The organism is Stenotrophomonas sp. 1337, from assembly GCF_031455455.1.
Lineage (GTDB): Bacteria > Pseudomonadota > Gammaproteobacteria > Xanthomonadales > Xanthomonadaceae > Stenotrophomonas > Stenotrophomonas indicatrix.
In genome coordinates this window covers 54,115-110,808 of the sequence record NZ_JAVDSR010000008.1, presented here as the reverse complement: position 1 = coordinate 110,808, position 56,694 = coordinate 54,115, and the positions used below count along the sequence as shown (strand labels likewise).

The following is a 56,694-nucleotide window of genomic DNA, read 5'->3' as shown; positions in this document are numbered from 1 at the left end:
CCGCGCTTGGCCGCGATGCGAGCCGGCGACTGCGCTGCAGTCAGGCCCTTCACGGTGGCACGCACCAGGTTGATCGGGTTGCGCGAACCGGTGGCCTTGGCCAGCACGTTCTTCACGCCCACTGCTTCCAGCACGGCGCGCATGGCACCACCGGCAATGACGCCGGTACCTTCGGAAGCCGGCTGCATGAACACGCGCGCTGCGCCGTGACCATCCTTGATGGTGTGCCACAGGGTGCCGTTGTTCAGATCGACGGTGACCTGGTTCTTGCGAGCCTGCTCCATCGACTTCTGGATGGCGACCGGCACTTCGCGTGCCTTGCCATAACCGAAACCGACCTTGCCTTCGCCGTCGCCGACAACAGTCAGGGCGGTGAAGGTGAACTGACGGCCACCCTTGACGGTCTTGCTGACGCGATTGACCGCGACCAGCTTTTCGATCATGCCGTCATCGACTTTCTCTTCGCGGTTACGGTCGCGATCGCGACCCCGCTGCTGACGTTCTTCTGCCATGTTTATTCCTTGGTTGTTGGGTTATGTACGGCTCGAGGCCGCTTATGGTTGTGGAGTGGTGCGTTGTTGCGGTGGGCCGCTGCAGAAGAGCGGCGCCGCCCAGCCTCACTCAGGCTGGCGAGCAGGCGGGCATGGGGACCGGAGTCCCCTGCCCTGATCCCTTAGAACTGCAGGCCGGCTTCGCGGGCAGCGTCAGCCAGGGCCTTGATGCGGCCGTGGTAACGGTAACCCGAACGATCGAAGGCAACCTTCTCGACGCCGGCGGCCTTGGCACGCTCAGCGACGATGCGGCCAACCTTGGCGGCGGCATCGGCGTTCTTGCCGTTCTTCAGGCCTTCCTTGATGTCGGCCTGGGTGGTGTTGGCGGCAGCCAGCACCTTCGAGCCGTCAGCGGTGAAGACCTGTGCATACAGGTGCTGGCCGGTGCGCAGCACCGACAGGCGGGCCACACCGAGCACACGGATGTGGGCACGGGTCGACTTGGCGCGACGCAGGCGGGCGATGTTCTTGTTCATGATCTTTTTCCCTGGAAAGCGGAAGGTCCTAATTAGGCCTTCTTGGCTTCCTTGCGAATGATGACTTCGTCGGAGTACTTCACGCCCTTGCCCTTGTACGGCTCCGGCTTGCGGAACGCACGGATCTTGGCGGCAGCTTCACCGACGGCCTGCTTGTCAGCGCCCTGCACCAGGATTTCAGTCTGGGTCGGGGTGGTGATGGTGATGCCTTCCGGCGCCACGAACACGATCGGGTGCGAGTAACCCAGCGACAGGCTGAGGTCCTTGCCCTGCATCGCGGCACGGTAACCCACGCCGACCAGCTCAAGCTTGCGCTCGAAGCCTTCGGAAACACCCTTGACCATGTTGGACAGGATGGCGCGGACGGTACCGGTCAGCGGGATCAGCTCCACGTTGTCGGTGCTCAGGGTGGCAACGCCGTTTTCGACATTGATGTTGATGCCAGCCGGCTTGGCCAGCGACAGGGTGCCCTTCGGGCCCTTGGCGATGACGCTGTCGTTCTGGACGTTCAGTTCAACCTTACCCAGGTCGATCGGCTTCTTGGCTACACGGGACATGGTCTACTCCTTTCGCCTTAGGCCACGAAGCACAGGACTTCGCCGCCGACGCCCAACTGGCGCGCCTGCGCATCAGTCATGATGCCCTTGGAAGTGGAAATGATGGAAATGCCCAGGCCGTTCATGACCTTCGGCAGTTCGCTCTTGCCGCGGTACTGGCGCAGGCCCGAACGCGAGAAGCGCTTCAGGGTCGCGATGACCGGCTTGCCTTCGAAATACTTCAGCACGATTTCCAGCTCGGACTTGTTGTTCTCGAGCGCGGTCACGCGCAGGTCGGCGATGTAACCCTCGTCCTTCAGGACCTGGGCGATCGCAACCTTGATCTTGGACGACGGGGCTTTCACCGTCTGCTTGCCAACCGCTGCCGCATTCTTGATGCGGACCAGCAGGTCGGCGATGGGATCAGTCATGCTCATATGAGTACCTTTGAGTGCACCGATATCCGCTTTCGCGAAAATCTGTTGTCTCCTGGAAACGGGCCAGGCCCCCTACCCCTACGCATTGCGCAGAGCAAGACGCGGGAGTATACGCCAAAAGAGCCCGACTTGCGTCGGGCTCTTCGGTTTTTTGCAGAGGGAAAGCTGAACGCATCCCCTCCCCGGCTGCGAAGCCCCCCGGGGGAAGCCCTCGCTGGCAGGACCGGCTGGGGTTACCAGCTGGCCTTGCGCAGGCCCGGAACGTCGCCACGCATGGTGGCTTCACGCAGCTTGTTGCGACCCAGGCCGAACTTGCTGTACACGCCACGCGGGCGGCCGGACAGTTCGCAACGGTTGCGATGGCGGCTCGGCGACGAATCGCGCGGCAGCTTCGACAACTTGGTGGCGGCCTCGATCTTCTCTTCGTAGCTCGCGTCCGGGGAGGACACGATCTTCTTCAGAGCAGCACGCTTGACAGCGAACTTTTCAGCCAGCTTCTTCCGCTTGATGTCGCGGTTGACCATGGAGGTCTTTGCCATTTCGGTTTCCTCGACGAATCAGTTACGGAACGGGAACTTGAACGCTGCCAGCAGCGCCTTCGCTTCCGCGTCGGTCTTCGCAGTGGTGGTGATGGCGATATCCATACCGCGGATCGCGTCGACAGCGTCGAAGTCGATTTCCGGGAAGATGATCTGTTCCTTCACACCCATGTTGAAGTTGCCGCGACCGTCGAAGGAACGACCGGAAACACCACGGAAGTCGCGCACGCGCGGCAGCGAGATGTTGATCAGGCGGTCCAGGAACTCGTACATCTTGTGGCGACGCAGCGTGGTCTTGCAGCCGATCGGCCAACCATCACGGATCTTGAACGATGCCACCGAGATACGCGACTTGGTGACGATCGGCTTCTGGCCCGAGATCTTGGTCATGTCGCCAACGGCGTTTTCCAGGATCTTCTTGTTGGTGGCCGCTTCGCCGACACCCATGTTCAGGGTGACTTTGACCAGCTTCGGCACCTGCATGGAATTGGTGTAACCGAACTGCTTCATCAGCGCCGGCACCACTTCTTCCTTGTAAAACTTTTCGAGACGGGAAGTCATCTTCTCATTCCTCAGGCGTCGAGCGCCTCACCGCTGGAGCGGAACACACGCAGTTTGCGTCCATCCTCCAGCACCTTGAAGCCAACGCGCTCGCCCTTGCCCGAAGCCGGGTTCAGCACATTCACGTTGGAGATATGGATCGACGCTTCACGCTCGACCACGCCGCCGGCAACACCTGCCTGCGGGTTCGGCTTGGTGTGGCGCTTGACGATGTTCACGTTGGCGACGACCAGACGGTCGCCATCGACGCGGACGACTTCGCCCTGCTTACCCTTGTCCTTGCCGGCGTTGACGACAACCTGGTCGCCCTTCTTGATACGGTTAGCCATGATTATCTCCTGTCGCTCACAGCACTTCGGGAGCGAGCGAGACGATCTTCATGAACTTCTCCGAACGAAGTTCACGAGTCACCGGCCCGAAGATACGGGTCCCGATCGGCTCCTGCTTGTTGTTAAGCAGAACGGCGGCGTTGCCGTCGAAGCGGATCAGCGAGCCGTCGGCGCGACGCACACCCTTGCGGGTACGCACCACGACGGCGTCATACACTTCACCCTTCTTGACCTTGCCGCGCGGAATCGCATCCTTCACGGTGACCTTGATGATGTCGCCGATGCCGGCGTAACGGCGCTTGGAACCACCCAGCACCTTGAAGCACATCACTCGCTTGGCACCAGAATTGTCGGCGACGTCAAGGTAGCTCTGCATCTGGATCATGATTCAGACTCCTTATTCAGCCGCACGCGTGATGACTTCCACCACGCGCCAGTTCTTGGTCTTGGACATCGGAGCAATCTCGGTCACGCGGACGACATCGCCTTCCTTGCAGGCGTTGTCGGCATCGTGGGCGTGCAGCTTCGTCGAGCGCTTGATGTACTTGCCGTACAGTGCGTGCTTGACCTGACGCTCGACCAGGACGGTAACCGTCTTGTCCATCTTGTTGCTGACGACACGGCCTTCGACCGTGCGCAGCGCTTTGTTTTCAGTATTGTCGCTCATAGCGGCCATCCTTACTTCGTGCTGCCGAGCAGGGTCTTGACGCGAGCAATTTCGCGACGCACCCGGCGGATGTCGTGTGTCTTCGGCAGCTGGCCGGTGACCTGCTGCATACGGACAGAGAACTGTTCCTTACGCAGGTCGATCAGGTGGGCCTTGAGGTCGTCAGCCGACTTTTCACGGAGAGTTTTGATATCCATCAGCGCACCGTCCGGGTCACGAAAGTGGTGGTGACCGAGAGCTTGGCAGCGGCCAGGCGGAACGCCTCGCGTGCCACTTCCTCGGTAACACCCTCGATTTCATAGATCATGCGGCCGGGCTGGATCTGGGCCACCCAGTATTCCACGTTGCCCTTACCCGAACCCATTCGAACTTCGATGGGCTTCTTGGTGATGGGCTTGTCGGGGAACACTCGGATCCACATCTTGCCGCCGCGCTTCACGTAGCGGCTGATCGAACGGCGAGCCGCTTCGATCTGACGCGCGGTCAGCTGACCGTGGGCGGTTGCCTTCAGGCCGTACTCGCCAAAGCTGACAGCGTTTGCGCTCCAGCTGAGGCCTTCGTTACGGCCCTTGTGCACCTTGCGGTACTTGGTTCGCTTGGGTTGCAACATTGTCGTTACCTCGCTTCACGAGCCGGGCGCTGACGGTCACCGCGGTCGCCGCGATCATGACGATCGTTGCGCGACGGGGTGTCGTCCTGCTTTTCCTGGCCAACCTGGGAGAAATCGAAGACCTCGCCCTTGTAGATCCAGACCTTGATGCCGATGATGCCGTAGGTCGTCTTGGCTTCAGCGAAGCCGTAGTCGATGTCGGCACGCAGCGTGTGCAGCGGCACGCGGCCTTCGCGGTACCACTCCGAACGGGCGATTTCTGCACCGTTGAGGCGGCCACCGACGTTGACCTTGATGCCCAGGGCACCCAGGCGCATCGCGTTGCCGACCGAGCGCTTCATTGCGCGGCGGAACATGATGCGACGCTCCAGCTGCTGCGCGATCGATTCGGCAACCAGCTGTGCGTCCAGCTCGGGCTTGCGCACTTCGGTGACGTTGATGTGCGCCGGGACGCCCATCATCTCGCTCACTTCCTTGCGCAGCTTCTCGATGTCCTCACCGCGCTTGCCGATCACCACGCCCGGACGGGCGGTGTGGATCGTCACGCGAGCGGTCTTTGCCGGACGCTCGATCAGGATCTTGCTGATGCCGGCCTGCGCCAGCTTCTTGCGCAGCATTTCGCGCACTTTCAGGTCGGCTGCCAGGTAACCAGCGAACTCGGCCTTGTTGGCGTACCACTTGGAGTTCCAGTCCTTGGAAATGCCGAGGCGGATACCAATCGGATGAACTTTATGACCCATGGTCTTTTCCTTATCCGCTTACTTGGCGGCGCCCACAACCACAGTGATGTGGCTGGTGCGCTTGAGGATGCGGGTACCGCGGCCTTTCGCCCGCGCCATGAAACGCTTCAGGGTCGGACCTTCATCTACCATGATGGTCTGAACCTTCAGCTCGTCGACGTCGGCGCCCTGGTTGTTCTCGGCATTTGCAATAGCCGACTCCACCACCTTCTTGATCAGGTGGGCAGCCTTCTTGTCCGAGAACTTCAGCAGGTTGACGGCACGCTCGGCCGGCAGACCGCGCACCTGGTCAGCGACCAGACGTGCCTTCTGCGGGGAGATGCGCGCGGTGCGCAGGATGGCTTTCGCTTCCATTGTCATCTCTCCTTACTTGCCCGACTTCTTGTCACCACCGTGACCCTTGAAGGTCCGGGTGATGGCAAATTCGCCGAGCTTGTGGCCGACCATGTTCTCGTTGACGAGAACCGGGATGTGGTTCTTGCCGTTATGCACGGCAATGGTGACGCCTACCATGTCAGGCAGGATCATCGAACGACGCGACCAGGTCTTGATCGGACGCTTGCTACCCGCAGCGGCAGCCACCTTAGCAACCAGGTGGTGATCGACAAACGGGCCCTTCTTGAGTGAACGTGCCATGGTCGATTAGCCCCTACGATCGCGGACGATGAACTGCTGAGTGCGCTTGTTATGGCGCGTCTTGTAACCCTTGGTCGGAACACCCCACGGGGTGACCGGATGCGGGTTACCCTGGCCGGCCTTCGCCTCACCACCACCGTGCGGGTGGTCAACCGGGTTCATGGCAGCACCACGAACGGTCGGGCGGACGCCGCGCCAGCGCTTGGCACCGGCCTTGCCCAGCTTTTCCAGGCTGTGCTCGTCGTTGCCGACTTCGCCGATGGTCGCGCAGCACTCAACCGGAACCTTGCGCATCTCACCCGAGCGCAGGCGCAGGGTGGCGTAGATGCCTTCACGAGCAACCAGCTGCACGGCAGCACCTGCAGCGCGAGCGATCTGAGCGCCCTTGCCCGGCTTCAGCTCGATGCAGTGGATGGTGGTACCGACCGGGATGTTGCGCAGCGGCAGGGTGTTGCCCGCCTTGATCGGAGCATCCGAACCAGCGATCACCTGATCACCAGCCTTCAGACCCTTCGGGGCGATGATGTAGCGACGCTCGCCGTCGACGTAGCACAGCAGGGCGATGTGCGCGGTGCGGTTCGGATCGTATTCGATGCGTTCCACGCGCGCCGGGATGCCCAGCTTGTTGCGCTTGAAGTCAATCAGGCGGTAGTGCTGCTTGTGGCCACCACCGACGTGACGCACGGTGATGCGGCCGTGGTGGTTACGACCACCGGAACGGCTCTGCGACTCGACCAGCGGAGCGTGCGGAGCGCCCTTGTGCAGGTCGGGAGTAACCACGCGCACGGCCGAACGGCGACCGGGAGAAGTGGGCTTGAATTTCATCAATGGCATGGGATGTACCTCAGGCCTTGGCCGTTACATCGATCGACTGGCCGTCGGCCAGGCGAACGTACGCCTTGCGCCAATCGCCGCGGCGGCCAGCACGGTTACGGAAGGACTTGTTCTTGCCCTTGACGTTGACCACGTTGACTGCTTCGACCTTGACGTCGAACAGCTGCTCAACCGCGGCCTTTACATCGGCCTTGGTGGCTTCGTTCGAAATTTCGAAGACGTACTGATTGGAGAGTTCCTGCAGGCGCGCGGTCTTTTCGGAGACACGCGGGGCGAGCAGCACGCTGAAGATTTTTTCGTTGCTGTTCATGCCAGCCACTCCTCGACCTTCTTGACCGCGTCAGCGGTGATGACGACCGTGTCGGCACCGACCAGCGACACCGGATCCAGGCCCTGGACGTCACGCACTTCCACGTAGGGAATGTTGCGAGCCGACAGGTACAGGTGCTCGGAGGCTTCTTCAGTGACGATCAGCGGGCGCTTGCCCACTTCCAGGCCGGCCAGCTTGGCGATCAGAGCCTTCGTGTTGGTCGCTTCGACATCGAAGGACTCCACGATGGTCAGACGGCCCTGACGGTTCAGCTCGGACAGGATCGCGCACATGGCGGCACGGTACTGCTTACGATTGACCTTCTGCTCGAAGCTGCGCGGCTTTGCCGCGAAGGTGACACCGCCGCCGACGAAGATCGGAGCCGTCAGTGCGCCATGACGCGCGCCGCCGCCCTTCTGCTTCTTCGACTTCTTGGTGGTACCTGCCACTTCGGAGCGAGTCTTCTGCGCCTTGGTGCCGGCGCGACCGGCGTTGCGGTAAGCAACGACGACCTGGTGAACCAGATCTTCGCTGAAATCGCGACCGAACACGGCGTCGGAGACCGAGACCTTGTTATTGCTACCCGTGATAACGAGTTCCATCGTCATCTCTCCTTATGCCTTGCTCGCCGGACGGACGATCACGTCGCCACCCGCCGCGCCCGGAACGGCGCCGCGAACCGCGATCAGACCGCGTTCGACGTCGACCTTGACAACTTCCAGGTTCTGGGTGCTCTGCTGCACGGCACCCATGTGACCGGACATCTTCTTACCCGGGAACACGCGGCCGGGCGTCTGGCGCTGACCCAGCGAACCCGGCGCGCGATGCGACAGCGAGTTGCCGTGGGTAGCGTCACCCATACGGAAGTTGTAGCGCTTGATGGTGCCCTGGAAGCCCTTACCCTTGGTGACACCCTGGACGTCGACGATCTGGCCGACTTCAAAGATGTCCGCCTTGACTTCGCCACCCACGGCGAAATCGCCGAGCTGGGCGTCTTCAACGCGGAATTCCCACAGGCCACGGCCCGCTTCCACTTTCGCCTTGGCGAAGTGGCCGGCTTCCGGCTTGTTGACCAGGGCAGCGCGACGCGCACCGACGGTCACCTGCACGGCGCTGTAGCCGTCAGTTTCGACGGTCTTGATCTGCGCGATGCGGTTGGGGGTTGCTTCGATCAGGGTCACCGGGATGGAACGGCCATCTTCGGTGAACACGCGGCTCATGCCAGCCTTGCGGCCCACGAAGCCCAACGAATACTTCTTCGTCATGGTCGTAGTCCTCAGGTCAGCTTGATCTGAACGTCGACGCCGGCAGCCAGTTCGAGCTTCATCAGCGCGTCCACGGTCTTGTCATTCGGGTCAACGATATCGAGCACGCGCTTGTGCGTGCGGGTCTCGTACTGGTCACGCGCGTCCTTGTCGACGTGCGGGGAGACGAGGATGGTGTAACGCTCGATCTTGGTCGGCAGCGGGATCGGGCCACGCACTTGCGCGCCGGTCCGCTTCGCCGTCTCAACGATCTCGCTGGCCGAACGGTCGATCAGACGATGATCGAACGCTTTCAGCCGGATCCGGATCTTTTGGTCCGCCATGGCGGTAGGTTCCTTCGATAAAAGAGCGACAGACAAAGCCTCTGGGTTGCTTTGCCCCATGAAATCCCTGAATACAGACGGCCCGCATTCCCGCAGGCCGACAAGGTCAATCCGTAGACCCCAAATGCATAGGCAGACCCATGAAACCGGCCTGCCCAGACGGAGAAGCATAATGGCACGCAAGGCAGCTGTCAACAGTCTCCTGTTGACGCCGCCTGAATGGCATTGACCCTTCCTGGTCCGGGGAACACAAGGCACATCCTGTGCCTACTTTCCCGTTTGATACGCCCCGATGCCCTACCCAGGCAACATCGGGGCGCAGAGTCTAGCAGATTACTCGAGGATGTTGGCAACCACGCCAGCACCGACGGTACGGCCACCTTCGCGGATGGCGAAGCGCAGGCCGGCGTCCATGGCGACCGGGTTGATCAGGGTGACAACCATCTTCACGTTGTCGCCCGGCATCACCATCTCGACGCCTTCCGGCAGCTCGACCGCACCGGTGATGTCGGTGGTACGGAAGTAGAACTGCGGACGGTAGCCCTTGAAGAACGGGGTGTGACGGCCGCCTTCGTCCTTCGACAGCACGTACACTTCGGCGTCGAACTTGGTGTGCGGCTTGATCGAACCCGGCTTGGCCAGAACCTGCCCACGCTCGACGTCGTCACGCTTGGTGCCGCGCAGCAGCAGACCGGCGTTGTCGCCTGCCTGACCCTGGTCCAGCAGCTTGCGGAACATTTCCACGCCGGTCACGGTGGTCTTCTGCACCGGACGGATGCCGACGATTTCGATTTCTTCGCCGACCTTGATCACGCCGCGCTCGATACGACCGGTCACCACGGTGCCGCGGCCCGAGATCGAGAACACGTCTTCGACCGGCATCAGGAACGCCTTGTCGACGTCACGCTCCGGGGTCGGGATCCAGGTGTCCAGCGCCTCGACCAGCTTGATGACGGCCGGCACGCCGATGTCGCTCTGGTCGCCTTCCAGCGCCAGACGGGCCGAACCCGAGATGATCGGGGTGTCGTCGCCCGGGAAGTCATACTTGCTCAGCAGCTCGCGGACTTCCATTTCGACCAGTTCCAGCAGCTCGGCATCGTCAACCATGTCGGCCTTGTTCAGGAACACGACGATGTACGGCACGCCGACCTGACGCGACAGCAGGATGTGCTCGCGGGTCTGCGGCATCGGGCCGTCAGCAGCCGAGCACACCAGGATCGCGCCGTCCATCTGGGCAGCACCGGTGATCATGTTCTTGACGTAGTCAGCATGGCCCGGGCAATCGACGTGGGCGTAGTGACGAACGGTGGATTCGTACTCGACGTGCGCGGTCGAGATCGTGATGCCACGCGCCTTTTCTTCCGGCGCGGCGTCGATCGCGGAGTAATCCTTGAACTCGCCACCGAAGCGCTCGGCACCGATCTTGGTCAGTGCGGCGGTCAGCGTGGTCTTGCCATGATCGACGTGACCGATGGTGCCGACGTTGACGTGCGGCTTGGTGCGCTCGAACTTACCCTTTGCCATTTCGTTCTACCTTTTAGTTCGTAAGTGGTTTGGAGGACCTGAGCGTTACGCTCAGGACTTCTTCATGACTTCGTCGGCGATGTTGTTCGGCGCCGGCTCGTAGTGGTCAAATTCCATCGTGAAGGTGGCGCGGCCCTGGGTCTGCGAACGCAGCGAGGTCGCGTAGCCAAACATTTCGCCCAGCGGGATCATCGCGTTGATGATGCTGGCCGAACCGTCACCGGTGGTATCAGAACCCTGCAGAACGCCGCGACGACGGCTCACGTCGCCCATCACGTCACCCTGGTAATCCTCCGGGGTCACGATCTCGACCTTCATGATCGGCTCCAGCAGGACCGGCTTGGCCTTGCGGAAGCCTTCCTTGAAGGCCATCGAGGAAGCGAGCTTGAACGCCATTTCCGAGGAGTCGACGTCGTGGTACGAGCCGAACACCAGCTTCACCTTGACGTCCACGACCGGGAAGCCAGCCAGCGGACCGTTGGTGATGGTTTCGCGCAGACCCTTTTCAATCGACGGAATGAATTCCTTCGGAATCACGCCACCGGTGATGTCGTTGATGAACAGGAAGTCGTCCTTGATACCCGCGGCGATCTTCGGATCTGCACGATCGGCATCGGTGATCGGCGACAGCTCGATCACGACGTGACCGTACTGACCCTTACCACCGGACTGCTTGGCGTGCTTGTAGTCCGACTTCACGTCCGACAGGGTGATCGTTTCGCGGTAAGCCACCTGCGGCTTGCCGACGTTGGCTTCAACGTTGAACTCGCGCTTCATGCGGTCAACGATGATGTCCAGGTGCAGCTCGCCCATGCCCGAGATGATGGTCTGGCCGGATTCTTCGTCGGTCTTGACGCGGAACGACGGATCTTCCTGGGCCAGACGACCCAGTGCCAGACCCATCTTTTCCTGGTCGGACTTGGTCTTCGGCTCGACGGCCATCGAGATGACCGGCTCCGGGAACACCATGCGCTCGAGGATGATCGGCTGATCCATGGAGCACAGGGTGTCACCGGTGGTGGTGTCCTTCAGGCCCACGGCGGCGGCGATGTCGCCTGCCAGCACTTCCTTGATTTCTTCACGGTTGTTGGAGTGCATCTGCAGGATACGGCCGATGCGCTCCTTCTTGCCCTTCACCGAGTTCAGCAGCTGGTCGCCTGCATTCAACGTGCCCGAGTAGACACGGAAGAAGGTCAGCGCGCCGACGAACGGGTCGGTGATGATCTTGAAGGCCAGGGCCGAGAAGGGAGCCTTGTCGTCAGACTTGCGGCTCATTTCCTTGGTTTCATCGTCAACGTCGGTACCGGTCACGTCCGGCACGTCGATCGGCGACGGCAGCAGCTGGATCACGCCGTCCAGCATGGCCTGCACGCCCTTGTTCTTGAACGCCGAGCCGCAGTACATCGGCACGATGTCGGTCGCCAGGGTGCGCACGCGCAGGGCTTCGATGATCTCGGCCTCGGTCAGCTCATCGCCGCCCAGGTACTTGTCCATCAGCTCTTCGCTGGCTTCGGCAGCCGCTTCGATCATGAAGGTACGGGCTTCGGTCGCTTCAGCCAGCAGGTCGGCCGGCACATCGCTGTACTCGAACTTCATGCCCTGCGAAGCCTCATCCCAATGGATGGCCTTCATCTTCAGCAGATCGACGACGCCCTTGAAGCCTTCCTCAGCGCCGATCGGCAGCTGCATCGGAACGGCCTTGGCACCCAGCTTCGCCTTCAGCTGGCCGACGACCTTGGTGAAGTTGGCGCCGGTGCGGTCCATCTTGTTGACGAACGCGATGCGCGGCACCTTGTAACGGTTGGCCTGGCGCCACACGGTTTCCGACTGCGGCTGCACGCCACCGACGGCACACAGCACGAAGACGGCACCGTCGAGCACGCGCAGCGAGCGCTCCACTTCGATGGTGAAGTCGACGTGCCCGGGGGTGTCGATGATGTTGAAGCGGTGCTCCGGCAGGGACTTGTCCATGCCCTTCCAGAACGCGGTGGTCGCAGCGGACTGGATCGTGATGCCACGCTCCTGCTCCTGCTCCATCCAGTCCATGGTGGCGGCGCCGTCATGCACTTCACCGATCTTGTGGCTCTTGCCGGTGTAGAACAGGATGCGCTCGGACGTGGTGGTCTTGCCGGCATCGATGTGGGCCATGATGCCGAAATTGCGGTAACGCTCGATGGGAGTGGAACGGGCCACGGGGAGCCTCTCAGATTTCTTGGATTTCGGATGGCCGAACGCCGCCTTTCGGCGGCCTTCGGATTGGCGCAGCCCTTCTGGGGCCGCGAGGCAGCACCGAGATGGTGCTGCCCTGCCTGTTTTACAAGGCCGTCAAACTCACCAGCGGTAGTGGGCGAATGCCTTGTTGGCTTCGGCCATGCGGTGGGTTTCTTCGCGCTTCTTGATGGCGCCGCCACGGTTTTCCGAGGCGTCGATCAGTTCAGCGGCCAGCTTCTTCGGCATGGTGTTCTCACCACGCTTGCGCGCGGAGTCGATCAGCCAACGCATGGCCAGAGCCATCTTGCGCGAGGCGCGCACTTCGACCGGCACCTGGTAGGTGGCACCACCGACGCGGCGGGACTTGACTTCGACCGACGGAGCCACGTTTTCCAGAGCCTTCTGAACCAGCTCGACGGAATTCGGGTTCTTCTCACCGATCACGTCCATGGCGCCATAGACGATCTTTTCAGCGACCGACTTCTTGCCGCTCAGCATCACCATGTTGATGAAACGGGCGATGGTTTCGCTTCCGTGCTTCGGATCCGGCAGGACTGCGCGCTGCGGCGTATTACCTTTACGAGACATGTGTGCTTTCCCTTAGCTCTTCGGACGCTTGGCGCCGTACTTGGAACGGCCCTGGCGACGCTTGGCAACGCCGGAGGCGTCGAGCGAACCACGAACGGTGTGGTAACGCACACCCGGCAGATCCTTGACGCGACCGCCACGGATCAGGACCACGGAGTGCTCCTGCAGGTTGTGGCCTTCACCGCCGATGTAGGAAATCACTTCTTCCTGGTTGGTCAGGCGAACCTTGGCAACCTTGCGAAGGGCCGAGTTCGGCTTCTTCGGAGTAGTGGTGTAAACGCGCGTGCAGACGCCACGGCGCTGGGGGCACTTTTCGAGAGCCGGCGAGGCGCTCTTATAAGTGGTTGCCTGCCGCGGCTTGCGGACAAGCTGATTGATCGTCGCCATCAGTATGTTCTTCTGAGAGAGGCCGAAAAAAACCGGCCATGAATGCGGATATGTGCGAGCAGGCGAAAAACCGGCCTGCTGAGACAGACGATTGTAGCAACCTGGCGAAAACGCGGTCAAATGCGCACGCGCCAAGCCAGCCCTGATCCAGGGCCGTTACAGGGGAGCCTTCTCCATGCCCCCCGTTCAGGTTGTCGCCCGACCCATCGCTGGGCCGGGGCGGCATCCTACCTCATCGACGGCGAACAGACCAGCGGCCTGGGCCCTCGAATGCAGATCCCGCCGAAGCGGGTCCTGCGTGATACGTGTCCGGCACGGAGCCGGACCATGAAGCAGGGACCGGCCGATGGCCGCCCCCTGCCCGATCGAGGTCCGGCCTGAGCCGGACCGGCCGATCAATCCTCGGCCTGCTCGGCGTCGGTCGACTCCACCACCACTTCCGGTGCTGCCACGGCCACGGCGGCTGCAGCTGCCGGGGTGCCGGCCAGGGTCTGCATTTCCGAGTCCGTCAGCCCGCTCGCATTGCGGCGGCGGTTGGCGTGGTAGGTCAGACCGGTACCGGCCGGAATCAGACGGCCGACGATCACGTTTTCCTTCAGGCCGCGCAGGTTGTCCTTGGTGCCGCGGACGGCAGCCTCGGTCAGCACGCGGGTGGTTTCCTGGAAGGAAGCAGCCGAGATGAACGATTCGGTAGCCAGCGATGCCTTGGTGATGCCCAGCAGGACCGGATCGAAGCGAGCAATCAGCTCGTTGCGGGTGGTCAGGCGTGCATTTTCCTCGATGACGCGCTGGCGCTCGACCTGTTCGCCGTTCAGGAACTTGCTGCTGCCCTGATCGGTGATCTCGACCTTGCGCAGCATCTGGCGGGTGATCACCTCGATGTGCTTGTCGTTGATCTTCACGCCCTGCAGGCGGTACACGTCCTGGATTTCCTTGACCAGGTAGGCGGCCAGCGGCTCGACGCCCAGCAGACGCAGGATGTCCTGCGGGCTCGGCTCGCCGTCGACGATGGTTTCGCCCTTGGTCACGTGCTCACCTTCGAACACGATGACCTGACGGTACTTCGGAATCAGCTCTTCGTGCTCCGAACCATCGGTGTCCTTGATGATCAGGCGCTGCTTGCCCTTGGTGTCCTTGCCGAAGCTGATGATGCCCGAACGCTCGGCCAGCACTGCCGGATCCTTCGGCTTGCGGGCTTCGAACAGATCGGCCACGCGCGGCAGACCACCGGTGATGTCGCGGGTCTTCGACGCTTCCTGCGGGATCTTGGCAACCACGTCACCCACGCCGACGGCAGCGCCGTCCTGCAGGTTGACGATCGAGCGCGGCGGCAGCAGGTACTGCGCCGGCAGGTCGGTGCCCGGAATCGACAGGTCGTTGCCCTTGCCATCGACGATGCGGACGATCGGGCGCAGATCCTTCGCCTGGGCGCCGCGGCGCTTCGGGTCGGTGATTTCGCGCGACGCCAGGCCGGTCAGTTCATCGGTCTTCTCGATGACGGTAATGCCGTCGACGAAGTCGATGAAGCGGATGAAACCGGCCACTTCCGAAACGATCGGATGGTTATGCGGATCCCAGTTGGCCACGGTCTGGCCAGCCTTGACCGCATCACCGTCCTTGGAGGTGATGGTCGCACCGTACGGCAGCTTGTAACGCTCACGCTCACGGCCGTGCGCATCGAGCACCGACATTTCACCCGAGCGCGACACCGCGACCAGCGAGCCGTTGGCATGGGCAACCGACTTGAGGTTGCTGAACTTGACCGAGCCGGTGGTCTTGACGGTGATGTTGTCGACCGCAGCAGCTCGCGATGCCGCACCACCGATGTGGAACGTACGCATCGTCAGCTGGGTACCCGGCTCACCGATGGACTGCGCGGCGATGACGCCGACCGCTTCACCGATGTTGACCAGGTGGCCACGGGCCAGATCGCGGCCGTAGCAGCGAGCGCAGACGCCGAAGGCCGATTCGCAGGAGATCGTCGAGCGGACCTTGATGGTCTGCACGCTGGCCTCTTCAAGCTTGGCGACCCAGGCTTCGTCGAGCAGGGTGTTGCGGGTGACGATCGGATCTTCGTCGTTGCCCGGCAGGAACACGTCCTCGGCAACCACGCGACCCAGCACGCGATCCTTCAACGGCTCGACCACGTCGCCGCCTTCAACGATCGGGGTCATGATCAGGCCTTCGGTGGTACCGCAGTCCACCTCGGTGATCACCACGTCCTGCGCCACGTCGACCAGACGACGGGTCAGGTAACCCGAGTTCGCGGTCTTCAGCGCGGTATCGGCCAGACCCTTACGGGCACCGTGGGTGGAGTTGAAGTACTCCTGCACGTTCAGGCCTTCGCGGAAGTTCGCCTTGATGGGCGTCTCGATGATCGAGCCATCGGGACGGGCCATCAGGCCACGCATGCCGGCCAGCTGACGGATCTGCGCCTGGCTGCCTCGTGCACCGGAGTCGGCCATGATGTACAGGGAGTTCATCGACTTCTGGTCGATGGTCTCGCCCTTGGCATTGATGACCTTCTCGGTACCGATGGTGTCCATCATCGCCTTGGCGATGCGCTCATTGGTGCGCGACCAGATGTCGACCACCTTGTTGTAGCGCTCGCCGGCGGTGACCAGGCCCGACTGGTACTGCTCCTGGATTTCCAGCACTTCGGCTTCGGCCTCGGTGAGGATGCCCTTCTTCTCGTCCGGGATCAGCATGTCGTCGATGCCGATCGAAACGCCGGCGCGGGTCGCGTAGGCGAAGCCGGTGTACATCAGCTTGTCGGCGAACACGACCGTGTCCTTCAGACCCAGCTGGCGGTAGCTGGAGTTGATCAGGCGGCTGATGTTCTTCTTGGTCAGCTCGGTGTTGGCCAGCGCGAACGGCAGGCCTTCCGGCAGGATTTCAGCCAGCAGGGCGCGACCGATGGTGGTATCCACGATCGAGGTCTTGCTCTGCTTGTTGCCTTCCTCGTCGGTCACCACCTCGGTGATGCGGACCTTGACGCGCGCGTGCAGTTCCACCACGCGGTTGTCGTAGGCGCGCTTGACTTCGGCGATGTTGGCGAAGGCCATGCCCTCGCCCTTCTTGTTTTCCAGCGAGCGGGTCATGTAGTACAGACCCAGCACGACGTCCTGCGACGGCACGATGATCGGCTCGCCGTTGGCCGGCGACAGGATGTTGTTGGTGGACATCATCAGCGCACGCGCTTCCAGCTGGGCTTCCAGCGAAAGCGGCACGTGGACGGCCATCTGGTCACCGTCGAAGTCGGCGTTGAACGCGGTGCAGACCAGCGGGTGCAGCTGGATGGCCTTGCCTTCGATCAGGACCGGCTCGAAGGCCTGGATGCCCAGACGGTGCAGGGTCGGCGCACGGTTCAGCATCACCGGATGCTCGCGGATGACCTCTTCCAGGATGTCCCAGACTTCGGCTTCTTCGCGCTCGACCAGCTTCTTGGCGGCCTTGATGGTGGTGGCCAGGCCACGACGCTGCAGCTTGGCGAACACGAACGGCTTGAACAGTTCGAGCGCCATCTTCTTCGGCAGGCCGCACTGGTGCAGGCGCAGGTACGGACCGACCACGATGACCGAACGGCCCGAGTAGTCGACGCGCTTGCCAAGCAGGTTCTGGCGGAAACGACCCTGCTTGCCCTTGATCATGTCGGCCAGCGACTTCAGCGGGCGCTTGTTGGTGCCGGTGATGGCACGGCCGCGACGGCCGTTGTCCAGCAGCGCATCGACCGATTCCTGCAGCATGCGCTTTTCATTGCGCACGATGATGTCCGGCGCGCTCAGTTCGAGCAGGCGGCGCAGGCGGTTGTTGCGGTTGATGACACGGCGGTACAGGTCGTTCAGATCGGAGGTCGCGAAGCGGCCACCATCCAGCGGAACCAGCGGACGCAGGTCCGGCGGCAGCACCGGCAGGACGGTCATGACCATCCACTCCGGACGGTTGCCCGATTCCAGGAAGGCTTCGATCAGCTTGATGCGCTTGGTCAGTCGCTTCAGCTTGGTTTCCGAACCGGTGCTGGCGATCTCTTCGCGCAGGCGGGTCATTTCCGACTGCAGGTCGATGGTGCGCAGCAGTTCGTACACGGCCTCGGCGCCCATGGCAGCGTCGAAGTCGTCGCCATGCTCCTGGCGGGCCTGCAGGTACTGTTCTTCGGTCAGCAGCTGGCGGCGCTCCAGGGCGGTCAGGCCCGGCTCGGTCACCACGTAGGCTTCGAAGTACAGCACGCGCTCGATATCGCGCAGGGTCATGTCCAGCATCAGGCCGATGCGCGACGGCAGCGACTTCAGGAACCAGATGTGCGCGACCGGCGAGGCCAGGTCGATGTGGCCCATGCGCTCGCGACGCACCTTGGCCAGGGTCACTTCGGTGCCGCACTTCTCGCAGACCACGCCGCGGTGCTTCATGCGCTTGTACTTGCCGCACAGGCACTCGTAGTCCTTGACCGGTCCGAAGATGGCGGCGCAGAACAGGCCGTCACGTTCCGGCTTGAAGGTACGGTAGTTGATGGTTTCCGGCTTCTTCACTTCGCCGAAGGACCACGAACGGATCAGGTCCGGCGAAGCCAGCGCGATCTTGATCGCGTCGAAGTCCAGCGTCTGGCGCTGCTGGTTGAAGAGGTTGAGCAGGTCTTTCATGGTGTTCTCCAGAAGGAGGAATGCTGTGTCGATGGGCTTTCAGTTCACTGCCAGCGGCGCGGCGGCGGTGGCCGCCGCGCCGGCATGGATCAGTTGTCTTCCAGTTCCATGTTGATGGCCAGCGAGCGGATTTCCTTCACCAGGACGTTGAAGGATTCCGGCATGCCCGCGACCATCTCGTGCTCACCGTCGACGATGTTCTTGTACATCTGGTTGCGGCCCTGCACGTCATCGGACTTCACCGTCAGCATTTCCTGCAGGGTGTAGGCCGCGCCGTAGGCTTCCAGCGCCCAGACTTCCATTTCACCGAAGCGCTGGCCGCCGAACTGCGCCTTGCCGCCCAGCGGCTGCTGGGTGACGAGCGAGTACGGGCCGGTCGAACGGGCGTGCATCTTGTCGTCGACCAGGTGGTTCAGCTTCAGGTAGTGCATGTAGCCAACGGTGGTGTGGCGATCGAAGGCTTCACCGGTGCGGCCGTCATACAGCTGGGTCTGGCCACTGCTCGGCAGGTCGGCCAGTTCCAGCATGCGCTTGATTTCCGCTTCGGTGGCACCGTCGAACACCGGCGTTGCCATCGGCACGCCGTCGAACAGGTTGCGGGCCAGGCGCAGCAGTTCCTCGTCGCTGAACTGCGACAGGTCGACACGGTTGGCCACGTTGGTGTCATCGTGGTTGTAGATGTCGTCCAGGAACTTGCGCAGGTCGGCGACCGCGGCCTGGGCTTCCAGCATTGCCTGGATCTTGCGACCCAGACCCTTGGCTGCCCAGCCCAGGTGCACTTCCAGGATCTGCCCGATGTTCATACGCGACGGCACGCCCAGCGGGTTCAGCACGATGTCCACGGTTTCGCCCGAGGCCATGTACGGCATGTCCTCGACCGGCACCACGTTGGACACCACACCCTTGTTGCCGTGGCGGCCTGCCATCTTGTCGCCCGGCTGGATGCGGCGCTTCACTGCCAGGAACACCTTGACCATCTTCAGCACGCCCGGGGCGAGGTCGTCGCCAGCGGTGATCTTGCCGCGCTTGTCGGCGAAGCGACGCTCGAATTCCTTCTCGTGCGCCTGGATCTGCTTCTGTGCGCGCTCGATGGCTTCGGCGGCGTCCTCGTCCTTCATGCGCAGCACGAACCAGTCGGCCTTCTTCAGGCCATCCAGGTAGGCGTCGGAGATGACGTCGCCCTTCTTCAGGCCGGCGCCACCGTTGACCACCTTGCCGACGATCTGCGAACGCAGACGGGCATAGATGGCTGCTTCCAGGATGCGGAACTGGTCGTCGAAGTCCTTCTTGACGCGCTTGATTTCAGATTCTTCGATCTGACGGGCGCGCTTGTCCTTCTCGATGCCGTCGCGGGTGAAGACCTGCACGTCGATGACGGTGCCGTCCATGCCCGGGGGCACGCGCAGCGAGCTGTCCTTCACGTCCGAAGCCTTCTCGCCGAAGATCGCGCGCAGCAGCTTCTCTTCCGGGGTCAGCTGGCTTTCGCCCTTCGGGGTGACCTTGCCGACCATGATGTCGCCGGCGCGGACTTCGGCACCGATGTACACCACGCCGCTTTCGTCCAGGCGGTTCAGCGCCTGCTCGGAAACGTTCGGGATGTCGGCCGAGATTTCCTCCGGCCCCAGCTTGGTGTCACGCGCAACGCAGGTCAGCTCTTCGATGTGGATCGTGGTGTAGCGATCCTCTTCCACCACGCGCTCGGAGAGCAGGATGGAGTCTTCGAAGTTGTAGCCGTTCCACGGCATGAAGGCGATCAGCATGTTCTGGCCCAGGGCCAGTTCACCGATGTCGGTGGACGGACCATCGGCCAGCACGTCGCCACGCGCCACCACGTTGCCCACTTCCACCAGCGGACGCTGGTTGATGCAGGTGTTCTGGTTGGAGCGGGTGTACTTGATCAGGTTGTAGATGTCCACGCCGGCGTCGGACGCGTCGGTGATCTCGGCTTCGTTGACCTTGACCACGATGCGGGCGGCGTCGATCTGCACGATCTCACCACCACGACGGGCGTTCACGGTCACGCCCGAGTCACGCGCCACGGCGCGCTCGATGCCGGTACCGACCAGCGGCTTCTGCGCACGCAGGGTCGGCACGGCCTGACGCTGCATGTTGGCGCCCATCAGTGCGCGGTTGGCGTCATCGTGCTCCAGGAACGGAACCAGCGCGGCCGCGATCGACACGGTCTGCATCGGCGAGACGTCCATGAAGTGGACTTCCGCCGGCGGCTTCAGCAGCGATTCGCCCTGGTAACGGCAGGGGACGAACTGCTCGGTCAGCACGCTGTTGGCATCGGTCAGGGCGTTGGCCTGGGCGATGACGTACTCGTTTTCTTCGATGGCCGACAGGAACTCGACTTCGTCGAAGACCTTGCCGTCCACGACCTTGCGGTACGGGGTCTCGAGGAAACCGTACTGGTTGGTGCGGGCGTACACGGCCAGCGAGTTGATCAGGCCGATGTTCGGGCCTTCCGGCGTTTCGATGGTGCAGACGCGGCCGTAATGGGTCGGGTGCACGTCGCGCACTTCGAAGCCGGCGCGCTCACGGGTCAGGCCGCCCGGGCCCAGGGCCGAGACGCGACGCTTGTGCGTGACTTCCGACAGCGGGTTGTTCTGATCCATGAACTGCGACAGCTGCGAGGAGCCGAAGAATTCCTTGATCGCCGCAGCCACCGGCTTGGCGTTGATCAGCTCCTGCGGGGTCAGGCCTTCCGACTCGGCCATCGACAGGCGTTCCTTGACCGCGCGCTCGACGCGGACCAGGCCCACGCGGAACACGTTCTCGGCCATTTCACCGACCGAACGCACGCGACGGTTGCCCAGGTGATCGATGTCATCGACCACGCCGCGACCGTTGCGGATCTCGGTCAGGACCTTGATCACGTCCAGGATGTCCGAGCTGTCGCCGTGGGCGGCAACCAGGCGCTTGGACTCTTCGTCGTTGCGCTCGCCGTAGTACTTGCGGTCGTACAGCACGGCTTCGCCAGTGGTTTCCTTGCGGCCCACGCGACGGTTGAACTTCATGCGGCCGACTGCGGACAGGTCGTAGCGCTCGAAGGTGAAGAACAGGTTGTGGAACAGGTTCTGCGCGGCATCCTTGGTCGGCGGCTCGCCCGGACGCATCATGCGGTAGATCTCGACCAGGGCTTCCAGCTGGGTCTTGGTCGGATCGATGCGCAGGGTGTTGGACAGGTACGGGCCACGATCCAGGTCGTTCACCCACAGGGTGCCCACGGCATCGACGCCGGCCTTGCGGAAGGCCTGCAGCTGTTCGTCGGTGATTTCGTCGTTGGCCTGGGCCAGCAGTTCGCCGGTCGAGGCATCGACCACGTCGTGCGACAGGATGCGGCCGACGATGTAGTCGTCCGGCACGGCCAGGGCGGCGATGCCCGAGGCTTCCAGCTGCTTGATGTGGCGCGCGGTGATGCGCTTGCCGGCTTCCACGATGACCTTGTCGCCGTCGGCGAGGTCGAAGCCCAGGGTTTCGCCGCGCAGGCGCTCGGGCACCAGCTCCAGCTGGACGCCTTCATCCGGGTTGATGTGGAAGGTGTTGATCTCGAAGAACTCGGCCAGCATCTCTTCGTTGCTGTAGCCAAGCGCACGCAGCAGGATCGACACCGGCAGCTTGCGGCGACGGTCGATACGGGTGAACAGCGCGTCCTTCGGGTCGAACTCGAAGTCCAGCCAGGAGCCGCGGTAAGGAATGATGCGGGCGCTGTACAGCAGCTTGCCCGAGCTGTGGGTCTTGCCACGGTCGTGGTCGAAGAACACGCCCGGCGAGCGGTGCAGCTGCGAGACGATGACGCGCTCGGTGCCGTTGACGATGAAGGTGCCGTTGTCGGTCATCAGCGGGATTTCGCCGAGGTAGACCTCCTGCTCCTTCACGTACTTGATGGCCTTGGTCGACGACTCGCGGTCGTAGATCACCAGGCGCACGGTCACGCGCAGCGGCGCACCGTAGCTCATGCCACGCTGACGGCACTCACGCTCGTCGAAGACCGGATCGCCCAGCTTGTAGCCGACGTATTCCAGGGCAGCATTGCCGCTGTAGCTGGCGATCGGGAAGACCGACTTCAGTGCAGCGTGCAGGCCGTGGTCCGTGCGCTTGGCCGGATCGACGTTCTCCTGCAGGAATTCACGGTAGGAATCCACCTGGATGGCGAGCAGGAACGGCACTTCGAGAATCGAACGCTGCTTGCCGAAATCCTTGCGGATACGCTTTTTCTCGGTGAACGAATAGGACGTCATGAGGTCTTCCACCTTGTTGTGCGAGTCGTGCGCCCACGACCCGAAGGGAACTTGAAATTGTCAGTTGGAAGTCGCTGGTATTGCCGGCACCAGCACGCCTTCTCCCGCTACTTCCAACTGCCAACTCGTCTGCATCCACTCCCCCGCCGCCGCGCGTTGCGCTGGCCGGCCAGGGTTTGACCGCAGCCCGTGTTGGGCTTTTTCACCGTATTTCCGTAGAACCGCGCCACGATTGGCCGGGCCTACAACAACGACCAAAGGCCGGGGGCTTACGCCCCCAGCCTTGGCTGCATCGCCGGATTTCGATGGCGACGCAATGGAAGTGCTTACTTGACTTCGACAGTCGCGCCAGCAGCTTCCAGGTCCTTCTTCATCTTCTCGGCTTCGTCCTTCGAAGCGTTGTCCTTCAGGACGCCGCCGGCTTCGGCCAGGTCCTTCGCTTCCTTCAGGCCCAGGCCGGTGATGGCGCGGACGGCCTTGATGACTTCGACCTTCTTGTCGCCAGCGGTCTTCAGGGTGACGACGAATTCGGTCTGCTCTTCAACGACGGCAGCCGGGCCAGCCACAGCAGCGGCGACCGGAGCAGCGGCGGAGACGCCGAACTTCTCTTCGATGGCCTTGACCAGCTCCATCACTTCCATCAGGGACTTCTCGGCGATGGCGTCGACGATCTGTTCGTTGGTAAGGGACATGATAATTACCTTTGGATGTTTTTCTGGATTGAGGTTCCGTCAGGAACCACGATTAGTCGAAACTCAGGCGGTCTCGGCGGCCGGTTCAGCAGCGTCGGCGGCGACGTCGCCACCATTCTGCTTGTCGCCGATTGCCTTGATGGCGCGGGCGAACATCGTGACCGGCTCGGTCAGGACGCGTGCCAGCATTGCCAGGGCCTGGTCGCGGGTCGGCAGCGAGGCCAACACGTCGACATGGCTTGCCGGGAACACTTCACCACCGATTGCGACGACCTTGGCCTTAAGCTTGTCGTTGCCCTTGGCGGCATCCTTGATCAGGCGACCGGCAGCACCGGGCTCCTCGAGCGAGAACGCGTACAGCAGCGGACCAACCATCTGGTCCTGTGCGACTGCGAACTCGGTGCCTTCAACGGCACGCGACGCCAGGGTGTTCTTGACAACTTTCAAGAAAACGCCGGTTTCACGAGCCTGCTTACGCATCGCGGTCATCTGAGCGACCGTGGTGCCAGCGTATTCGGCTGCGATCAAGGAGTGGGCCTTGGCGGCGATGTCTGCCAGCTCCGCGACTACTTCTTGCTTCTGGGACAGATTGAGAGCCATTGCACTCCTCCGATTGAACTCCGCTTACGGCTCCTGCCGTGTGCGGTCCTGTGCGGCATCCGTCCTGGACGCCGGGAACATCGGAATGATGTTCCGGGGGGTGGGCCGTTCTAGACCTGGAGTGGGCCAACCTGGGTAACCCCAGACGTGCGTGAACCAGAAAAACTCCAGAAGGGCACCATCTACGCAGGGTGATTCCTGGGAATCGATTAAGCGTTCGTGACTGCTCCGGCGGCGACTCCCTGCCAAATCGAGCTTCCGTGCCCGTCGCCGGCATGCCACGACCGCACCTGCGGTCTTTGACGGCTACCACCGGCGATGGGTTGCCGGCGATGCCTTCAAATGTCACGGTCGCGGGGCCCGAGGGACCCGCGACCGCTTGAAACGATTACTTCAGGCTCAGCGACGACTGGTCGACGGTGACGCCCGGGCCCATCGTCGAGCTGACCGAAACCTTCTGCAGGTAGGTGCCCTTCGAGGTGGCCGGCTTGGCCTTGATCAGGTCCAGCAGCAGCGCGGTCAGGTTCGACTTCAGCGCGTCTTCGGCGAAGTCGGCCTTGCCGATGGTGCAGTGGATGATGCCGGCCTTGTCGGTGCGGTAACGCACCTGACCCGACTTGGCATTCTTCACAGCCTCACCCGGGTTCGGGGAGACGGTGCCGACCTTCGGGTTCGGCATCAGGCCGCGCGGGCCCAGCACGGTACCCAGCTTACCGACAACGCGCATTGCGTCCGGGGTCGCGATCACGACGTCGTAGTTCAGATCGCCGGCCTGCATCTTCTCGGCCAGGTCGTCCATACCGACGGCTTCGGCGCCAGCAGCCAGGGCTTCATCAGCCTTGGCACCGGCCGGAGCGAAGACAGCGACGCGGACCGACTTGCCGGTACCAGCCGGCAGCACGGTGGAGCCACGGACCTGCTGGTCGGACTTCTTCGCGTCGACGCCCAGGCGCACGGCAACGTCGATCGACTCGACGAACTTGGCCTTGGTGGCGGTCTTCAGGATGTTGATTGCGTCCTCGAAGGCGTATGCCTTGCCCGGAACGATAGCGGCCTTGATGGCCTTCTCACGCTTGGTCTGTGCCATCTTCTTAACCCTCCACCACGAGGCCCATGGAACGGGCAGAGCCAGCGATGGTACGCACGGCGGCGTCCAGGTCGGCGGCAGTCAGATCCGGTTCCTTCGCCTTGGCGATCTCTTCCAGCTGCTTACGGGTGACCTTGCCGACCTTCTCGGTGTTCGGGCGCTTGGAGCCCGACGAGATGCCAGCGGCCTTCTTCAGCAGGGTGGTGGCCGGAGTGCTCTTGGTGATGAAGGTGAACGTACGGTCCGAATAGGCCGTGATGATCACCGGAACCGGCAGACCCGGCTCGAGCTTCTGCGTGGCGGCATTGAAGGCCTTGCAGAATTCCATGATGTTCAGGCCGCGCTGACCCAGCGCAGGACCGACCGGCGGCGAGGGGTTGGCCTGACCGGCCTTCACCTGCAGCTTGATATAACCGACAACTTTCTTTGCCATGTGAGTACTCTCCGGGTGCTAGCGCCTTGCGACAACAGGCTCCCCATCGGACCGGGAATCACGCGTCCCGGCATCGCGTTTTGAAATCATGCCGAAGGCCACCTTTCGGTGGCCTCGTCCCGCCAGCTTCCCAACGGGAGCCGCGCAGCATATCAGGTTTTTTCTTCACATGCCTGAAGCGGCATATGAATGCAGATCAGACGGCCTTTTCGACCTGACCGAACTCAAGCTCGACCGGGGTGGCGCGACCGAAGATCAACACCGAGACGCGCAGACGGCTCTTCTCGTAATTGACCTCTTCGACGACACCATTGAAGTCGTTGAACGGACCCTCGGTGACGCGAACCATCTGGCCCGGCTCGAACAGCACCTTCGGACGCGGCTTCTCGACGCCTTCCTGGACACGGTTCAGGATCGCCTCGGCCTCGGAGTCGGCGATCGGCAGCGGACGATCGGCGGTTCCGCCGATGAAGCCCATGACGCGCGGGGTTTCCTTGACCAGATGCCAGCTTTCGTTGTCGATGCGCGGAATACCGGCTTCTTCGTGGGTCTCGATCTGGACCAGCACGTAACCCGGGAAGAACTTGCGCTCGGAACGGCGCTTCTGGCCGGCGCGCATTTCGATCACTTCCTCGGTCGGAACCAGGACGTCGCCGAAGCGCTCTTCCATGCCGTCACGGACGATGCGATCGCGCAGTGCCTGCGCCACCGACTTCTCGAAGCCCGAATAGGCGTGAACGACGTACCAACGCTTCATGCATTTCTCCTTAGCGGCTCAGGAACCACTGAGTCAGTTTCTGGATGAAGAAGTCGAACCCGCCCAGCAGCAAGCTGAGAATCAGGACGACGACAATCACCACCCAGGTCATGCGAATGGCTTCCTGGCGGGTCGGCCAGACCACTTTACGCAGTTCAAAGCGCGACTCGGAGAGGAATTCGCGGGTGTCGCGCCCCTTGCCGGTCAGCATGAACACGCCGATACCGCCAACCAGGCCGACCACGACCGCCAACGCACGCAGCTGACCCGCCCACGCGCCCAGCTGGGCAGCGCGACCGGAGTCGGCGGAGAACCAGAACCAGACGAACAGACCTGCCAGCACCAGCAACGATGCGAGGACGTACTTGACGATATCCCCGCCTTGCGCGGAGGTGTCCTTGGAATGTTCGATCTTGCTATTCATCAGGCTGTGTCTGCTTTAGCGGCAGGGCCGCTCGGTAAGGTGGGCAGATGGCACGCCAGGAGGGACTCGAACCCCCAACCTGCGGTTTTGGAGACCGCTGCTCTGCCAATTGAGCTACTGGCGTACGTAGAAAACTTGCCTTCCCTTAGACGGCGAAGGCGGACCGAGGTTCCCGGCCCGCCACTCGCCAGACCGGCAGCGCTATGCGACCGCCGGCATGCAGGCTTACTCGAGGATGTTGGCAACCACGCCAGCACCGACGGTACGGCCACCTTCGCGGATGGCGAAGCGCAGGCCGGCGTCCATGGCGACCGGGTTGATCAGGGTGACAACCATCTTCACGTTGTCGCCCGGCATCACCATCTCGACGCCTTCCGGCAGCTCGACCGCACCGGTGATGTCGGTGGTACGGAAGTAGAACTGCGGACGGTAGCCCTTGAAGAACGGGGTGTGACGGCCGCCTTCGTCCTTCGACAGCACGTACACTTCGGCATCGAACTTGGTGTGCGGCTTGATCGAACCCGGCTTGGCCAGAACCTGGCCACGCTCGACGTCGTCACGCTTGGTGCCGCGCAGCAGCAGACCGGCGTTGTCGCCTGCCTGACCCTGGTCCAGCAGCTTGCGGAACATTTCCACGCCGGTCACGGTGGTCTTCTGCACCGGACGGATGCCGACGATTTCGATTTCTTCGCCGACCTTGATCACGCCGCGCTCGATACGACCGGTCACCACGGTGCCGCGGCCCGAGATCGAGAACACGTCTTCGACCGGCATCAGGAACGCCTTGTCGACGTCACGCTCCGGGGTCGGGATCCAGGTGTCCAGCGCCTCGACCAGCTTGATGACGGCCGGCACGCCGATGTCGCTCTGGTCGCCTTCCAGCGCCAGACGGGCCGAACCCGAGATGATCGGGGTGTCGTCGCCCGGGAAGTCGTACTTGCTCAGCAGCTCGCGGACTTCCATTTCGACCAGTTCCAGCAGCTCGGCATCGTCAACCATGTCGGCCTTGTTCAGGAACACGACGATGTACGGCACGCCGACCTGACGCGACAGCAGGATGTGCTCGCGGGTCTGCGGCATCGGGCCGTCAGCGGCCGAGCACACCAGGATCGCGCCGTCCATCTGGGCAGCACCGGTGATCATGTTCTTGACGTAGTCAGCATGGCCCGGGCAATCGACGTGGGCGTAGTGACGAACGGTGGATTCGTATTCGACGTGCGCGGTCGAGATCGTGATGCCACGTGCCTTTTCTTCCGGCGCAGCGTCGATCGCGGAGTAATCCTTGAACTCGCCACCAAAGCGCTCGGCACCGATCTTGGTCAGTGCGGCGGTCAGCGTGGTCTTGCCGTGGTCGACGTGACCGATGGTGCCGACATTGACGTGCGGCTTGGTGCGCTCGAACTTACCCTTGGCCATGGCTGCTTATCTCGAATTCGTCTGGTGTGGTGCTGAAGATGGTGCTCACAAAAGGAATCGAACCTTCGACCTCTTCCTTACCAAGGAAGTGCTCTACCGACTGAGCTATGTGAGCGAGTTTTGCATTATGGCATGAACTCGATAATATTCAAAGTTCATTCAATGGAGCGGGAGACGGGAATCGAACCCGCACCATCAGCTTGGAAGGCTGAGGTTCTACCATTGAACTACTCCCGCACCGGGAATGTGCCACAACGTGAAGCTGGTGGAGGGAGGTGGATTCGAACCACCGAAGGCGTAAGCCAGCAGATTTACAGTCTGCCCCCGTTGGCCGCTTGGGTATCCCTCCTTACCACCCCATGCCGTGCCGCCGAAGCGTTGCGGTGTGTGGTGGTGAGCCCGCAATTCTGGAGATGAAGCAGGGGTCTGTCAACGCTTTTTTTCACTTTTTTTCACGCGCGTCGCAAACCCCTTGATACGCAAGGGTCTGCTCAAGGCAGCGCGATTGGCTCGTCGGCAAAGATGGCCACATGGGCAACGCCATCGGCCCCGATCCAGCCCCGATACATGCCCTGGGTGTTGAACGGCGCTGCCGCTTTTCCATCTGCAGAGAGCACGATCGCCCCGCCGTCGCCGCCCATCTGCGGAATCGCGTCGTTGATCACGCCCTTGCCCGCCTGTTCCGGCGACTGACCGAGGTAGCGCATGCGCGCGCAGATCTCATGGGCTGCCGCGGTACGGATGTAGTACTCGCCCCAACCGGTACCCGACACCGCACAGCGCGCATCGGCCCAGGTGCCGGCACCGATGATCGGCGAATCGCCGACACGTCCATAGCGCTTGTTAGTCATGCCGCCAGTGGAGGTGCCTGCAGCAAGATGCCCCTGTGCATCCAGGGCGACCGCACCGACCGTGCCGAAGTGCTTTGCGGTTTCCAGGTCGGCATGCGCCTGCCCGCTCGCTTCTTCCTTCAATGCACGCTGCAGCTGCTGCCAGCGCTTGTCGGTGCGGAAGTAGGAGGGGTCGACCAGGGTCACGCCCTGCTCGGTGGCGAAGGCTTCGGCGCCCTGCCCCACCATCATCACGTGCCTGGACTTCTGCATCACCGCCTGCGCGAGGAGGATCGGGTTGCGCACGCGCTGCACGCCGGCCACTGCTCCGGCCGCCTGGGTGGCACCGTCCATCACCGCCGCGTCCAGTTCATTGCGGCCTTCGTGGGTGAACACCGCGCCCTTGCCCGCGTTGAAGGTCGGATCATCCTCGAGCACGGTGATGGCCGCGGTCACCGCCGCCAGTGCCGGACGCCCGGCTGCAAGTTCGGCATGGCCCTTCAGCAATGCCGCCTTCAGCGCAGCGCGCGCGGCCTGTTCTTCTGCCGCGGAGAGATCCTTGCGCTCCACCCCGGCACCGCCGTGGATGACCAGCAGCGGTGATGCGGTGGGTGCGGCCTGGGCCAGCAGTGGCAGGGACAACAGCGCGGACAGCGCCAGGCGCAGTTTCATGGAAGCAGATCTCCAGCAGGACAAGGATTGGATTGCACGGTAGCGTCGGGCCATGCCCGGTGGAAGGCACAGCGCGGCGGCATCCGCCGGGCATGGCCCGGCGCTACCGGATCATTGGCGGACGACTTCAATCTCGCCATCGCTGATTTCAGCCAAAGCCTGGTAGGCCGCGTCGGCCTGCAGGTCGTCCAGGCGCATGCGACTGCCGCTGGCAACCACGGTGACCGGCACCGCATGGAAGCGCAGCGGTTCGCCTTCCACCAGCCGGTCGGCATCGCGTCCGGGGCTGACCACCCAGACCTTGCCTTCGCCGTCGGCACTGTAGACCTGGGCCTGGCCGTCAGGCTCCACGCACAGGGCCGTGTCTTCGTCGACGCCGATGCCGACCATGTCCGGGTCACCGCTGTCATGCGCGGCGCGGGCCACGAACACGATCAAGCGGCCGAGACGGTCGCGCTTGTCGAAGTGGGTGTCGGTGACCACCCGCTGCAGGTAGGGCAACTGCAGGAAGCCGCGGTCCAGGGTCACCGCCTCGCCCATCGGGTCGGCCATGGCGCTGGCCGAATCGATGCTGCCGCCATCCAGCGCGCCATAGGCGTAGCCGCCGAGGATGGCCAGCCCGGCGCTGGTGCCGGCAATCGGCTTGCCGGCGCGCACGTGGGCATTCAGCGCGCGATTGAGCGCGGTGCCTTTCCAGTAGCGGATGTAGCGGGACTGATCGCCGCCGGCGATGAAGATCGCATCGGCCGCGGCCACGACCCGCAGCACGGCCGGGTCATCGGCGCCGCGGCGGTTGTCGAACACCAGGGTCTGCACGGCGGTGGTGCCGCCAATCTCCCGGTACAGACGGTCCTGCAGCTCATCGGTGCCGGAGGCGCGCAGGATCAGCACACGGCCATTGCCGGCCTGGCGCAGCCACCACTGGAAGGCTTCAGGCACCCATTCGCCACCGCCCATCAGCATCATCGCGGGGGCTCGCGGGCCAGGCCGCGGTGCATCCAGATCGCCCACTTCGTAGTAGGCGAAGCCCGGGTCCATCAGTTCCTGTGCCGCCGCTGGCGATGACCAGAAGAGCGCGGACAGCAGCAAGGCGATGAGCGGGCCACGCAGCCCGTAGCGAAGGCGTCGCATTTTGATCTCCCTGAACAAAAACGACCTGCAACCGTTTTCACTCTTTGCCAGACATATCCCCAGTAGTCAAGGACATGAAAAAGGCGTTAAATGCGCGCGCCCATTCCTGAAATGTGAATGGGGGACAGGGCCCCTCCTCTGTGGGCCGGCATTACTTCCGAGAATTTCTCATGCGTAGACAGGCGATGGCGTGGTCGATCCAGCTGGCGTTGATGGGCGTTGCTGCTTCGGCGGCGGCACAGACTCCCGCTTCCTCTTCGGTACAACAGCTGGATGCGGTGCAGGTGACCGGCTCACGCATCCCGCGCGCCCAGGTGGAAGGACCGGCGCCGATCACTGTCATCAACGCAGAGCAGATCCGCTCCAGCGGCTTCACCACCGTGCCGGACGTGCTGCGCGCGATGACCCAGAACGGCGGTGAGACGCAGAGCCAGCAGTCCTCCGGAGGGGCCGATTTCTCGCCGGGTGCGCAGCAGGTCGACCTGCGCGGGTTGGGGCCGAACCACACCCTGGTGCTGGTCAACGGCCGTCGCATCGCCGACTTCCCGATGCCGTTCAAGGGCCGCAGCAACTTCACCGATGTGTCCAACATTCCGCTGGGCATGATCGACCGCATTGAAGTGCTGACCGGCAGCGCGTCGGCGATCTACGGCTCGGATGCAATCGCCGGCGTGGTCAATTTCATCCTGAAGAAGAAGGCCGATGGCACCACCATCGACATGCGCATGGGCACCACCACCGAAGGCGGTGGTGAGTCGTTCGACATGAGCCTGTCCAGCGGCTTCAGCAGCGGCAACTTCAACGCGGTGTACAGCGTCGAACTGCAGTCGCAGACGCCGCTGTGGGCCTACGACCGCGACATCCAGGACTCGACGCAGGACGGCCCGACCGAAGGCGCGCGCATCGCCCGTCGTTCCTACCTGCGCACCGATTACAACGATGACTACCTGGACCCGGGCGCGGCGACCTGCGAGGCGTTGGCCGGGCAGAACCAGGGCAGCACCTACCGCGCGTTCCGTCCGCGCTACGGCTACTACTGCGGCAGCGACAGCGCGATCGGCTACGGCACCATCCTCAGCAAGCGCCGCGGCGCCAACGGCTATGCCTCGCTCAGCTACGACTTCGACAACGGCCAGCAGTGGTTCGCCGACGTGCAGCTGGGCTACCACACGATGTCGCTGATGCGCGATGTCACCAAGTGGGGCCGCATGGCCGCCGACGGCGATGAGTCGGGCTACTTCAACAATGAAGCCACCGGCGAGATCGAGTTCTGGCAGCGCCAGTTCTCGCCCGAGGAAATGGGCGGGCTGGACAATGCGATGGTGCGCAGCACGCAGAAGACCTTCAGCGTGACCACCGGCTTCAAGGGCAACCTGACCGGCAACTGGGACTACGAAGCAGCACTGAGCCATTCGCAGTACCAGTCGCGGATCAGCTGGGCGCAGATCATCGCGTCCAAGGCCAACGACCTGTTCCTGGGCCCGCAGCTGGGCGAGGACGAGGACGGCTTCCCGATCTACAACGCCGATCCGTCGCGCCTGTACCGGCCGCTGACCCGTGCCGAGTACGATTCGATCGCCGCACGCACCACCTATACGCCGAAGTCGCGCACCGAGACGGCTGCGTTGACCCTGACCAATGGGTCGCTGTTCACCCTGCCCGGCGGCGATGCCGGCTTTGCCGCGACGGTGGAAGTGGGCCAGCAGGCCTACGCGCTCAACCCGGACCCGCTGGCGACCGGCTATTACTACTACAGCTGGAAGGATTCGGACGGCAAGGGCTCGCGCAACCGCTGGGCGACTGCCGCCGAGCTGCGCATGCCGCTGCATGAGACGGTCAACCTGAGCGTGGCCGGCCGTTACGACCAGTATCGCTATTCGGGCCACACCATCGGCAAGGCGACCTGGAGCGGCGGCCTGGAATGGCGCCCGATCGACACGCTGCTGGTGCGCGGCTCGTACGGCACCGCGTTCCGTGCGCCGGACCTGCACTATGTGTTCGCCGGCCCGGGCAACGACGAGACCAGCGCGGAAGATCTGTACAACTGCCGCGCCGACGCCGCCGATGATTGCGCCGATTACGAGCGCAACGTGATCCGCAGCCGCAGTGGCAACCGCGAGCTGGAACCGGAAACCAGCACCTCCTGGAGCGCGGGCTTCGTGTGGTCGCCGGCCACCGGCCTGGACCTGTCGGCCGACTGGTTCAACATCGACATGCGCGACCAGGTGCAGGACATGGACGTGCGTACGATCCTGGCCAGCGAAGCGAACTGCCGGCTGGGCAGCGCCGACATCGGCTCGCCGACCTGCGTGGATGCCCTGGCCCGCATCACCCGCACCGCCGACGGCCGTCTGTACGGTGTGCACGTCAATCCGATCAACGTGGCGCGCGAGTCCACCTCCGGCATCGACGTCGGCCTGCGCTACCGCCTGCAGACCGGCATCGGCGACTTCATCTTCAATGGCACCCACACCTGGGTGAAGAAGCATGATTTCCAGCGCTATGCCGGTGATGTGACCGAAGACCAGTTCGCGATCAACAGCGGCTTCGATATTCCCCGCACCAAGACCAGCGTCAGCGTGACCTGGGAAAAGGACGCCTGGTCGGCCACCGTGTACGGCTCGCGCCTGGGCAAGCTGCCGACCTCGGACAGCTACGACCAGGTGTTCGACGAGGAAAGCGGCGACAGCCCGTGGATCAAGGCGACCTACCGCTACAACGCTTCGCTGCAGTACCGCTTCGACGATCACTCGCGGTTGTCGCTGTCGGTGGTCAATGTGTTCAACAAGATGCCGCCGAAGGACAAGACCTATACGGCGTACCCGTACTACGACGTGTCCTGGTTCGACAGCGTCGGCCGAACCATCAACCTGCAGTACACCCACAAGTTCGGCGGCAGCGCGCTGTAAGGACGCCCTGCTGGTGGCTCGCCACAGACCCCCGCTTCGGCGGGGGTCTTTTTTTGACCGCCTGCCGCTGCCCCAGCCTGAACGGTTCCCCGCCGGCGGCGGCCCCCACGGCGTGCGCGCCGCTTTTTAGGACATGGCTGATTCCGGGCGGGTGACCGTCCTCCCTAGGATCGGTGCATGTTCCGATTCCCTCGCCCTTCCCTGCCCCTGGTCGCACCGCCGACCACCGCTTCGGTGCTGCTGCGCTGGCTGACGGTGTGCGTGTTCCTGTGCCTGGCTGCCGCCACCGGCTTCTACCTGCTGACCGCGTTGACCGAAGATATCTCCAGCCACCGCCGCGACATGAATGCCGCCGCGTACAGGGCGCAGATCTACTTCGACCAGCGTGAGGCCCTGCTGCGCTATCTGGGCGATTCGGTGGTGGTGGGTGATCCGTCGGCGCCGTCCAGCGAGGGCGTACGCCAGCTGCCGTTGGACGGGCCGGGTGGAAAGCCGGGCCAGCGCCTGCTGCTGTCGCCGCGCGCAGAACACACGCTGCAGACCCTGCAGACCCATCTGCTGCTGGTCGACGCGCAGGGAACGCATTGGCTGGCCGGCGGCCAGGCCGACGTGGACATCGCCGGCCTGCCCACGCTGCACGTACTGCGGCAGCGCAGCGGCACGCTTGCCGGTACCGACCCGGTGTACTGGCTGCGCGCGGGCGACGCCGGGGTCGCTCTGGCACAACCGGTACAGGCCGGACCGCAACCGGGCCAGTGGTTGATGCTGCTGCTGGACAGTGCGGCCGCCTCGGACATGATCGATGGCCAGGGCATCGGCGGCTACGCCCTGCTGGACCGCGACGGGCAGCCCGCCCTGTCGAGCCTGGCTCCGCGCCTGGACAGCGCAGGCTGGAAAGCACTGCAGCAGCGCCAGGACGACAGTTTCGGCGTGCTCTGGAGCACAGGCCTGCCACGCGGCGTGGCCTTGGTGAAGGGCGTAGGCAATGACGGCTGGCGGCTGGTCTATCACCTGCCTCCACGCCTGCTGCTCGGCGACATGGCGACCTCGCTGCTGATCAGCAGTGCGTTGCTGCTGCTGGCGGGCATCGCGCTGCGCCTGCTGCGGCATCGCGTCGACCGCCAGTTGATCCAGCCGGCCCTGCTGCAGCACCGGCGCCTGCTGGAAAGCCTGGATTTCAGTTCCACGGTGATCGACCTGGCGCCGGTCGGCATCTGTGTCCTGCGCCGCAGCGACCGCCAGCTGCTGCTGTCCAACCAGCTGCTGCGCGACTGGCTGGGCGAGGAAGGCACGGACAGCGATTGGCAGGCACCGTGGCGCGGGCATGCCGGCGAACGCGGTCGCGGGCTGGAGTTCACCGCACGCGACGGTCGCCAGCTGCAGGTGCTGCATGCGGCCTGCCGTTACCAGGATGACGACGTGCTGCTGTGCGTGTTCCATGACATCTCACGCCATCGCCAGGCGCAGGCGGCGCTGTCCTCGGCGCGGCAGGCAGCCGACGCCGCCAACCAGGCCAAGAGCGCGTTCCTGGCGACCATGAGCCATGAGATCCGCACGCCGCTGTACGGGGTGCTTGGCACGCTGGAGCTGCTCGGCCGCACGCCCCTGGATGCGCGCCAGTCGCAGTACCTGCGCACCATCGAGAGTTCCTCGTCGGTGCTGCTGCAACTGATCAGCGACGTGCTGGATGTGTCCAAGATCGAGTCGGGCCAGCTGAGCCTGGAGCCGGCATCGTTCTCGCCGCGCGAGCTGACCGAGAGCGTGCTGCGCAGCTTCGCCGCTGCGGCGACGCGCAAGGGCCTGCAGGTACTGGTCTGCACCGATCCCCGGTTGCCGACACGGGTGCTCGGTGATGCCGACCGGATCCGCCAGGTGCTCGGCAACCTGCTCAGCAATGCCATCAAGTTCACCGAGCATGGCCGGGTGGTGCTGCGCGTACGACTGGTGCAGCGCGAAGGCGAGTCGAGCGTGCTGGCCTGGCAGGTCACCGATACCGGCGTGGGCATCGCCACCGAGGAACAGGCACGCCTGTTCGAGCCCTTCCGTCAGGTCCGTGGCGCTGCCAGTGCGCAGGGCACCGGGCTGGGCCTGTCGATCAGCGACCGCCTGGTGCGCTTGATGAGTGGCGAACTGCGCGTGGTCAGCGAGCCGGGACTGGGCAGCAGTTTCACCGTGCGCCTGCCCTTGCCGGTGCTGGCGGCGACCGAGGATGGCCCCGCGTTGCTGGCCGAACCGCCGGTCTACGTGCGCGGCCGCGATCGCGAGCTGGTCGACAGTGCCTGTGGCTGGCTGCGCCGCTGGGGTGCCAATGCGCAGCCGCTGCAGGGCGATCCTGCCCTGCTCGACCACGCCGGCGCGATCCTGATGGATGGCGAGGCGGAACAGCCGTTGGCCTGGCAGGGACCGCGGGTGTTGGCCTCGATCGATGGTGGCGACCAACCGGCGCCTGCCGCCGATGGCGCGCTGCTGGTCACCCTGCATGGCATGTCCTCGATCGCCTTGGCGGTGGCACGCCAGCAGCGCCAATGCGCAACGCTGCCGACCGCAGCGCGCGATGTGCAGCCAGGTCCGCTGGGACTGCGGGTGCTGGCCGTGGAAGACAATCCCATCAACCGGGTGATCCTGGCCGAACAGCTGCAGGCCCTGGGCTGCGAGGTGGAGCTTGCGCAGGATGGTGTCGAGGCGTTGCAGCTGTGCCAGGCCCATGACTTCGACCTGGTGGTCACCGACATCAACATGCCGCGCATGGACGGCCACACCCTGGCGCGCCGGCTGCGGGCGGAGGGCGTTCTGCTGCCGGTGATCGGCGCCACCGCCAACGCTACCGCCGAGGAGCGCGAGCGCTGCCTGGCCAGTGGCATGCAGGGCTATCTGAGCAAACCCATCGACATCGCACGCCTGCGTCAGGCGCTTTCCGCCGTTCGCCAAGGAGATCCTGCATGACCCGCCGTGTCCTGATCCTGGAAGACCAGCCGTTCCAACGCGGCTATCTCGTCAATCTGTTCAGCGCGCGTGCCGGCGTGCAGGTCGACGCCTGCGAAGACGTCGATGCGGCTATCGCCCTGTGTGCCTGCCAGGCCTATGACCTGGTGGTGAGCGATCTGTTGATGCCCGGCCAGGATGGCATCCAGTTCATCCAGGCACTGGCCGCGCAGCCGCGTCCGCCTCGGCTTGCCGTGGTCAGCGCAGCCTCGCGGCGGATGATGAGTTCGGCACGGTTGATGGCTGAATCACTGGGCCTGGACGTGGTCGGCCTGTTGGCCAAGCCGGTCGCCGCCAGCGATGTCGATGCGCTGCTCGATGCACTGGCGCAGACCCGGCCAGCCGTACGCACCAGCCCGGCTGCACTGACTCCCGAGCCGGACGCGGTGCAGCTGCGGCAGGCGCTGGCCGACGGCAGCCTGACTGCCTGGTTCCAGCCGAAGAAATCGTTGCAGTCCGGGCGCGTGGTTGCCGCCGAAGCACTGGTGCGCTGGCGCCATCCGCAGCTCGGAACACTGGCGCCTGGAAGCTTCCTGCCGGCACTGTGCCGCCATGGCCTGGAGGGCGAACTGCTGCGCGCGATGCTCACCGCCAGCATCCAGGCGCAGGCGCGCTGGCGCTCCCAGGGATTCCGCGTGCCGGTATCGATCAACCTGCCGCCGCATCTGCTGGAGCAGTCCGATCTACCCGATGAGCTGCTGGCATTGACCCTGGCCGCCGGCGGCAACCCGGCTGACCTGTGCTTCGAACTGATGGAGAACAGCACCACCCGCCACGTGAGCGACTTCTATGCAGGCGCGTGCCGGTTGCGGATGAAGGGGTTCGGCCTGGCCCAGGACGACTTCGGCCAAGGCCTGAGCTCGGTGCACAACCTGGTCAACACCCCCTTCACCGAGGTCAAGATCGATCGGGCGCTGGTCAGCGGCTGCGCGCGCGATCCCGCCCTGCACCTGACCTTGACCACCGTGATCGCGCTGGCCAACCAGCTCGGCCTGACCATCGTTGCCGAGGGCGTGGAGAGCGATGCCGATCTGGCCGCGCTGCGCCAGCTCGGCTGCAACCAGGTGCAGGGCTTCCTGATTTCGCAGGCGCTGCCCTCGGACGACTTCACCCGACTGCTGGACGAAGATGCTCCGGATGAGGGCGCGCGCGGCAGCCGTGCAGCATCGCGCTGACAGTCGAGGCTGAAAGGCTTCACAATCCCATCAAGAGTCATTGACGATCCTCTCTGCGCGGCGGTACCGGCCGTGCCCCGGGCCCTTCGGGCCGCCATCGACCGCCTACTGCTCCGAGACCTGCCCATGCCGGCCGAGGCCGCTCCCGTACGCCGACTCGCCCGCCGCTCCCTGCGCGTACATGCCCTGCTGATTGGCGTGGTGGTGCTGGCAACCCTGCAGGCCGGCCTGCTGCTGTCCACCGGCAGCCAGCTGTTCAACGAAGAACAGAGCAAGATCCGCTATCACTTCCGTCGCCTGGACGGCACGCTGCAGGAACAGGACCGCTTCCTGCGGCAATGGCGCCTGCATGACGTGGGCAGTCGCGGGCAATCAGTGGACGAATCCGCCTCGCGTGCGCCGCCCAGCCCCTTGTTCGCCAGTTTCGCCCGGATCGGTGCCGACAGCGGCGCTTCGGCACAGGCAGCGGACGAACTGGGCGACCGCTTCCTGCGCTTCTACGGCGCCTTCTGGGCGGCCTCCCGGTTTCCGCCTCCGCAATGCCTGCTGGTCGATGGCCAGGGCCGCCGTGGCCTGCTTGCGCCGATCCAGACAACGCGTGGTGATCCGGGCCAGAGCAGCCCGCATCACCTGCATCCGGCACTGGCCGCCATCCACCAGGTCCTGCGCGAACGTCCAGCGCTGCGCCGCGGCAGCGTGGTCTGGACACCGGTGGCCTGGCGCGAAGGCCAGACCCGGCTGCTTGCCATCGCGCACGCGCCGCAGGATGCCCGCCTGTGGGGCGAGAACGAGGACGAGTCACTGGCCGCCGTGGCCTGCCTGCTGGATCCCGGCCGCGTCGATGACTACCGCCAGGTGATGGGTACGCCGGTGTTCGAACGGATGTCACTGTTCGATGGCAACGGCCGCCTGCTGCTCGGTGATGCCAGCGATGCCAGCCGCGCCGCTACGTCCTGGCGCGCGGGACTGGACGGCCTGCTGTTCCGCATGCGCAGCGAACACGGCTGGCTGGCGGTGTATCACGTGGGCTGGCAACAGGTGTTCCAGCACCCGCGCGGGCCGCTGCTGGGCAGCATGGTGGTGGCACTGCTGCTGGCCACCGGTGGCGTGCTGATCCTGCGTGCCTACCGGCGTTCGGTGATCGAACCACTGCGCCGCAACCATGCGCGGTTGCTGGAAAGCGAAGCCTTCAGCCGCACCATCCTCGACAACGCACCGATCGGATTGTGCCTGCTGCGTCGCACCGATGGCCGCGTGCTGCTGGACAACGCGCTGGCGCGTCAGTGGTTGGGGGAAGACCACGACGAGGGTGGCTGGCACGGGCCCTGGCGACGCAGTGTGCTCGCCGCCGGCGGCACTGCCACGGGCGACGGCCTGGCCTACACCACGCCGGACAACCGCCACCTGCTGATCACCGCCACGCCCGCGCGCTATCGCGGCGAACCGGCTGTGCTGTGCCTGTTCATCGATCTCAGCAGCCAGCACGAGGCCGAGCAGGTGCTGCAGCAGGCACGGCGCGCGGCCGACCAAGCCAACCGCGCCAAAAGCCAGTTCCTGGCCACCATGAGCCATGAGATACGCACCCCGCTGTACGGCGTGCTCGGCACGCTGGAGCTGCTTGGCCTGACCCCGCTGGATGCGCGCCAGCAGGACTACCTGGACACGATCCAACGCTCGTCATCGACATTGATGCAGCTGATCAGCGACATCCTGGATGTCAGCAAGGCCGAGGCCGACCAGCTGAGCCTGGAACCCGGCGCGTTCGATCCGGTGCGGTTGACCGAGGACGCACTGGACTCCTACGCCGCAGCCGCCGCACACAAGGGCCTGCAGTTCTACGCCTGCATCGATCCGGACGTGCCGGCTGCGGTCAACGGTGATGCCGCGCGCATCCGCCAGATCCTCAACAACCTGATCAGCAATGCGCTGAAGTTCACCGACAGCGGTCGGGTCGTGGTGCGCCTGGGTGCACAGCACGTCGACGATCGCAGCTGGCTGCGCTGGCAGGTGGCCGATACCGGCATCGGCATCGCCAGCGAGCACCAGGCACATCTGTTCGAACCCTTCTTCCAGGCCAACCCGGGCACCGATGCCATGCGTGGCACCGGACTGGGCCTGGCGATCTGTGCACACCTGACCGCGATGATGGACGGCCACCTGCGGGTGGTCAGCGAAAGCGGCCTGGGCAGCAGTTTCTCGGTCGAGCTGCCGCTGCCTGAGGCAACGCCCGACCCACTGCAGGCGGCTTCACCGCAGTTGCCGGCAGGGCTGCCGGTGCAGGTTCGCGGCAGCTTTCGCGAGTTTGCACAATCGATATGCGATCGGCTGCAGCAGCGTGGCGCACAGGCCAGCGTGCACCGCGACGATGCGCCGGCGCTTGTCGACCCTGGCACGGTGATGCTCGACCTTGTGCTGGACGAGGGGGCGCCTGCGTGGAGTGGACCGCAGGTGGTGGCCTGCCGCGAAGGCGGAATGCAGCCGCAACAGGTGCAGGGACATTGGCAGGTCGGCGTGCATCGCCTGGATGCGATCGTGATGGCGCTGGCGGCTGCGGCCGGGCGAGCGCTGCCCGCCGAGGTCAACGGGCGTCTGCCCGCGACACGCAGGTTCGGTGGGCTGCAGGTACTGGTCGCCGAAGACAACCCGATCAACCAGGCGATCCTGCGTGACCAGCTGGAGCAGCTCGGCTGCCACGCCGTGGTCGCCAGCGACGGCAATGAGGCCCTGCGCTATTGGCCGCAGCGTCCTTTTGCCCTGGTGTTGACCGACCTCAACATGCCGGGACTGGACGGTTACGGTCTGGCCCGTGCATTGCGCGCGCGTGGGGTTGGCGTACCGATCCATGGCGCAACCGCCAACGCCGACCCGGCCGAACGGCAACGCTGCCACGAGGCAGGGATGCAGGGGGTGCTGGTCAAGCCGATCACCCTGGCAGCACTGCAGCGCCTGCTGACCCAGGTTGCGGCCGGGCCGCACAGCGAACCCAGCGACGACGATGCCGATGCTCCGCTGCAGGTTCCGGAAAAAATGCAGGCGTTGTTCGTGCAGACCATGCAGGCCGACCTGGACAGCCTGCAGCGGGCGATCGGCGATGCCTCGCCCGAACGCGTGGCACAGGTGCTGCACCGCATCCGCGGCGCACTGGTGATCGTCGGCGCACCGGCACTGGTGGCACACGGCCAGCAGATCGAACAACAGATCGGCGACGGCGACACGCTGCCTGCGCTGGCCGGGGCGCTCGACCATTTCCAACGGCGCCTGCAGCGGCTGCTGGAACCATTGACGCACGTCGCCGCCCCCTCACCTTCCCGCAACCCGACACTGCCATGACCACCCGCATCCTCATCGCTGACGACCACCCGATCGTGCTTGCCGGCATCCGCGATGTCCTGGCCGGCGAACTGGACCTGGACGTGGTCGGCGAGGCCGCCGATCCGGCGACTCTGATCGAGTTGATGACGAGCACCCAGCCCCATGCGGTGATCACCGATTACAGCATGCCCGGTGGTGACAGCTTCGGCGATGGCATCAAGCTGATCTCGTTCCTGCGCCGCAGCTTCCCGGACACGCATGTACTGGTATTGACGATGGTCTCCAACCCTTCGCTGGTGGCGGCCATGTATGCCGCTGGCGCGGGCGGCGTGGTGCTCAAGAGCCACGGCCTGGGCAGCCTGGTGCAGGCGCTGCGCACGGTGCTGGCCGACCGCATCTATCGCCCGCCCGGACTGATGCCGGTTGCCGCGGCGGAACCGGCCGATGCCGCGGTGGTGCTGGCGCGTCTTTCTCCACGGGAACTGGAAGTGATCCGCCTGTTCACCGGCGGCATGAGCGTGGGCGTCATCGCCCGCCAACTGCAGCGCAGCGCGAAGACGGTCAGCACCCAGAAGATCAGCGCGATGCGCAAACTGGGCGTGGACAGCGACCAGGCGCTGATCGAGTACTGCCTGCAGGCCTCGTTGTTCGCCTGAGGCGTCCACAACGCTGAACCGTGCCCGGCCCATGCGCCGGGCACGACGTGCTTTAGGAAACGCCTGATTCCATAGGACAGGGCTGATTTCTAGTCTGGATGCATCCCGCCACGGTGACGACGTCCCATCGTCATCGCGTTACCGGCGGGAGGGAAACCGGATGGCGCCTGCAGCGGCCATCGCACGCGGTTTCCACAGCGACGCGGCCCTGCCGCGCCAGATCGCGCAGCCGCGCTGCGCCCTGCCACAGGAATCCAACAGCATGAACGCCTCTCCCCCACGGCGCCGCCGTGCGCCCGCCTGCGCGCGCGTGGCGCGCCTTCCCTTGATTCCCAGCCTGCTGGCCAGCGCCTTGTGGGCCGCCCTGCCCGTGCATGCGGCCGAACTGCAGGGGCCGTTGAAGGTTGCCGATGGTGGCAGCCTGCAGCTGGAGGCCGACGACACCCTGCAGCACAGTGCAGGCGGCTACGCGCTGGAGGCCAATGGTGTTGGCAGCAGCATTACGGTCAACGGCAGCTGGATCTCGAGCACCGGCGGCGGCAGCGGCATCCTTGCCAGCGCCGGTGGCAGCGTCCTGCTCGAGGGCGGCATCCTGCAGGTCGGCAGCGGCAGCACCACCGTCGGCTATGCGCTGAACGCCAGCGGTGCGGGTAGCGTGATCCGCGCCAACAACCTGGTCATCAATGCCTTCCGCAATGGCTCCGGCTACGGCACGGTCAATGCCACCGGTGGCGGCAAGGTGTGGTTGAACGGTGGCCGTGTCAGCAGCGGCGGGCACGCGCTGTACTCCACTGGGCGTGGCAGCGAACTGCACGTGACCGGTACGGAGATCAACAACGGTGCCAACAGCGCAGTGTACGCCGAGGGTGGCGCGCTGCTGTCGCTGGAATCGCTGAAGATGACCTTCGACGAAGCCAGCAGCGGCTACAGCGGCCGTCTGTCCTCCGGCGGCAGCGGCAGCGTGCTGTCGCTGCGCGACGTGGACGTGGTCAACGGCTACTTCGACATCGACAACGGTGGCACGCTGCAGATCGTGGGTGGCAGTGCCAGCAGCAGCGGCAGCAGCATCCGCCTGCTCGGCAACAGTGGCAACCGCGTGTACTCCACCGCCGATATCACCGGCGGCCGTTTCGAGACCGTCGGCGGCTACGGCGTCAACGTCAACAGCTGGGCCAAGCTGACCACCAACGGTGCCCACTTCACCGTGCGCGACGGCTATTCCGGCATCTGGCTGTCCGGCGCGGACTCGCTGGCCGACCTCACCGATACCACGCTCAGCACCTATGGCGACAACGGCTACGGCCATGGCGTGGACGTCTGGGGTGGTACCGCCACGATCACCGGCGGCAGCATCGATACCCACGGCGATGGTGTCTACGGCCTGCGTGCCTCGGGCAGCAATCCGCCGACGCCCTACTCGCGCATCCGCGCCAAGAACCTGGACATCACCACCCATGGCACCGGCGGTGGCGGCGTCTTCCTTGGCGGCAGCACGGCCGATGCGCAGCTGGACGGAGGCTCGATCACCACACTGGGTGCATCCTCGTTCGGCATCGTGCAGATGAACACGGCCAAGCTCACCGCCGACAACCTGAGCATCCATGCGCAGGGCACGAATTCGGGTGTCTATCGCTCCTACATCACCGTGTTCGGGCCGTATTGGGACCGCTTGGTGTTCAACAACAGCACCCTGCAGACCCAGGACGGCCCCGCGTTGTGGCTGCAGGGCAGCAACCACGAGCTCACGCTCAACAACACCGATGTCGTCGCGCGCCAGCAAGACAACCTCGACGGTGGCCGCCTGCTGCGGGTGAGCGATACGGTGTTCACCGATGGAAGTTCAGTCGCCACCGCAGATATTCTGTTCACTGCCGACAACAGCCGCCTGACCGGCGATGTGGCGGTCGACAGTGCCACCGCCAACGTGCAGATGACGCTGCGCAACGGCACCGTGTTCAACGGCGCGCTGCGCAACGATTCGGGCTACCAGGTCGCGCAGCTGGCGATGGATGGCAGCAGCCAATGGAACGTGCGTTCCAGTTCCAGCGTCGGTTCGCTGGACCATGCCGGCACCATCGCCTTCGTCGCCCCCACCACCGGCGACTTCAAGACCCTGACCGTCACCGGCGACTATGTCGGCAACGATGGCCACTGGCTGTTCAATCGCGCGCTGGGCGACGATGCCTCGCTGGGTGACCAGCTGGTGATCCAGGGCAACAGCAGTGGCACCGCCTCCGTCAGCGTGCGCAACGCAGGGGGCGCCGGTGCCCTGACCAGCGAAGGCATCCGCCTGATCAGCGTGGGCGGCCAGTCCGATGCGCAGTTCTCGCTGCAGGGACGCGCGGTGGCCGGCGCTTACGACTACTTCCTGTACAAGGGCGGCATCTCCACCCCGGATGACGGCAACTGGTACCTGCGCTCGGAATACGTCCCGCCGGTCGACCCGCCGGAACCGCCCGATCCGCCGATTGATCCGCCGACTCCGCCGATCGATCCGCCTGCTCCGCCGATCGATCCGCCGGTAGTTCCGCCGGTCGATCCGCCACTGCCGCCGGCACCGCCGCGCGTGGAGCGTCCGGAGCCTGCGGTATACATGGCCAACCAGAGCAGTGCGCTGGGCATGTTCCGGCACAGCCTGTACGACCGCAGCGGTGATCCTGCCGAGGCGACCGGTGGTGGCAGCGACGCCATTGCTTGGGCACAGGTGCGCAGCAGCGCGCCCGGCAGCCGCGGCCACCAGGTGAATGTGGACAGCGAGCTCAACAGCATGCTGCTGGGCATCGGTCGTCGCTTCGAAGCCAATGCCGGCGGCCAGCTGCAGGCAGGTGTGATGGCCGGCCATGGCCGGGCACGCAATGACAGTCGCTCGCAGGTGACCGGTTACACCGCGCACGGTGTGGTCAACGGCACCAGCCTGGGCCTGTATGCGACCTGGTTGCAGGACGCGCGGATGGAGCACGGTGCGTATGTGGACGGCTGGCTGCAGTACGGGCGTTTCCGCAACAGCGTGCAGGGCGAAGGGCTGCAGAAGGAGCACTATCGTTCGCACAGCTGGACCGGTTCGGCCGAGGCAGGCTATGTGCTGCCCGTGCAGCGTACGGCCCAGCGCGGTGTCTACCTGGAGCCACAGCTGCAGGTGATCCACAGCCGCTACGACGCCGACCGCGTGGTCGAGGCCAACGGCACGGTGGTTGAAGGACGCGACAAGGACAGCACCACCACGCGTGTGGGACTGCGCCTGTACACGCGTTCGCTGACGCAGCGCCAGGGGCAGGTACAGCCGTTCGTCGCGGTGAACTGGTGGTCCGGTGGCAACGACGCGACCATCGCCGTGGACGGAGAACGCCTGCGCCGGCAGTTGCCGCGTGACATCTACGAAGCCAAGGCCGGCGTGCAGGTGAATCTGTCGGGCGGCTGGCGCGGCTGGGGTGAGATCAGCCACCAGACCGGTGGCATGGGCTTCCGCGATACCAGCGGCCAGCTGGGCGTCTCTTACCGCTGGTAAGCGCCGCGACGGGTGATCCCAGCGAGGGGTCCGGCGATGCGTCGTCGGACCCCTTGTTGTTTTCCACACCACGCGTGGAAATCGATGGGGGTTGGATGTGGACAAGTGGCCATGAGCCACGCACGACAAGCGTTTTCGGCTCTGGTCATTTTTTATCCAATCAATCCACCGCGCCCGCAGGTGCATGTTTTCCACACAGCAGGTGGAAAGCGCTGCGGACTTGATGTGGACAACCCGGCTTGAACGTTATGCCGCAAGCGTTTCAGGGTGTGGCTGTTTTTTGTCCAGCAGCCTCAGCGGTTTTCCACACGCCACGTGGAAAGCCGTGGGGGTTTGGTGTGGACAAGTAGCTGCGAGCCCTGCACGGCAAGCGTTTCAAGGCGTGGTGAATTTCTGTCCAAGGCCACCGGCAGCACTGCGCTGGCGCTTCCGCAGCAGAAGCGCGCAGCGGTCCTGCTCGTGCACCCCTTCTGACAGGCGCCCGATACAACAAGACCCCGCATTGCGGGGTCCCGTGGACAATCACTGCGCTGCGTCGTCGATCAGACGTTGAAGCGGAAATGCAGGATGTCACCTTCCTGCACGCGGTATTCCTTGCCTTCCAGGCGCAGGCGACCGGCTTCCTTCGCACCGGCTTCGCCCCTGTACTTGATGAAGTCGTCATACGCGATGGTTTCGGCGCGGATGAAGCCCTTCTCGAAGTCGGTATGGATGACCGCGGCAGCCTGCGGCGCGGTGGCGCCCTTGCGCACGGTCCACGCGCGGACTTCCTTTACACCGGCAGTGAAGTAGGTCTGCAGGCCGAGCAGGCTGTAGGCCGCGTTGATCACACGGTTCAGGCCAGGCTCGGTCAGGCCAAGGTCGGCCAGGAAGGTATCGCGGTCTTCGTCATCCAGCTGCGACAGCTCTTCTTCGATCGCCGCCGACACCGGTACCACCTGCGCGCCTTCTTCGGCGGCACGGGCGCGCACGGCGTCCAGGTGCGGGTTGTTCTCGAAACCGTCTTCCAGCACGTTGGCGATGTACATCACCGGCTTCAGGGTCAGCAGGAACAGATCGCGCACCAGCGCCTTCTCTTCCTCGTCCAGGCCCGCCGAACGGCCGGCCTTGCCATCGGCCAGCGCGGCCTGCAGCTTGGCCAGCACCGGCTTGCGTGCCGCTGCGTCCTTGTCACCGCCCTTGGCCGCACGCTCGGCGCGGTTCAGTGCCTTCTCGACGCTGTCCAGGTCTGCCAGGGCCAGTTCGGTATCGATGGTGTCGATGTCCGAGATCGGGTCGACCTTGTTGTTGACGTGGATGACGTCAGCGTTCTCGAAGCAGCGCACCACATGGGTGATCGCATCCACTTCGCGGATGTGGGCCAGGAACTTGTTGCCCAGGCCTTCGCCACTGGCCGCACCGGCCACCAGGCCGGCGATGTCGACGAACTCCACCGCGGTCGGGATGACCTTCTGCGGGTTGATGATCGCCGCCAGCTCGTTCAGGCGCGGATCCGGCACCGGCACGATGCCGACGTTGGGCTCGATGGTGCAGAACGGGAAGTTCGCCGCGGCGATGCCCGCCTTGGTCAGCGCGTTGAACAGGGTCGACTTGCCGACGTTGGGCAGGCCGACGATGCCGCATTTGATACCCATGGGTGACAGCTCTCTGGGGTGAAAGTGATTGGTGAAACAGCGCACGCGCCGCTTGGCCAATCCATCTCGGTGTCGTCGATCAACATCTGTGCCAACCAAGGTTGGCACCTACCGGGGCCGGTTGGCACCCGTTGCCGGCCAGCGGCCGGCACTACCGGTTATTTCGGGGTGTGCAGCCGCTTCATCGCTTCGCTGAAATCGCCCTGCACCGCCAACGGCAGCACGTCGATCGCATCGTCGATGGCGCGGGAGATCAGTACTTCATCGTCCTTGGAGGGGCGTCCCAGCACCCAGCCCACCACGCGGTCCTTGTGTCCGGGATGGCCGATGCCCACGCGCAGGCGATGGAACCTGCCGTGGCCGAGCAACCGGATGGTGTCACGCAGGCCGTTCTGGCCACCGTGTCCACCGTCGAACTTCAACCGCGCCACGCCGGGCGCCAGGTCCAGTTCGTCGTGGGCCAGCAGGGTGTCCTCCGGCTCGATCTTCCAGAACCGCTGTGCGGCGGTGACCGACTTGCCGCTGAGGTTCATGAAGGTGGCCGGCTTGAGCAGCCACACGGTCTGTCCGGCAATGTCGACCTTGGCGGTCTCGCCAAACAACTTGCTGTCCACGTTCCATCGTGCACCGGCTTTTTCAGCCAGGGCCTCAACGAAATGAAACCCGGCATTGTGCCGGGTCCGGGCGTGCTCCGATCCGGGGTTGCCCAGACCGACGATCAGTCGCAATCCTGCCATCGTTCCATCCAGATACGGCGCCTGCCCCGAAGGACAGGCGCCGCGGGGTATTACTCGGCCGCTGCTTCTTCAGCGTCGGCAGCATCCTGCTTGCCGTGCTTGGCAGTGACGATGGCGTCGTCGTGGTCCTTGCCCAGCGCCAGCGCCGGGATTTCCACGCCCTTCGGCAGCTTGATGTCCGACAGGTACACAACGTCGCCAGCCTTCAGCTCGCCCAGGTCGACTTCGATCGACTCCGGCAGGTCCTTCGGCAGGCAGCTGATGGCCACTTCCTTCAGTTCGTGGGCGACCACGACGTCGGCAGCCTTGCCAGCCGGCGAGGTGTCTTCGTTGATGAAGTGCAGCGGAACCGAAGCGGTCAGCTTCTCGTTCTCGTTCACGCGCAGGAAGTCCAGGTGCATGATCAGCTGCTTGTACGGATGGCGCTGCATGTCACGCAGCAGCACCTTCTGCACCTGGCCGTCCAGGTTCAGGTCCAGGATCGAGGCATAGAACCACTCGTTCTGCTGGGCCAGCCAGATTTCGTTGTGGTCCAGGCTGATGGCGACCGGTTCGGCGTTGCCGCCGTACACGATCGCCGGGATCACACCAGCGGTACGCAGGCGGCGGCTCGCACCCTTACGCTGCAGTTCACGCTTGGTGACCTTGATTTCATGGGTCTTCGACATTTTCGACTACTCGGTTGTTGCCTTGCCTTGCGGCTTGGCGGTTGAAGGCACTTCCGCGACCAGAAGCGCCCGGTGTGTCCCTGCCGTTGCCGGCGGGGACGAAAAAAATCAATCCACGTACAGCGAGCTGACCGACTCGCCGAAGGCGATGCGGCGCATCGTTTCGGCCAGCATTTCCGCCACGCTCAGCTGGCGGATCTTGCTGCACACCCGCGCGGCGTCCTTCAGCGGGATGGTGTCGGTCACCACCAGCTCATCGAGCTGGGAATTGGTGATGTTGTCCACCGCCGGGCCCGACAGCACCGCGTGGGTGCAGTAGGCGGCGACCTTCAGCGCACCGCGCGCCTTCAGGGCAGCAGCAGCGGCGCACAGGGTGCCGGCGGTGTCGACGATGTCATCGACCATCACGCAGGTCTTGCCTTCGACGTCACCGATGATGTTCATCACGGTGGAGACGTTGGCGCGCGGACGGCGCTTGTCGATGATCGCCAGGTCGGCGTCATCCAGGCGCTTGGCCACTGCACGGGCGCGGACCACGCCGCCCACGTCCGGCGACACCACGATCAGGTTCTCGGTGCCGTAGGCGCGCCAGATGTCGGCCAGCAGCAGCGGAGAGGCATACACGTTGTCGACCGGAATATCGAAGAAGCCCTGGATCTGGTCGGCGTGCAGGTCGACGGTCAGCACGCGATCAGCGCCGGCGGTGCTGAACATCTTCGCCGCCAGCTTGGCGGTGATCGGCACGCGCGAGGAACGCATGCGGCGATCCTGGCGCGAGTAGCCGAAGTACGGCACCACGGCGGTCACGCTGGCCACCGATGCGCGCTTGAGCGCGTCGATCAGCACCAGCAGTTCCATCAGGTTTTCCGCGCTCGGCGCCGAGGTCGGCTGGATCACGAACACGTCCTGCTTGCGGACGTTCTCTTCGATTTCCACCTGCACTTCACCATCGGAGAAGTGCGAGACCAGCGCCTTGCCCGGGCGGACTCCCAGTTCCTTGCAGATGTTCTGCGCCAGACGTTTGTTGGCGTTGCCGGAAAAGACCAGCAGGTTCGGGGACTCTTGCATCATGATTGTCTCGGGCGGGGACGAGTGGCGGGGATCCGGTAGCGGCAAGGACCACGTCGGCCCCTGCTGCTGACAACACCGCGGCTGTTCCCACGTCCCGCGCAGGTGATGCGCTGGAAGGCGCGGACGCAGCCGCATTGGCAGGGGCGGGAGGATTCGAACCTCCGAATGCCAGGATCAAAACCTGGTGCCTTGGGCCTCTTGGCGACGCCCCTGCATTGATGAATCAGTGTTGCTCGAGTGCATCCAGCAGTGGCGAACGTGCAACGCCCGCAGCCACCCTTGCCCGCAACTCCTTCGACAACTTCGCTCGTCCCTGCTCGGCGGCAGCCTGCGAATCGAACTCGACGAAACAACCACTTCCCGAACCGGTCAGTCGTGCCGTGCCGATGTCGCTCAACGCAGCAAGCACCGCCTCGACGGCAGGCTCACGGCGGCGCAGCACCGGTTCGAACACGTTCCCGACCAGCAAGCCGGAAGCGAAGTCCTCTATTTTCGCCTGTGGACTGTCGCGCGTCAAATCCGGATCTGCGAACAGCAGCGGGGTCGGCACATGAACGCCCGGATCAACGACCACATACCAGGCCTGCGGCAGGGTGATCGGCTGCAGCCGCTCGCCTACCCCCTCGGCCCAGGCGTTGTGGCCACGCACGAATACCGGCACATCGGCGCCGAGGCGCAAGCCCAGCGCCGCCAGCGTATTTTCGTCCAGCCCCGCGCCCCAGAGCCGGTTCAGCGCCACCAGCACGGTGGCCGCATCGGACGAACCGCCGCCGAAACCGCCGCCCGCAGGAACGTGCTTTTCGACGACGATATCGACACCTTTCTCGACATTCGCCACCTCTTTAAGCAATCGCGCTGCGCGAACCGCCAGATCATCCGCCTCCGCGACACCGGCCAGGCCATCGCCCTGCCGCCGCACCTGGCCGTCTTCACGCAGGCGCAGGCCGATCCGGTCGCCCCAGTCGAGCAGGCGGAACACGGTCTGCAGCTCGTGGTAGCCATCGGCACGGCGGCCGGTGATATGCAGGAACAGGTTCAGCTTGGCCGGGGCCGGCCACCAGGACCAGCCCGCGTCATCCACCCGCGCGTTCATGGCGCGCCTTGCCCCCACTGGTCGACCAGCAGGCGCACCTTGGCGTCACCATTGACCGCCTCGACCCTGCGCGGCAGGGCCGGACGCCCGGCTTCGGCCGGATACCAGTCCAGATACTGGATCACCCACCCCATCTGCTGCATGCGCCGCGGACGGCCATCAGCATCACGCTCGATCTTTTCCGGCCCAGCGCTGTCGCCGGCGACCAGACCGCGTACCCAGTCCGGCAGCTGGTTGACCGGGATGTCCCAGCCGGTGGCTTCCAGCAACAGGGCCTGCGCGTCTTCACCGTCTCGCGGACCACCGGCCAGTCCTTCCAGACGGCCGGCTTCATGATGGCTATCACCGCTCAACTTCCAGCTCTGGCGGGTGACCGGCGCGCTCAGTTCGACGACATAGCGTTGGCCTTCCTGTTTCCAGTCGATGCGGCCGCTGCCACCATCCTTGCCCTTGCTGACCGCCACCCGGCCCTGGAAATTCCACTCCGACGCCGATCGCAGCGCGTCCACGCGTGCGGCCTCGGCGGCGGTCGCTTCGGCGGAAACGGTGGTGACCACGGCCGGCGCCGGCGTTTTCTGCCGGCCAACGGTGGTACAGGCACTCAGGGCCAGGGTCACGGCCACCAGCAGCAACGGCCGGATCGTGGAAACGCTCATGGATTGAATTTCTCGCGGGCGCGCAGCAGCGCGCGGTTTTCAGGGTCAAGCCTGGCCGCTTCCTCGAAGAAGTGACGGGCTTCATCGTGTTTGCCCAGCACCCACAGCACCTCGCCTACGTGGGCGGCGATTTCCGGGTCCTTGGCCAGCGTCCAGGCGCGGCGCAGCTGTACCAGCGCGTCGGCGTTGCGCCCCAGCCGATACAGCACCCAGCCATAACTGTCGACGATGGCGGCGTTGTCCGGTTCGGCCACGCGCGCGCGGTCGATCAGTTCGAGCGCTTCCTGGTAACGGCCAGTACGGTCGGCCAGGGTGTAGCCCAGTGCGTTCAATGCCGGCACGTTCTCCGGCTCGGTCACCAGGATCTTGCGCAGGTCGGCCTCGGCACGGGCGATGTCATCGCGGCGCTCCCAGGCCAGCGCACGGGCATACAACAGGCCGTTTTCGTCCGGATACGCGGCCAGGCCACGGGCCAGTGCGTCGATCTCGCCGGGAAGGTCGTCGGCGCGCTGGCGCAGCTCGGCTTCCAGCAGATACGCATCGCGCCGCACATCGTCATCCACGCTGGCATCGGACTGGATGGCATGCACTTCATCCAGCGCCAGCGACTGCCGGCCCGCCAGACCCTGCGCATTGGCCGCGCGCAGGCGCGCTTCATTGAGCTCATCGCCGCCAGGAACGCTGTGATACCAGTTGACCGCCTCCGGGTAGCGCTTGAGGTACTCGGCGATCTTGCCCAGCAACAGGCGCTGCGCCGGGTCCGGCTTGGCCGCCTGCCGAGACAGTTCGTTGTACAGATTGGACAGCGCGGCCTTGTCGCCCTGCTTGGCCAGCAGCGAAGCGCGCATGCCCCACGTCTGCACATCCTGGGGACCGACCGCCAGCACGCGCTCGGCCGCTGCCGGCTGGCCGAGGCTGTCATAGGCGATGGCCACCGCGTTGCGCAGATCCGGGTCCTGACGGGTCTTCGGCTCCACCCCATGCAGCAGCGACAGCGCCTGGTCGGTCTGGCCGGCCTGCTGCAGCTGGCTGGCGCGCAGCAACGCCACGCGTGGCTCCTCGGGGAAGCGCTTGACCACCTCATCGATCATGCGCCGTGCCAGCTCGGGCTTCTCCATGCGCAGCGCAAGGCGTCCAAACTCCTGCCAGGCCTCGATCTTCTGGGGAATGGCGTTGGCATCGACCAGCTCACCCAGCACCTGGGCCGGCACGGCCGGATCGCGGCCACCGCCGATCAAGGCGCCCAGGGCGAACTTCCAGCCCTCATCCCCCGGGTCCTGCAACAAGGCCTGAAGCTCGCTGCGCGCAGCCTTCACATCGCCCTGGCGCATCGCCAGCGCACCGGCGGCGCTGCGCATCGCCAATGAGCGCGGCGCACGCTGCTGCCACAGGGCCAGGCCCTTGGCCGCGGCGCCATCTTCGTTGGCCAGCATGGCGATACGGGTCGCCCGCTCGGCCAGGCCGGCGTCGCCGTCGGTCTGCTGGGCCGCCTGCAGGTACCAGCGCGCGGCCTCGGCCAGCTTGCCGGCCTGCAGGGCGAACTCGCCGGCCAGCACCGGCTCCAGCGCCGGTTCCTCAGTCACCGCAGGCCGTGCAGGCGCCTTGGCGGGCACCGCCGCCAGGGCCTGCGCACAGGCCAGAGACAGCAGCAGAACACTGGGGATGCGAATCAATGCGGGCATCGTCGGCATCGGGGCCTTAAAATGTCGTCCAATGGCCAGCAGCTTATCGCAAGCAACTGAACAATGACCCTGTGGGTGCTCGGACTGAATCACCAGACCGCACCGGTGGAACTGCGCGAACGCGCAGCCTTCGCCGGTGACGCGTTGCCGCGCGCGCTCGGTTCGCTGCGCGATACCCCGCAGATCGCCGAGGCGGTGCTGCTGTCCACCTGCAACCGCACCGAGCTGTATGCCGTGGCCGAGTCCGCGCAGGCGCTGGACCAGTGGCTGCAGAGCCAGGCCGGCGACCTGCAGGGCTACCTGTACCAGCACGCCGATGCCGATGCCGTGCGCCACCTGTTCCGGGTGGCGACGGGGCTGGATTCAATGGTGCTGGGTGAGCCGCAGATCCTGGGCCAGGTGAAGGACGCCTGGTCGACCGCGCGCGACCACGGCCTGCTCGGCCAACGCCTGGACCGCCTGTTCCAGCAGACGTTCTCGGTGGCCAAGCGCGCGCGTACCGATACCCAGGTCGGTGCCAATCCGGTATCGGTGGCCTCGGCAGCGGTGCGCCTGGCGCAGAACGCATTTGCACGCCTTGACGATTCCACCGTGCTGCTGGTCGGCGCCGGCGAGACCATCGAACTGGCCGCACGCCACCTCAGCGAAGGCAAGGTGCGGCGGCTGCTGATCGCCAACCGCACCCTCGCCCATGCGCAGGAACTGGCCAGCCGCCATGGCGGTGTGGCGCTGCCGCTGACCGAACTTGAGCGTCACCTGGCCGAGGCCGATGTGGTGTTCTCGGCCACCGCCGCCCGCGAACCGGTGATCCACCGTGCTGCAGTGGCCAACGCCCTGCGTGCGCGCCGGCACAAGCCGATGCTGCTGTTCGACCTGGCCGTGCCGCGCGACATCGAGGCCGACGTTGCCAGTCTCAACGATGCGTTCCTGTATACCGTGGACGACCTCGAGCGCGCGGTGGAAGACAACCGCCGCAGCCGCCGCGAGGCGGCCGCCGAAGCGGAGACGATCATCGACCTGCAGGTCTCGCGCTTCGTCGAAACCCTGCAGGCCAGTGCCCACCAGGCACCGCTGCGGCAACTGCGCGCCTTCGGCGAGGCCACCCGTGCCGAACTGCTGGAGCGCGCGCGCCAGCAGCTGGCCAACGGCAAGCCGGCCGACGAAGTGCTGGAACTGCTTGCCCATGGATTGACCAACCGCCTGCTGCACCCGCCGACCGCCGCCCTGCGCGCGGCCGCGCTCAGCGGCGACGCCGACCTGACCCGCGCCGCCGAGCGCCTGTTCCCGGCTGCGCCGGGTTACCACCACCCACCTGTGAGAACCGATGACGCCGACCCTGCGCCGTAAGTTGGAAGCGCTGGCCGAGCGCCGCGAAGAACTGGAACGTCTGCTCGCCGAACCGGAGGTGGTCGCCAACAACGCGCGCTTCCGCGATCTTTCGCGTGAGTTTTCCCAGCTCGAACCGATCGCCACCGCGCTGGCCGATGAAGTGCGTGCCAAGGCCGACCTGGCTGCGGCCGAAAGCATGCGCACCGATCCGGACCTGCGCGAACTGGCCGACGAGGAGATCGCCGCCGCCCAGGCCCGCCTGCAGGAACTGGAGCAGGAACTGGCGCTGCTGCTGGTGCCGCGCGACCCGCGCGATGAAGGCAACCTGTTCCTGGAAGTGCGCGCCGGCACCGGCGGCGACGAGGCGGCGATCTTCGCTGGCGACCTGTTCCGCATGTATGCCCGCTACGCCGAGCGACAGGGCTGGAAGGTCGAGATCGAATCGGACAACCCCGGCGAACATGGCGGCTACAAGGAAGTGGTGGCGCGCGTGGTCGGCCGTGGCGCGTTCTCGCGCCTGAAATTCGAATCGGGCACCCACCGCGTGCAGCGCGTGCCGGCCACCGAATCGCAGGGCCGCATCCACACCTCGGCGGCCACCGTGGCGATCATCCCGGAAGCCGACGAAGTCGATGAGATCGTCATCAACCCGGCTGACCTGAGGATTGATACCTACCGCTCCTCCGGCGCCGGTGGCCAGCACGTCAACAAGACCGAATCGGCGATCCGCATCACCCACGTGCCCAGCGGCGTGGTGGTGGAGTGCCAGACCGAACGCAGCCAGCATGCCAACCGGGACAAGGCGATGAAACGCCTGAAGGCGCAGCTGCTGGATGCCGAGCGCCAGCGCCACGACGCGGCGCAGGCAGAATCACGGCGCCTGCAGGTCGGCAGCGGCGACCGCAGCCAGCGCATCCGTACCTACAACTTCCCGCAGGGCCGGATCACCGACCACCGCGTGGAAGGGCTGACCCTGTACGACCTGCCCAACGTACTGGCCGGCGATCTCGATCCGCTGCTGCAGCGATTGAGCCACGAGCACCAGGTCGACGCCCTGGCCCAGCTTTCGGCGGGCTGACCAGCATGTCGGCCTGGCAGCAGCGGCAGCAACTGCAGCAGGCGATCACGCGCCAGCCCGGCGACTTCGTCGCCTGGGTGATGCTGGCCGACCTGGAACTGGAAGCCGGCGACATCGCGGCCGGCGAGCAGGCCGCGCGGCGCGCGCTGCAGCTGCGGCCCAATCATCCTGAAGCGCTTGCCCGGCTCGGCCGGGTGGCATGGATGGCAGGAGCGCATGCCGATGCCGCTACGCTGCTGGGCCAGGCCTCGGCGCTGGCACCGGAGCACCCGGGCATCGCGTTGTGGCTGGGGCACGCGCTGGAAGATGCCAACGATGCCGAAGGTGCATCAGCGGCCTATCGCCGCGCACATGCACTGATGCCCGACGAGCCGTATATCGCCGCGCAGCGCCTCGCCTGGCAGCGTCGCCTGTGCGATTGGCAGGACGTGGATGCGCTGGCCGATCAGGTGCGCGGTGCACTGGTGTCCGGCCAGGGCGTAGTGGAACCCTTCGCGTTTCTCAGCGAAGACGCCAGCGCGGCCGAACAGCTGGCCTGCGCGCGTGCACGCGCCGCCGCGGTGGCGGCATCGGTGCGGCCACTGCCGCCGGCGAAGCTGCGCGAACGAGGCCCACTTCGCGTGGGCTTCCTTTCCAACGGCTTCGGCGCCCATCCCACCGGATTGCTGACGGTGGCGCTGCTGGAGCAGATGAGCCGCGACCCGGCCCTGCAACTGCATCTGTTCGCGCTCAACGCGGACGATGGCAGCCGCATCCGCCAACGCCTGCAGGCCGCCACCCGGCTGCATGACGTGGTGGGATTGCGCCACGCCGATACGGCCGCGCGCATCCGTGCACCGGGCATCGACCTGCTGCTGGACCTGCGCGGCTGGGGCGGTGGCGGCACGCCGGAAGTACTGGCGATGCGCCCTGCCCCGCTGCAGTTGAACTGGCTGGCCTACCCCGGCACCTCCGGTGCATCGTGGCTGGATGCAGTGATCGCTGACGACTTCGCGCTGCCATCCTCGCTGGAACCGCACTACAGCGAACGCGTGCTGCGCCTGCCGCGCGCGTTCCAGCCCTCCGACAACACCCGCGTGCTGGAACCGGCGCCGGACCGTGCGGCGTGTGGGCTGCCCGCGCAGGGCACGGTGTTCTGCTGCTTCAACAACAGTTACAAACTCAACCCGCGCAGCATGGGCCGTGCGTTCGCGGTGCTGCAGGCAGTACCTGGCAGCGTGCTGTGGCTGCTGTCCGGCCCCGGCCAGGCCGATGCAAGGCTGCGTTCCGCCGCGAAGGCTGCAGGACTGGATCCGGCGCGCCTGGTGTTCATGGCCAAGCTGCCGCATCCCCAGTATCTGGCCCGCTATCAGCTGGCCGACCTGTTCCTGGATACGAACCCGTACAACGCGCACACCACCGCATCGGATGCACTGTGGGCCGGCTGCCCGGTGCTGACCTGCCCCGGCGCTACCTTCGCCGCGCGCGTGGCCGGCAGCCTCAACCATCATCTGGGGCTGGAGCACATGAACGTCGCCGACGATGCGGTCTTCGTCGCCACCGCCAGTGCACTCGGCAACGACCCGGCCGCCCTGGCTGCCCTGCGTGCCGAACTGGCGCAGGCACGCGAGCGCAGCGGCCTGTTCGACATGACGGCCTTCGCGCGCGATCTGTCCTCACTGCTTCAGCAGCTGGCCCGCGAACAGGGCTGGCAGGGCCTCGACACGCCCTGACATCGCCCTGCGCTACGCTCGAGCTTCCCTCCCGCGTGGCATGACGAT

General features: G+C 64.9%; 51 protein-coding genes and 5 tRNA genes (2 of these 56 cut by a window edge). 10 read left to right on the top strand and 46 right to left on the bottom strand.

Going from position 1 to position 56,694, the window contains the following annotated elements; genetic code table 11:
• The 38 genes from rpsE to J2X70_RS12665 all read right to left on the bottom strand — a co-directional run.
• On the bottom strand, positions 1-512 hold the 5' portion of the coding sequence (gene rpsE / locus J2X70_RS12850) for a 30S ribosomal protein S5 (protein ID WP_025879314.1). 31 nt of this gene lie to the left of the window's left edge; 512 of the gene's 543 nt are visible here — the first part of the coding sequence; its start codon is at positions 510-512; the stop codon falls past the left edge of the window.
• A gap of 161 nt (positions 513-673) precedes the next feature.
• On the bottom strand, positions 674-1,027 hold the full coding sequence (rplR, locus tag J2X70_RS12845; RefSeq protein WP_025879313.1) for a 50S ribosomal protein L18: 354 nt from the start codon (positions 1,025-1,027) through the stop codon (positions 674-676).
• Positions 1,028-1,059: 32 nt separating this feature from the next.
• The gene (gene rplF, locus J2X70_RS12840; RefSeq protein WP_025879312.1) at positions 1,060-1,584 is read right to left on the bottom strand and encodes a 50S ribosomal protein L6; all 525 of its coding nucleotides are present in this window, start codon (positions 1,582-1,584) and stop codon (positions 1,060-1,062) included.
• Positions 1,585-1,601: 17 nt separating this feature from the next.
• Positions 1,602-2,000, bottom strand: coding sequence for a 30S ribosomal protein S8 (rpsH, locus tag J2X70_RS12835; protein WP_025879311.1), 399 nt, complete (start codon positions 1,998-2,000; stop codon positions 1,602-1,604).
• A gap of 233 nt (positions 2,001-2,233) precedes the next feature.
• Complete coding sequence (rpsN, locus tag J2X70_RS12830; protein ID WP_032977438.1) at positions 2,234-2,539, bottom strand: 30S ribosomal protein S14; 306 nt, start codon at positions 2,537-2,539, stop codon at positions 2,234-2,236.
• Between the two features lie 18 nt (positions 2,540-2,557).
• Positions 2,558-3,100, bottom strand: coding sequence for a 50S ribosomal protein L5 (rplE, locus tag J2X70_RS12825; RefSeq protein ID WP_025879309.1), 543 nt, complete (start codon positions 3,098-3,100; stop codon positions 2,558-2,560).
• Positions 3,101-3,111: 11 nt separating this feature from the next.
• Positions 3,112-3,429: a 50S ribosomal protein L24 gene (gene rplX, locus J2X70_RS12820; protein WP_025879308.1), complete on the bottom strand. Its 318-nt coding sequence runs from the start codon at positions 3,427-3,429 to the stop codon at positions 3,112-3,114.
• Between the two features lie 16 nt (positions 3,430-3,445).
• A complete protein-coding gene (gene rplN / locus J2X70_RS12815; RefSeq protein WP_025879307.1) occupies positions 3,446-3,814 on the bottom strand; it encodes a 50S ribosomal protein L14 in 369 nt (122 codons plus the stop codon).
• Positions 3,815-3,826: 12 nt separating this feature from the next.
• Positions 3,827-4,096 carry a 30S ribosomal protein S17 gene (gene rpsQ / locus J2X70_RS12810; RefSeq protein ID WP_004145355.1) on the bottom strand — a complete coding sequence of 90 codons (270 nt, stop codon included), beginning with the start codon at positions 4,094-4,096 and terminating at the stop codon, positions 3,827-3,829.
• Positions 4,097-4,107: 11 nt separating this feature from the next.
• Positions 4,108-4,293 (bottom strand): 50S ribosomal protein L29, encoded by a 186-nt coding sequence (gene rpmC / locus J2X70_RS12805; RefSeq protein ID WP_025879306.1) that lies wholly within the window; start codon positions 4,291-4,293, stop codon positions 4,108-4,110.
• Entirely contained in the window at positions 4,293-4,706 is a 414-nt protein-coding gene (gene rplP / locus J2X70_RS12800; RefSeq protein ID WP_025879305.1) for a 50S ribosomal protein L16, read from the bottom strand. The genes rpmC and rplP overlap by 1 nt, the downstream gene beginning before the upstream one ends.
• Positions 4,707-4,711: 5 nt before the next feature.
• Complete coding sequence (rpsC, locus tag J2X70_RS12795) at positions 4,712-5,446, bottom strand: 30S ribosomal protein S3 (protein WP_004145350.1); 735 nt, start codon at positions 5,444-5,446, stop codon at positions 4,712-4,714.
• Positions 5,447-5,464: 18 nt separating this feature from the next.
• Positions 5,465-5,800 carry a 50S ribosomal protein L22 gene (gene rplV / locus J2X70_RS12790; RefSeq protein ID WP_004145348.1) on the bottom strand — a complete coding sequence of 112 codons (336 nt, stop codon included), beginning with the start codon at positions 5,798-5,800 and terminating at the stop codon, positions 5,465-5,467.
• A gap of 12 nt (positions 5,801-5,812) precedes the next feature.
• A complete protein-coding gene (rpsS, locus tag J2X70_RS12785; protein ID WP_004145340.1) occupies positions 5,813-6,082 on the bottom strand; it encodes a 30S ribosomal protein S19 in 270 nt (89 codons plus the stop codon).
• 6 nt (positions 6,083-6,088) lie between these two features.
• Positions 6,089-6,916, bottom strand: coding sequence for a 50S ribosomal protein L2 (gene rplB / locus J2X70_RS12780; protein WP_025879304.1), 828 nt, complete (start codon positions 6,914-6,916; stop codon positions 6,089-6,091).
• A gap of 10 nt (positions 6,917-6,926) precedes the next feature.
• On the bottom strand, positions 6,927-7,226 hold the full coding sequence (rplW, locus tag J2X70_RS12775) for a 50S ribosomal protein L23 (protein ID WP_025879303.1): 300 nt from the start codon (positions 7,224-7,226) through the stop codon (positions 6,927-6,929).
• Positions 7,223-7,828 (bottom strand): 50S ribosomal protein L4, encoded by a 606-nt coding sequence (rplD, locus tag J2X70_RS12770; protein ID WP_025879302.1) that lies wholly within the window; start codon positions 7,826-7,828, stop codon positions 7,223-7,225. The genes rplW and rplD overlap by 4 nt, the downstream gene beginning before the upstream one ends.
• Before the next feature lie 12 nt (positions 7,829-7,840).
• Positions 7,841-8,491, bottom strand: coding sequence for a 50S ribosomal protein L3 (rplC, locus tag J2X70_RS12765; protein ID WP_025879301.1), 651 nt, complete (start codon positions 8,489-8,491; stop codon positions 7,841-7,843).
• An 11-nt stretch (positions 8,492-8,502) separates the two neighbouring features.
• On the bottom strand, positions 8,503-8,814 hold the full coding sequence (gene rpsJ, locus J2X70_RS12760) for a 30S ribosomal protein S10 (RefSeq protein ID WP_010341589.1): 312 nt from the start codon (positions 8,812-8,814) through the stop codon (positions 8,503-8,505).
• A 333-nt stretch (positions 8,815-9,147) separates the two neighbouring features.
• The gene (gene tuf / locus J2X70_RS12755; protein WP_032977440.1) at positions 9,148-10,338 is read right to left on the bottom strand and encodes an elongation factor Tu; all 1,191 of its coding nucleotides are present in this window, start codon (positions 10,336-10,338) and stop codon (positions 9,148-9,150) included.
• A gap of 51 nt (positions 10,339-10,389) precedes the next feature.
• On the bottom strand, positions 10,390-12,531 hold the full coding sequence (gene fusA / locus J2X70_RS12750; RefSeq protein ID WP_025879342.1) for an elongation factor G: 2,142 nt from the start codon (positions 12,529-12,531) through the stop codon (positions 10,390-10,392).
• A 138-nt stretch (positions 12,532-12,669) separates the two neighbouring features.
• Positions 12,670-13,137 (bottom strand): 30S ribosomal protein S7, encoded by a 468-nt coding sequence (rpsG, locus tag J2X70_RS12745; protein WP_025879343.1) that lies wholly within the window; start codon positions 13,135-13,137, stop codon positions 12,670-12,672.
• Positions 13,138-13,149: 12 nt separating this feature from the next.
• Entirely contained in the window at positions 13,150-13,524 is a 375-nt protein-coding gene (rpsL, locus tag J2X70_RS12740) for a 30S ribosomal protein S12 (RefSeq protein ID WP_025879344.1), read from the bottom strand.
• Between the two features lie 395 nt (positions 13,525-13,919).
• Entirely contained in the window at positions 13,920-18,161 is a 4,242-nt protein-coding gene (gene rpoC, locus J2X70_RS12735; protein WP_025879345.1) for a DNA-directed RNA polymerase subunit beta', read from the bottom strand.
• A gap of 89 nt (positions 18,162-18,250) precedes the next feature.
• Positions 18,251-22,405, bottom strand: coding sequence for a DNA-directed RNA polymerase subunit beta (rpoB, locus tag J2X70_RS12730; protein WP_025879346.1), 4,155 nt, complete (start codon positions 22,403-22,405; stop codon positions 18,251-18,253).
• A 326-nt stretch (positions 22,406-22,731) separates the two neighbouring features.
• Entirely contained in the window at positions 22,732-23,097 is a 366-nt protein-coding gene (gene rplL, locus J2X70_RS12725; protein WP_025879347.1) for a 50S ribosomal protein L7/L12, read from the bottom strand.
• A gap of 63 nt (positions 23,098-23,160) precedes the next feature.
• Positions 23,161-23,697 (bottom strand): 50S ribosomal protein L10, encoded by a 537-nt coding sequence (rplJ, locus tag J2X70_RS12720; RefSeq protein ID WP_025879348.1) that lies wholly within the window; start codon positions 23,695-23,697, stop codon positions 23,161-23,163.
• Between the two features lie 388 nt (positions 23,698-24,085).
• Positions 24,086-24,784: a 50S ribosomal protein L1 gene (gene rplA, locus J2X70_RS12715; protein ID WP_025879349.1), complete on the bottom strand. Its 699-nt coding sequence runs from the start codon at positions 24,782-24,784 to the stop codon at positions 24,086-24,088.
• A gap of 4 nt (positions 24,785-24,788) precedes the next feature.
• Entirely contained in the window at positions 24,789-25,217 is a 429-nt protein-coding gene (gene rplK / locus J2X70_RS12710) for a 50S ribosomal protein L11 (RefSeq protein WP_004145248.1), read from the bottom strand.
• Between the two features lie 196 nt (positions 25,218-25,413).
• Positions 25,414-25,974, bottom strand: a complete 561-nt coding sequence (gene nusG / locus J2X70_RS12705) for a transcription termination/antitermination protein NusG (RefSeq protein ID WP_025879350.1) — start codon at positions 25,972-25,974, stop codon at positions 25,414-25,416.
• Between the two features lie 10 nt (positions 25,975-25,984).
• Positions 25,985-26,398: a preprotein translocase subunit SecE gene (secE, locus tag J2X70_RS12700; RefSeq protein ID WP_025879351.1), complete on the bottom strand. Its 414-nt coding sequence runs from the start codon at positions 26,396-26,398 to the stop codon at positions 25,985-25,987.
• Between the two features lie 48 nt (positions 26,399-26,446).
• Positions 26,447-26,522: transfer RNA gene (locus J2X70_RS12695), tRNA-Trp, on the bottom strand.
• A gap of 101 nt (positions 26,523-26,623) precedes the next feature.
• Complete coding sequence (gene tuf / locus J2X70_RS12690) at positions 26,624-27,814, bottom strand: elongation factor Tu (protein WP_032977440.1); 1,191 nt, start codon at positions 27,812-27,814, stop codon at positions 26,624-26,626.
• Between the two features lie 39 nt (positions 27,815-27,853).
• Positions 27,854-27,929: transfer RNA gene (locus J2X70_RS12685), tRNA-Thr, on the bottom strand.
• 48 nt (positions 27,930-27,977) lie between these two features.
• Positions 27,978-28,051: transfer RNA gene (locus J2X70_RS12680), tRNA-Gly, on the bottom strand.
• A gap of 26 nt (positions 28,052-28,077) precedes the next feature.
• Positions 28,078-28,163: transfer RNA gene (locus J2X70_RS12675), tRNA-Tyr, on the bottom strand.
• 142 nt (positions 28,164-28,305) lie between these two features.
• Positions 28,306-29,316, bottom strand: a complete 1,011-nt coding sequence (locus J2X70_RS12670; protein ID WP_309910613.1) for an isoaspartyl peptidase/L-asparaginase — start codon at positions 29,314-29,316, stop codon at positions 28,306-28,308.
• Positions 29,317-29,427: 111 nt separating this feature from the next.
• Positions 29,428-30,447, bottom strand: coding sequence for a cyanophycinase (locus tag J2X70_RS12665; RefSeq protein ID WP_248152411.1), 1,020 nt, complete (start codon positions 30,445-30,447; stop codon positions 29,428-29,430).
• A gap of 170 nt (positions 30,448-30,617) precedes the next feature.
• On the opposite strand from J2X70_RS12665, the gene J2X70_RS12660 reads away from it, so the two are divergent.
• From J2X70_RS12660 to J2X70_RS12635, 6 genes are all read left to right on the top strand, one after another.
• A complete protein-coding gene (locus J2X70_RS12660; protein WP_309910609.1) occupies positions 30,618-33,356 on the top strand; it encodes a TonB-dependent receptor in 2,739 nt (912 codons plus the stop codon).
• A gap of 177 nt (positions 33,357-33,533) precedes the next feature.
• Positions 33,534-36,299: a response regulator gene (locus tag J2X70_RS12655; protein ID WP_025879155.1), complete on the top strand. Its 2,766-nt coding sequence runs from the start codon at positions 33,534-33,536 to the stop codon at positions 36,297-36,299.
• Positions 36,296-37,513: an EAL domain-containing response regulator gene (locus tag J2X70_RS12650; RefSeq protein ID WP_025879154.1), complete on the top strand. Its 1,218-nt coding sequence runs from the start codon at positions 36,296-36,298 to the stop codon at positions 37,511-37,513. Before J2X70_RS12655 ends, J2X70_RS12650 begins: the two co-directional genes overlap by 4 nt.
• A 126-nt stretch (positions 37,514-37,639) precedes the next feature.
• Positions 37,640-40,843, top strand: coding sequence for an ATP-binding protein (locus J2X70_RS12645; protein ID WP_309910606.1), 3,204 nt, complete (start codon positions 37,640-37,642; stop codon positions 40,841-40,843).
• The gene (locus tag J2X70_RS12640; protein ID WP_279208908.1) at positions 40,840-41,481 is read left to right on the top strand and encodes a response regulator transcription factor; all 642 of its coding nucleotides are present in this window, start codon (positions 40,840-40,842) and stop codon (positions 41,479-41,481) included. Before J2X70_RS12645 ends, J2X70_RS12640 begins: the two co-directional genes overlap by 4 nt.
• Before the next feature lie 262 nt (positions 41,482-41,743).
• The gene (locus J2X70_RS12635; protein ID WP_309910602.1) at positions 41,744-44,986 is read left to right on the top strand and encodes an autotransporter outer membrane beta-barrel domain-containing protein; all 3,243 of its coding nucleotides are present in this window, start codon (positions 41,744-41,746) and stop codon (positions 44,984-44,986) included.
• Positions 44,987-45,528: 542 nt separating this feature from the next.
• On the opposite strand, the gene ychF is transcribed toward J2X70_RS12635, so the two are convergent.
• The 8 genes from ychF to J2X70_RS12595 form a co-directional block, all read right to left on the bottom strand.
• Positions 45,529-46,620, bottom strand: coding sequence for a redox-regulated ATPase YchF (gene ychF, locus J2X70_RS12630; protein ID WP_140228198.1), 1,092 nt, complete (start codon positions 46,618-46,620; stop codon positions 45,529-45,531).
• A gap of 158 nt (positions 46,621-46,778) precedes the next feature.
• Positions 46,779-47,357, bottom strand: coding sequence for an aminoacyl-tRNA hydrolase (pth, locus tag J2X70_RS12625; protein ID WP_025879149.1), 579 nt, complete (start codon positions 47,355-47,357; stop codon positions 46,779-46,781).
• 50 nt (positions 47,358-47,407) lie between these two features.
• The gene (locus J2X70_RS12620; RefSeq protein ID WP_025879148.1) at positions 47,408-48,025 is read right to left on the bottom strand and encodes a 50S ribosomal protein L25/general stress protein Ctc; all 618 of its coding nucleotides are present in this window, start codon (positions 48,023-48,025) and stop codon (positions 47,408-47,410) included.
• A 108-nt stretch (positions 48,026-48,133) separates the two neighbouring features.
• Positions 48,134-49,093 carry a ribose-phosphate diphosphokinase gene (locus J2X70_RS12615; protein ID WP_025879147.1) on the bottom strand — a complete coding sequence of 320 codons (960 nt, stop codon included), beginning with the start codon at positions 49,091-49,093 and terminating at the stop codon, positions 48,134-48,136.
• A gap of 138 nt (positions 49,094-49,231) precedes the next feature.
• A tRNA-Gln gene (locus J2X70_RS12610) sits at positions 49,232-49,308 on the bottom strand.
• An 11-nt stretch (positions 49,309-49,319) separates the two neighbouring features.
• Positions 49,320-50,189 (bottom strand): 4-(cytidine 5'-diphospho)-2-C-methyl-D-erythritol kinase, encoded by an 870-nt coding sequence (gene ispE, locus J2X70_RS12605; RefSeq protein ID WP_059066090.1) that lies wholly within the window; start codon positions 50,187-50,189, stop codon positions 49,320-49,322.
• The gene (lolB, locus tag J2X70_RS12600) at positions 50,186-50,845 is read right to left on the bottom strand and encodes a lipoprotein insertase outer membrane protein LolB (protein ID WP_025879145.1); all 660 of its coding nucleotides are present in this window, start codon (positions 50,843-50,845) and stop codon (positions 50,186-50,188) included. Before lolB ends, ispE begins: the two co-directional genes overlap by 4 nt.
• Positions 50,842-52,527, bottom strand: a complete 1,686-nt coding sequence (locus tag J2X70_RS12595) for a tetratricopeptide repeat protein (protein ID WP_309910597.1) — start codon at positions 52,525-52,527, stop codon at positions 50,842-50,844. Before J2X70_RS12595 ends, lolB begins: the two co-directional genes overlap by 4 nt.
• Before the next feature lie 63 nt (positions 52,528-52,590).
• Here J2X70_RS12595 and hemA point away from each other — a divergent pair, with 63 nt between their 5' ends.
• The 4 genes in view from hemA to ppk2 are tightly spaced (at most 46 nt apart) and all read left to right on the top strand, a layout consistent with a single transcriptional unit that may run on beyond the window.
• Positions 52,591-53,874, top strand: a complete 1,284-nt coding sequence (gene hemA / locus J2X70_RS12590; RefSeq protein ID WP_025879143.1) for a glutamyl-tRNA reductase — start codon at positions 52,591-52,593, stop codon at positions 53,872-53,874.
• The gene (gene prfA / locus J2X70_RS12585; protein WP_025879142.1) at positions 53,852-54,934 is read left to right on the top strand and encodes a peptide chain release factor 1; all 1,083 of its coding nucleotides are present in this window, start codon (positions 53,852-53,854) and stop codon (positions 54,932-54,934) included. Before hemA ends, prfA begins: the two co-directional genes overlap by 23 nt.
• A 5-nt stretch (positions 54,935-54,939) precedes the next feature.
• Positions 54,940-56,646 carry a tetratricopeptide repeat protein gene (locus tag J2X70_RS12580; RefSeq protein ID WP_309910595.1) on the top strand — a complete coding sequence of 569 codons (1,707 nt, stop codon included), beginning with the start codon at positions 54,940-54,942 and terminating at the stop codon, positions 56,644-56,646.
• Between the two features lie 46 nt (positions 56,647-56,692).
• Positions 56,693-56,694: a 2-nt sliver of a polyphosphate kinase 2 gene (ppk2, locus tag J2X70_RS12575; RefSeq protein WP_025879140.1), read on the top strand. The gene runs 781 nt beyond the window's last position; only 2 of the gene's 783 nt are visible here; its start codon straddles the right edge of the window (only 2 of its three bases are visible, at positions 56,693-56,694); the stop codon falls past the right edge of the window.

Bases quoted from the DNA above. Each gene is read 5' to 3' on its own strand.
- rplK (WP_004145248.1), bottom strand. From the start codon at position 25,217: ATGGCAAAGAAAGTTGTCGGTTATATCAAGCTGCAGGTGAAGGCCGGT.
- J2X70_RS12665 (WP_248152411.1), bottom strand. From the start codon at position 30,447: ATGCGACGCCTTCGCTACGGGCTGCGTGGCCCGCTCATCGCCTTGCTG.
- pth (WP_025879149.1), bottom strand. From the start codon at position 47,357: ATGGCAGGATTGCGACTGATCGTCGGTCTGGGCAACCCCGGATCGGAG.
- secE (WP_025879351.1), bottom strand. From the start codon at position 26,398: ATGAATAGCAAGATCGAACATTCCAAGGACACCTCCGCGCAAGGCGGG.
- rplA (WP_025879349.1), bottom strand. From the start codon at position 24,784: ATGGCACAGACCAAGCGTGAGAAGGCCATCAAGGCCGCTATCGTTCCG.
- rpsN (WP_032977438.1), bottom strand. From the start codon at position 2,539: ATGGCAAAGACCTCCATGGTCAACCGCGACATCAAGCGGAAGAAGCTG.
- rpmC (WP_025879306.1), bottom strand. From the start codon at position 4,293: ATGGATATCAAAACTCTCCGTGAAAAGTCGGCTGACGACCTCAAGGCC.
- ispE (WP_059066090.1), bottom strand. From the start codon at position 50,189: ATGAACGCGCGGGTGGATGACGCGGGCTGGTCCTGGTGGCCGGCCCCG.
- tuf (WP_032977440.1), bottom strand. From the start codon at position 10,338: ATGGCAAAGGGTAAGTTCGAGCGCACCAAGCCGCACGTCAACGTCGGC.
- rplX (WP_025879308.1), bottom strand. From the start codon at position 3,429: ATGGCTAACCGTATCAAGAAGGGCGACCAGGTTGTCGTCAACGCCGGC.
- rplB (WP_025879304.1), bottom strand. From the start codon at position 6,916: ATGCCATTGATGAAATTCAAGCCCACTTCTCCCGGTCGCCGTTCGGCC.
- rpsJ (WP_010341589.1), bottom strand. From the start codon at position 8,814: ATGGCGGACCAAAAGATCCGGATCCGGCTGAAAGCGTTCGATCATCGT.
- ychF (WP_140228198.1), bottom strand. From the start codon at position 46,620: ATGGGTATCAAATGCGGCATCGTCGGCCTGCCCAACGTCGGCAAGTCG.
- J2X70_RS12645 (WP_309910606.1), top strand. From the start codon at position 37,640: ATGCCGGCCGAGGCCGCTCCCGTACGCCGACTCGCCCGCCGCTCCCTG.
- J2X70_RS12620 (WP_025879148.1), bottom strand. From the start codon at position 48,025: ATGTCGAAGACCCATGAAATCAAGGTCACCAAGCGTGAACTGCAGCGT.
- tuf (WP_032977440.1), bottom strand. From the start codon at position 27,814: ATGGCCAAGGGTAAGTTCGAGCGCACCAAGCCGCACGTCAATGTCGGC.
- J2X70_RS12580 (WP_309910595.1), top strand. From the start codon at position 54,940: ATGTCGGCCTGGCAGCAGCGGCAGCAACTGCAGCAGGCGATCACGCGC.
- rplJ (WP_025879348.1), bottom strand. From the start codon at position 23,697: ATGGCTCTCAATCTGTCCCAGAAGCAAGAAGTAGTCGCGGAGCTGGCA.
- rplF (WP_025879312.1), bottom strand. From the start codon at position 1,584: ATGTCCCGTGTAGCCAAGAAGCCGATCGACCTGGGTAAGGTTGAACTG.
- rpoB (WP_025879346.1), bottom strand. From the start codon at position 22,405: ATGACGTCCTATTCGTTCACCGAGAAAAAGCGTATCCGCAAGGATTTC.
- rpsS (WP_004145340.1), bottom strand. From the start codon at position 6,082: ATGGCACGTTCACTCAAGAAGGGCCCGTTTGTCGATCACCACCTGGTT.
- rpoC (WP_025879345.1), bottom strand. From the start codon at position 18,161: ATGAAAGACCTGCTCAACCTCTTCAACCAGCAGCGCCAGACGCTGGAC.
- J2X70_RS12655 (WP_025879155.1), top strand. From the start codon at position 33,534: ATGTTCCGATTCCCTCGCCCTTCCCTGCCCCTGGTCGCACCGCCGACC.
- rplP (WP_025879305.1), bottom strand. From the start codon at position 4,706: ATGTTGCAACCCAAGCGAACCAAGTACCGCAAGGTGCACAAGGGCCGT.
- J2X70_RS12615 (WP_025879147.1), bottom strand. From the start codon at position 49,093: ATGCAAGAGTCCCCGAACCTGCTGGTCTTTTCCGGCAACGCCAACAAA.
- hemA (WP_025879143.1), top strand. From the start codon at position 52,591: ATGACCCTGTGGGTGCTCGGACTGAATCACCAGACCGCACCGGTGGAA.
- rplN (WP_025879307.1), bottom strand. From the start codon at position 3,814: ATGATCCAGATGCAGAGCTACCTTGACGTCGCCGACAATTCTGGTGCC.
- rplC (WP_025879301.1), bottom strand. From the start codon at position 8,491: ATGACGAAGAAGTATTCGTTGGGCTTCGTGGGCCGCAAGGCTGGCATG.
- J2X70_RS12660 (WP_309910609.1), top strand. From the start codon at position 30,618: ATGCGTAGACAGGCGATGGCGTGGTCGATCCAGCTGGCGTTGATGGGC.
- nusG (WP_025879350.1), bottom strand. From the start codon at position 25,974: ATGAAGCGTTGGTACGTCGTTCACGCCTATTCGGGCTTCGAGAAGTCG.
- rpsQ (WP_004145355.1), bottom strand. From the start codon at position 4,096: ATGAGCGACAATACTGAAAACAAAGCGCTGCGCACGGTCGAAGGCCGT.
- rplW (WP_025879303.1), bottom strand. From the start codon at position 7,226: ATGAACAGCAACGAAAAAATCTTCAGCGTGCTGCTCGCCCCGCGTGTC.
- rplR (WP_025879313.1), bottom strand. From the start codon at position 1,027: ATGAACAAGAACATCGCCCGCCTGCGTCGCGCCAAGTCGACCCGTGCC.
- rpsL (WP_025879344.1), bottom strand. From the start codon at position 13,524: ATGGCGACGATCAATCAGCTTGTCCGCAAGCCGCGGCAGGCAACCACT.
- rplD (WP_025879302.1), bottom strand. From the start codon at position 7,828: ATGGAACTCGTTATCACGGGTAGCAATAACAAGGTCTCGGTCTCCGAC.
- rplE (WP_025879309.1), bottom strand. From the start codon at position 3,100: ATGACTTCCCGTCTCGAAAAGTTTTACAAGGAAGAAGTGGTGCCGGCG.
- J2X70_RS12650 (WP_025879154.1), top strand. From the start codon at position 36,296: ATGACCCGCCGTGTCCTGATCCTGGAAGACCAGCCGTTCCAACGCGGC.
- lolB (WP_025879145.1), bottom strand. From the start codon at position 50,845: ATGAGCGTTTCCACGATCCGGCCGTTGCTGCTGGTGGCCGTGACCCTG.
- rpsH (WP_025879311.1), bottom strand. From the start codon at position 2,000: ATGAGCATGACTGATCCCATCGCCGACCTGCTGGTCCGCATCAAGAAT.
- J2X70_RS12635 (WP_309910602.1), top strand. From the start codon at position 41,744: ATGAACGCCTCTCCCCCACGGCGCCGCCGTGCGCCCGCCTGCGCGCGC.
- J2X70_RS12670 (WP_309910613.1), bottom strand. From the start codon at position 29,316: ATGAAACTGCGCCTGGCGCTGTCCGCGCTGTTGTCCCTGCCACTGCTG.
- prfA (WP_025879142.1), top strand. From the start codon at position 53,852: ATGACGCCGACCCTGCGCCGTAAGTTGGAAGCGCTGGCCGAGCGCCGC.
- J2X70_RS12595 (WP_309910597.1), bottom strand. From the start codon at position 52,527: ATGCCCGCATTGATTCGCATCCCCAGTGTTCTGCTGCTGTCTCTGGCC.
- rplV (WP_004145348.1), bottom strand. From the start codon at position 5,800: ATGGAAGCGAAAGCCATCCTGCGCACCGCGCGCATCTCCCCGCAGAAG.
- rpsC (WP_004145350.1), bottom strand. From the start codon at position 5,446: ATGGGTCATAAAGTTCATCCGATTGGTATCCGCCTCGGCATTTCCAAG.
- rpsG (WP_025879343.1), bottom strand. From the start codon at position 13,137: ATGTCTCGTAAAGGTAATACGCCGCAGCGCGCAGTCCTGCCGGATCCG.
- rplL (WP_025879347.1), bottom strand. From the start codon at position 23,097: ATGTCCCTTACCAACGAACAGATCGTCGACGCCATCGCCGAGAAGTCC.
- J2X70_RS12640 (WP_279208908.1), top strand. From the start codon at position 40,840: ATGACCACCCGCATCCTCATCGCTGACGACCACCCGATCGTGCTTGCC.